The 57671-nt window shown below is 72.4% G+C and carries 45 protein-coding genes and 1 pseudogene (1 of these 46 running past the window's edge); 32 read left to right on the top strand and 14 right to left on the bottom strand.

Features of this window, described 5'->3' with window-relative positions:
• Positions 1 to 1081, bottom strand: partial view of an Mrp/NBP35 family ATP-binding protein gene (locus VG276_25300; GenBank protein HEV8652610.1) — the 5' portion only. 29 nt of this gene lie to the left of the window's left edge; 1081 of the gene's 1110 nt are visible here — the first part of the coding sequence; it begins with the start codon at positions 1079 to 1081; its stop codon lies off the left edge, out of view.
• Positions 1082 to 1211: 130 nt separating this feature from the next.
• Here VG276_25300 and VG276_25295 point away from each other — a divergent pair, with 130 nt between their 5' ends.
• The 6 genes from VG276_25295 (at position 1212) to VG276_25270 (ending at position 10719) form a co-directional block, all read left to right on the top strand.
• Positions 1212 to 2840 (top strand): NAD(P)/FAD-dependent oxidoreductase, encoded by a 1629-nt coding sequence (locus tag VG276_25295; GenBank protein HEV8652609.1) that lies wholly within the window; start codon positions 1212 to 1214, stop codon positions 2838 to 2840.
• 212 nt (positions 2841 to 3052) lie between these two features.
• On the top strand, positions 3053 to 4315 hold the full coding sequence (locus VG276_25290) for a hypothetical protein (protein ID HEV8652608.1): 1263 nt from the start codon (positions 3053 to 3055) through the stop codon (positions 4313 to 4315).
• Complete coding sequence (locus VG276_25285; protein ID HEV8652607.1) at positions 4312 to 5655, top strand: hypothetical protein; 1344 nt, start codon at positions 4312 to 4314, stop codon at positions 5653 to 5655. Before VG276_25290 ends, VG276_25285 begins: the two co-directional genes overlap by 4 nt.
• Positions 5656 to 5671: 16 nt before the next feature.
• Positions 5672 to 8857 carry an FtsX-like permease family protein gene (locus VG276_25280; GenBank protein ID HEV8652606.1) on the top strand — a complete coding sequence of 1062 codons (3186 nt, stop codon included), beginning with the start codon at positions 5672 to 5674 and terminating at the stop codon, positions 8855 to 8857.
• 94 nt (positions 8858 to 8951) lie between these two features.
• On the top strand, positions 8952 to 9902 hold the full coding sequence (locus tag VG276_25275; GenBank protein HEV8652605.1) for an ABC transporter ATP-binding protein: 951 nt from the start codon (positions 8952 to 8954) through the stop codon (positions 9900 to 9902).
• Positions 9903 to 9999: 97 nt separating this feature from the next.
• Complete coding sequence (locus tag VG276_25270) at positions 10000 to 10719, top strand: ATP-binding cassette domain-containing protein (protein ID HEV8652604.1); 720 nt, start codon at positions 10000 to 10002, stop codon at positions 10717 to 10719.
• Between the two features lie 19 nt (positions 10720 to 10738).
• Here VG276_25270 and VG276_25265 read toward each other — a convergent pair whose 3' ends face one another.
• Together VG276_25265 and VG276_25260 are read right to left on the bottom strand one after the other, a co-directional pair.
• Positions 10739 to 11332, bottom strand: a complete 594-nt coding sequence (locus VG276_25265; protein ID HEV8652603.1) for a hypothetical protein — start codon at positions 11330 to 11332, stop codon at positions 10739 to 10741.
• Between the two features lie 355 nt (positions 11333 to 11687).
• Positions 11688 to 12599: a S1C family serine protease gene (locus tag VG276_25260; GenBank protein HEV8652602.1), complete on the bottom strand. Its 912-nt coding sequence runs from the start codon at positions 12597 to 12599 to the stop codon at positions 11688 to 11690.
• A gap of 96 nt (positions 12600 to 12695) precedes the next feature.
• On the opposite strand from VG276_25260, the gene VG276_25255 reads away from it, so the two are divergent.
• From VG276_25255 to VG276_25200, 12 genes are all read left to right on the top strand, one after another.
• Positions 12696 to 13121 (top strand): helix-turn-helix domain-containing protein, encoded by a 426-nt coding sequence (locus tag VG276_25255; GenBank protein HEV8652601.1) that lies wholly within the window; start codon positions 12696 to 12698, stop codon positions 13119 to 13121.
• Positions 13122 to 13699: 578 nt separating this feature from the next.
• Positions 13700 to 15250 carry a sugar transferase gene (locus VG276_25250; GenBank protein ID HEV8652600.1) on the top strand — a complete coding sequence of 517 codons (1551 nt, stop codon included), beginning with the start codon at positions 13700 to 13702 and terminating at the stop codon, positions 15248 to 15250.
• Positions 15251 to 15269: 19 nt separating this feature from the next.
• A complete protein-coding gene (asnB, locus tag VG276_25245; GenBank protein ID HEV8652599.1) occupies positions 15270 to 17171 on the top strand; it encodes an asparagine synthase (glutamine-hydrolyzing) in 1902 nt (633 codons plus the stop codon).
• Between the two features lie 43 nt (positions 17172 to 17214).
• The gene (locus VG276_25240) at positions 17215 to 19449 is read left to right on the top strand and encodes a bi-domain-containing oxidoreductase (protein HEV8652598.1); all 2235 of its coding nucleotides are present in this window, start codon (positions 17215 to 17217) and stop codon (positions 19447 to 19449) included.
• On the top strand, positions 19446 to 21506 hold the full coding sequence (locus tag VG276_25235; protein HEV8652597.1) for an alginate lyase family protein: 2061 nt from the start codon (positions 19446 to 19448) through the stop codon (positions 21504 to 21506). Before VG276_25240 ends, VG276_25235 begins: the two co-directional genes overlap by 4 nt.
• A gap of 9 nt (positions 21507 to 21515) precedes the next feature.
• Positions 21516 to 22829 carry a UDP-glucose/GDP-mannose dehydrogenase family protein gene (locus VG276_25230; protein ID HEV8652596.1) on the top strand — a complete coding sequence of 438 codons (1314 nt, stop codon included), beginning with the start codon at positions 21516 to 21518 and terminating at the stop codon, positions 22827 to 22829.
• Entirely contained in the window at positions 22813 to 24123 is a 1311-nt protein-coding gene (locus VG276_25225; GenBank protein HEV8652595.1) for a glycosyltransferase family 4 protein, read from the top strand. Before VG276_25230 ends, VG276_25225 begins: the two co-directional genes overlap by 17 nt.
• Before the next feature lie 168 nt (positions 24124 to 24291).
• Positions 24292 to 26055, top strand: coding sequence for a DNRLRE domain-containing protein (locus VG276_25220; GenBank protein ID HEV8652594.1), 1764 nt, complete (start codon positions 24292 to 24294; stop codon positions 26053 to 26055).
• 909 nt (positions 26056 to 26964) lie between these two features.
• Positions 26965 to 27834 (top strand): cupin domain-containing protein, encoded by an 870-nt coding sequence (locus VG276_25215; protein ID HEV8652593.1) that lies wholly within the window; start codon positions 26965 to 26967, stop codon positions 27832 to 27834.
• 145 nt (positions 27835 to 27979) lie between these two features.
• Positions 27980 to 29023, top strand: coding sequence for a GNAT family N-acetyltransferase (locus VG276_25210; protein ID HEV8652592.1), 1044 nt, complete (start codon positions 27980 to 27982; stop codon positions 29021 to 29023).
• Entirely contained in the window at positions 29016 to 29957 is a 942-nt protein-coding gene (locus tag VG276_25205) for a polysaccharide deacetylase family protein (GenBank protein HEV8652591.1), read from the top strand. The genes VG276_25210 and VG276_25205 overlap by 8 nt, the downstream gene beginning before the upstream one ends.
• On the top strand, positions 29954 to 31021 hold the full coding sequence (locus tag VG276_25200) for a GNAT family N-acetyltransferase (GenBank protein HEV8652590.1): 1068 nt from the start codon (positions 29954 to 29956) through the stop codon (positions 31019 to 31021). The genes VG276_25205 and VG276_25200 overlap by 4 nt, the downstream gene beginning before the upstream one ends.
• Here the strand turns inward: VG276_25200 and VG276_25195 are convergent.
• A complete protein-coding gene (locus VG276_25195; GenBank protein HEV8652589.1) occupies positions 31002 to 32210 on the bottom strand; it encodes a glycosyltransferase in 1209 nt (402 codons plus the stop codon). The genes VG276_25200 and VG276_25195 overlap by 20 nt on opposite strands.
• 295 nt (positions 32211 to 32505) lie before the next feature.
• Between VG276_25195 and VG276_25190 the strand changes: the two genes are divergently transcribed.
• The 3 genes from VG276_25190 to VG276_25180 all read left to right on the top strand — a co-directional run bounded on the left by VG276_25190 (position 32506) and on the right by VG276_25180 (position 35248).
• A complete protein-coding gene (locus tag VG276_25190; GenBank protein HEV8652588.1) occupies positions 32506 to 33654 on the top strand; it encodes a hypothetical protein in 1149 nt (382 codons plus the stop codon).
• Positions 33655 to 33659: 5 nt separating this feature from the next.
• Positions 33660 to 34262, top strand: coding sequence for a hypothetical protein (locus VG276_25185; GenBank protein HEV8652587.1), 603 nt, complete (start codon positions 33660 to 33662; stop codon positions 34260 to 34262).
• An 83-nt stretch (positions 34263 to 34345) separates the two neighbouring features.
• On the top strand, positions 34346 to 35248 hold the full coding sequence (locus VG276_25180; protein HEV8652586.1) for an aminoglycoside phosphotransferase family protein: 903 nt from the start codon (positions 34346 to 34348) through the stop codon (positions 35246 to 35248).
• A gap of 51 nt (positions 35249 to 35299) precedes the next feature.
• On the opposite strand, the gene VG276_25175 is transcribed toward VG276_25180, so the two are convergent.
• The 4 genes from VG276_25175 to VG276_25160 all read right to left on the bottom strand — a co-directional run bounded on the left by VG276_25175 (position 35300) and on the right by VG276_25160 (position 41804).
• Complete coding sequence (locus VG276_25175) at positions 35300 to 36448, bottom strand: O-antigen ligase family protein (protein ID HEV8652585.1); 1149 nt, start codon at positions 36446 to 36448, stop codon at positions 35300 to 35302.
• 112 nt (positions 36449 to 36560) lie between these two features.
• The gene (locus tag VG276_25170) at positions 36561 to 38234 is read right to left on the bottom strand and encodes a hypothetical protein (GenBank protein HEV8652584.1); all 1674 of its coding nucleotides are present in this window, start codon (positions 38232 to 38234) and stop codon (positions 36561 to 36563) included.
• 397 nt (positions 38235 to 38631) lie between these two features.
• Positions 38632 to 39780 carry a glycosyltransferase gene (locus VG276_25165; GenBank protein ID HEV8652583.1) on the bottom strand — a complete coding sequence of 383 codons (1149 nt, stop codon included), beginning with the start codon at positions 39778 to 39780 and terminating at the stop codon, positions 38632 to 38634.
• A 146-nt stretch (positions 39781 to 39926) separates the two neighbouring features.
• On the bottom strand, positions 39927 to 41804 hold the full coding sequence (locus VG276_25160) for an ATPase, T2SS/T4P/T4SS family (protein HEV8652582.1): 1878 nt from the start codon (positions 41802 to 41804) through the stop codon (positions 39927 to 39929).
• Between the two features lie 164 nt (positions 41805 to 41968).
• On the opposite strand from VG276_25160, the gene VG276_25155 reads away from it, so the two are divergent.
• Complete coding sequence (locus tag VG276_25155; GenBank protein HEV8652581.1) at positions 41969 to 42967, top strand: LLM class flavin-dependent oxidoreductase; 999 nt, start codon at positions 41969 to 41971, stop codon at positions 42965 to 42967.
• Between the two features lie 195 nt (positions 42968 to 43162).
• Positions 43163 to 44827 (top strand): BNR-4 repeat-containing protein, encoded by a 1665-nt coding sequence (locus VG276_25150; GenBank protein HEV8652580.1) that lies wholly within the window; start codon positions 43163 to 43165, stop codon positions 44825 to 44827.
• A gap of 81 nt (positions 44828 to 44908) precedes the next feature.
• Here the strand turns inward: VG276_25150 and VG276_25145 are convergent, their stop codons facing one another.
• Positions 44909 to 45724: a class I SAM-dependent methyltransferase gene (locus VG276_25145; GenBank protein HEV8652579.1), complete on the bottom strand. Its 816-nt coding sequence runs from the start codon at positions 45722 to 45724 to the stop codon at positions 44909 to 44911.
• A complete protein-coding gene (locus VG276_25140; protein HEV8652578.1) occupies positions 45721 to 47148 on the bottom strand; it encodes a metallophosphoesterase in 1428 nt (475 codons plus the stop codon). Before VG276_25140 ends, VG276_25145 begins: the two co-directional genes overlap by 4 nt.
• A 77-nt stretch (positions 47149 to 47225) precedes the next feature.
• On the opposite strand from VG276_25140, the gene VG276_25135 reads away from it, so the two are divergent.
• Positions 47226 to 47456, top strand: a complete 231-nt coding sequence (locus VG276_25135) for a hypothetical protein (GenBank protein ID HEV8652577.1) — start codon at positions 47226 to 47228, stop codon at positions 47454 to 47456.
• A 39-nt stretch (positions 47457 to 47495) separates the two neighbouring features.
• On the opposite strand, the gene VG276_25130 is transcribed toward VG276_25135, so the two are convergent.
• Together VG276_25130 and VG276_25125 are read right to left on the bottom strand one after the other, a co-directional pair.
• On the bottom strand, positions 47496 to 48164 hold the full coding sequence (locus VG276_25130) for a hypothetical protein (protein HEV8652576.1): 669 nt from the start codon (positions 48162 to 48164) through the stop codon (positions 47496 to 47498).
• A gap of 119 nt (positions 48165 to 48283) precedes the next feature.
• A complete protein-coding gene (locus tag VG276_25125) occupies positions 48284 to 49096 on the bottom strand; it encodes a hypothetical protein (protein ID HEV8652575.1) in 813 nt (270 codons plus the stop codon).
• 112 nt (positions 49097 to 49208) lie between these two features.
• Here VG276_25125 and VG276_25120 point away from each other — a divergent pair, with 112 nt between their 5' ends.
• Positions 49209 to 49772: a GNAT family N-acetyltransferase gene (locus tag VG276_25120; GenBank protein HEV8652574.1), complete on the top strand. Its 564-nt coding sequence runs from the start codon at positions 49209 to 49211 to the stop codon at positions 49770 to 49772.
• A gap of 9 nt (positions 49773 to 49781) precedes the next feature.
• Here the strand turns inward: VG276_25120 and VG276_25115 are convergent.
• A pseudogene (locus tag VG276_25115) lies at positions 49782 to 49880 on the bottom strand (helix-turn-helix domain-containing protein).
• Between the two features lie 29 nt (positions 49881 to 49909).
• On the bottom strand, positions 49910 to 50371 hold the full coding sequence (locus VG276_25110; GenBank protein HEV8652573.1) for a VOC family protein: 462 nt from the start codon (positions 50369 to 50371) through the stop codon (positions 49910 to 49912).
• A gap of 258 nt (positions 50372 to 50629) precedes the next feature.
• Here VG276_25110 and VG276_25105 point away from each other — a divergent pair, with 258 nt between their 5' ends.
• From VG276_25105 to VG276_25075, 7 genes are all read left to right on the top strand, one after another.
• On the top strand, positions 50630 to 51877 hold the full coding sequence (locus tag VG276_25105) for a hypothetical protein (GenBank protein HEV8652572.1): 1248 nt from the start codon (positions 50630 to 50632) through the stop codon (positions 51875 to 51877).
• Positions 51838 to 52464, top strand: coding sequence for a hypothetical protein (locus tag VG276_25100; protein ID HEV8652571.1), 627 nt, complete (start codon positions 51838 to 51840; stop codon positions 52462 to 52464). Before VG276_25105 ends, VG276_25100 begins: the two co-directional genes overlap by 40 nt.
• Before the next feature lie 577 nt (positions 52465 to 53041).
• Complete coding sequence (locus tag VG276_25095; protein HEV8652570.1) at positions 53042 to 54331, top strand: sialidase family protein; 1290 nt, start codon at positions 53042 to 53044, stop codon at positions 54329 to 54331.
• Positions 54332 to 55223: 892 nt separating this feature from the next.
• Positions 55224 to 55964 (top strand): class I SAM-dependent methyltransferase, encoded by a 741-nt coding sequence (locus tag VG276_25090; protein HEV8652569.1) that lies wholly within the window; start codon positions 55224 to 55226, stop codon positions 55962 to 55964.
• A 75-nt stretch (positions 55965 to 56039) separates the two neighbouring features.
• The gene (locus VG276_25085; protein ID HEV8652568.1) at positions 56040 to 56630 is read left to right on the top strand and encodes a DinB family protein; all 591 of its coding nucleotides are present in this window, start codon (positions 56040 to 56042) and stop codon (positions 56628 to 56630) included.
• Between the two features lie 228 nt (positions 56631 to 56858).
• Positions 56859 to 57305: a hypothetical protein gene (locus VG276_25080; GenBank protein HEV8652567.1), complete on the top strand. Its 447-nt coding sequence runs from the start codon at positions 56859 to 56861 to the stop codon at positions 57303 to 57305.
• A 110-nt stretch (positions 57306 to 57415) separates the two neighbouring features.
• The coding region (locus VG276_25075; GenBank protein HEV8652566.1) for a hypothetical protein at positions 57416 to 57671 on the top strand (256 nt) is incomplete at its 3' end.

Raw genomic sequence — 57671 nt, 5'->3', positions numbered from 1 at the left:
CCAGGGAGCGGGGGTTCGGCGGGAGGGCCGCGGCCACCTTGAGCAGCTCCTGGCTGGCCGGCGCGTCCGGGTCGGAGACGACCAGCGGCTTGCCGGTGTCGCCGCCCTCGCGCAGCCGGGTGTCGATCGGGATCCGGCCGAGGACGCGCGTGCCCAGGTCGCGGGCGAGTATCTCGCCGCCGCCCTGGCCGAAGATCTGGTGGCGCTCGTCGCAGCCCGGGCAGATGAAGTAGCTCATGTTCTCGATCACGCCGGCGATCCGCATCTGGTTGGCCAGGGCGAACTTGCCGGCCAGGATCGCGACCCGCTCGGCTGCCTCCTGGGGCGTGGTCACCAGCAGCATCTCGGCCCCGGGGAGCATCTGCGCCAGCGAGATGGACACGTCGCCGGTGCCGGGCGGGAGGTCGGCGAGCACGTAGTCGAGGTCGCCCCAGTACACGTCGGTGAGGAACTGCTGCACGGCCCGGTGCAGCATCGGCCCGCGCCACATCACCGGCTTGTCCGCGTCGATGAAGAAGCCGATCGAGATGACCTTCACCCCGTGCGCCTCGAGCGGCATGATCATGCCGTTGAAGCCGACGGGGCGGCCGGTCGCGCCCAGCATGCGGGGGACCGAGAAGCCGTAGATGTCGCAGTCCACCACCGCGACCCGGCGGCCCTGGGCGGCGAGCGCGGCGGCCAGGTTGACGGTCACCGACGACTTGCCCACGCCGCCCTTGCCCGAGGCGACCGCGAGGACCCGGGTCGAGGACTCCTCGCCCCAGAACGAGACCTTCTTCTCCTGGGCCGCGCCTGGGCCGCGCAGCCGGGTCACCATGGCCTGGCGCTGCTCCTCGGTCATCGTGCCGAGCTCGACCACCACCCCCCGGACGCCGGGCAGCGGCGACACGGCCGCGGTCACGTCCTTGGTGATGCGGTCCTTCAGGGGGCACCCTGGGATGGTCAGCAGCACCTCGACGGTGACCACGCCGGCCCCGTCGATCGAGATGCTCTTGACCATGTCGAGCTCGGTGATGGGCTTGTGGATCTCGGGGTCCATGACCTGCCCGAGCGCGGCGTGGACCTCGTCCTGCGTGACCATGGGAGCGTTCACCTCGGTGGGCGCGGCGCGCCGGGAAGAGCTGGCGGGGAAACCGCCCTACCATCGCACTGTAGCAAACGGGCGACGCCCGGCCGCCCGCCGCCCAAGACTGTTCCCGGAAAGGTGCCCGATGGCCGACTATGACGCGATCGTCGCTGGCGGGGGGCCCAACGGGCTGGCCGCTGCCCTGCGCCTGGCCGAGGCCGGGTGGTCGGTCTGCCTGGTCGAGGCGAACGCCGACGTGGGCGGGGCGGCGCGCACCCTCGAGTGCACCCTGCCCGGCTTCAGGCACGACTTCGGGGCCGCCTTCTTCCCGCTGGTCGGGGTCGCCCCGGCCATCGCCGAGCGCGACCTCGGCGCCCACGGGCTGCGGTTCCTGCACGCCCCGCTGCCCGCCGCCCACCCTTTCCCCGGCAACCGGGCCATCGCCCTGGGCCGCTCCGGGGAGGAGACGGCCGCCTCGATCGACAAGGTCCATCTCGGCGACGGCGCCGCCTGGAAGGCGCTGGACGACACGTTCGGGGACGCCCTCGTCCCCTTCCTGCGCGCCCAGATGGTGCGCTGGCCCGTCGCCGCCGGGGCCCAGCTCGCGCGGCGCCTCGGCGGGGTCGCGAGCGCGCTCGAGTTCGCCCGGATCGTGGTCCAGGGCGCCAGCGCGGTCGCCGAGCGGTTCGAGTCGGCCGAGGCCCGCGCCTTCCTGGTCGCCCCGGCCATGCACGCCGACCTGCAGCCCGAGGCGCCCGGGACCGGTGTGTACGCGCTGCTGCTCCACCTGCTCGGCGAGCGCTTCGGCATGCCGGTGGCCGAAGGGGGCAGCGGGGCGATCAGCGCCGCGCTGGCCTCGGCGCTCCGCGCCGCTGGCGGCGTGATCGTGACCGGGGCCCGGGTCGACCGCATCGTAGTGGAACGAGGGCGGGCCGCTGGTGTGGAGGCCGGGGGCGTGAGCCTCTCGGCCCGGCGCGCGGTCATCGCCGCGATCGACACCGGCACGGCGATCCGGCTGGCCGGCCCCGACGCGTTCCCGCCCGCCGCCCTGGAGGAGGTGCGGCGGTTCCGGCCTGGGCTGGGCACGTTCAAGGTCGACTGGGCCTTGGACGGGCCTGTGCCGTGGGCGGCCGAGGAGTGCCGGCGGGCCGCGGTCGTCCACGTCGGCGACTCGGTCCAGGCGATGAGCAGGGCCGCCTGGGAGGCGTCCTACGGGCTCCTGCCCGGCCGCCCCACCCTCATCCTCGGCCAGCAGTCCCTGGCCGACCCGAGCCGGGCCCCGGCCGGCAGGCACACCCTCTGGGGGTACGCACACGTGCCGGCGGTGCCGGCCGGGGACGCCCTGCGGCCGCGGGCCAAGGGCGGCTGGGCCCGCTCTGCCGGGCCGTTCCTGGACCGGATCGAGGCGGAGATCGAGGCCAAGGCGCCTGGCTTCAGCGAGCGGGTAGCCGCCCGGCGGGTCTGGACGCCCGCCGACCTCGAGGCGGCCGACCCGGCGCTCGTCGGTGGCGACATCACCGCCGGGTCGTTCGCCATCGACCAGCAGCTCGTCTTCCGCCCCGGCCCCTCCTGGTGGCGCTGGGGCACCCCGCTCAAGGGGCTTTACCTGGGCGGCGCCGGCGTGCCGCCCGGGGGCGGGGTGCACGGCGCCGCTGGCGACCTGGCCGCCCGGCAAGCCCTGGCCGACCGCCGCCGCCCGGCGGTCCTGGCCGGTCTGGCCGCCGGCGCCGGCCTGCTCGCGGCCGGCACCGCCGCGTGGCGGCGGTCGGGCTGACCGGCCGGCGGGGTCCGGCCGGCTGGCGGGGTCGGTCCGGCCGGCTGGCGGGGTCGGTCCGGCCGGCTGGCGGGTCGGTCCGGCCGGCCGGTGGGGTCGGGACGGCCGGCCGGTGGGGTCGGGCGGCACCGCCGGCCGGGTCTCCCAGCTCAGCAAGTTCTCAGCAACCGTGCCTACATTGCTCAGTACGTCACCACCAGCGAGGTGATCGGGTGGGGAACCTGCTTGGCGACGCCGACGTCTGGGACGACACGCCGGCGCCGCCGCGGCCGCTGCGCCGTGGGCTCGTCCTGGCCGTTGCCGGGCTGCTGGCCGGTCTCGCGATCGGCTGGGCGGTGGCGCCCCGCCCAGCCCCGCCGGCCCCGGTCGTGTCGCTGCCGCCGACCCCGGCCGCCGACGCCGAAGGGTCCGTGCTGCCCCACGGTGGCGAGGTGATGCAGCAGGCCGCGCTCGCCGGCCCGATGGTGGTGGCCGGGCTGGGCCGGGTGGACGAGGTCAAGCTGGACGGCACCGGGCGCCGCGCGCTCAGCTCCGAGTTCGCCCCGGTGGCCGTGCTTCCGGCCCGGGGCGGGACGCCGGCGGTCGCGCTCGGCGGCAACGCGGTGCTGACCATCGACCGGAACGGCACGGCCGCCGCGCTGACCAAGGTCGACTTCCGGGCCGGCGGCATCGCCGGCCCGGGCGACCGGGTGCTCGCCTGTGGCCGGCGCCCCCTGCCCGACCAGGAGCGCCGGGCCGCACGGGCGGCCGGCAGGGACGAGACCGCGGCCGCTCCTGCCCTGCTGCTGCCCGTCAAGGGCGGCAAGGCCGTCGAGGTGGGCCTCGGCTGTCCGGTGAGCTGGGCGGCTGGCACCCCCGTGGTAGCCGGGGCGGGCGGGCCGCAGGTGCCCTACCGGCGCACCACGCGGGGAAGCTCGGTGCTGGTCGGCCGTGCGGGCGGACCGCTCCGCACCCTCCTGGACCGCCGCCGGCTCGAGTCGGCCACCGGCCGGGGCGCCTCCGTCGGGGCCGTGGCCGTGAGCCCCGACGGCAAGACGGTCGCGGTGGCCGCCGGCGCCCCTGGAGGGCGCTGGGCCCTGCTGCTCGTGCCGGTCGCCACCGGCCCGGTCAAGCGGGTCGAGCTCGTGCCCGGGTACGAGACGGTCTGGCTCTCCTGGATCGGCCAGGACCCCCAGGAGCGCCGCCTCGCCATGGTCGCCGTGGACCGCCGCGGCGGTCTGGGCGAGGCGAGCCTGGCCTCGCGGAGGGGCGGCGGGTACGTGCTCGGCTGGGACGAGCGCACCGGCGTGGCCGCCACGATCCTGGCCGGGCCGGCCATGGAACGCGCCGACGGCTTCGCGTTCTCGCCCGACGGGCAGTTCCTCGCGGTCTCGTCACCGGGCGGCTGGACCCTGCTGCGGACCGCGGAGCCGTCGGAGCGAAGCACCGTGCCGGTCACCGGCACGCTGCTCGCCTGGCCAGGGACGGCCCCATGACCAGCGTCCGGACGCGGTTCCGCCCGGGCCGGCAGCGGGAGCGCGCAGCGCCCGCGGGCGTGCCCGGCGGGCACCGGGCCGCGGTGGTGGTCCCGGTCGTCCTGCTGCTCCTGGGGCTCGCGGCCGGGGGCGTCACCGGGTGGCGGTCGGTCACCGGCCGGACGGTCCGAGCCCCCACTCCGCCCGCGCCGCCGCCGCTCGCGGTCAGCGGCGCCGAAGGACCGATCGAGCAGCTCAGGGGACTCGGCGAGCTAGCCTGGATGGACGACGGGGGCGTGGTGCGGGCGGTCACGTCGGACGGCCGGGCCCAGCGCACCCTCGGGCGGGCCGACCAGCTCACCGCCGACCCGGAGACCAACCCGAGCTCCGCCAGCGGCCAGGGCCGGGCCATGATGAGCCCGGACGGCGCCATCGTCTACGGCTACCTCGCCGACGGGAGCCCCGTGGCCGTGCGCCTGGTCGAGGGCCAGGTGCGCCGGCTGTCCCCACCCGGCACGGTCGCCGCCGCGCCGACCCGCCAGTCGGCCGATGGCGCCATGGTCGCGGTCTGCGCCGGCGAGCCAGGCAGCGGGCCGGGCCGGGTCGAGCGTGCAACCGGGGAGGCTGCACGCTCGACCGGGCCCGGCCCCACCGGGGGCGGGGAGACCACCCTGCTCGACCCGGGCGGGCGCCAGCTCGCCAGCCTGCCCGACTGCGCCCTCGACCTGGCCAGGGACGGCCAGGCGGCACTGGTGCCAGAGGCCGGCGGCGCGGACCGCGGGCTGCGGCTCTGGCACCGCTCGGGCGGGTACCGGAACGTCCTCGGCGCCGACGCGGTGGCCGCCGCCGCCCGCACGGTGGAGTTCGACGCCGACCCCGGCGACTTCGCCGTCGGCAACGCCTGGCTCTCGCCAGACGGCAGGCAGGCCCTGGTCAGCATCCACCCCAAGATGCACCGGCAGTCGCAGGACGTCTTCTGGCGCCAGGGAGCAGCTCTGCTGCTGGTCGACCTCAGCAGCCGACGGTGGCAGGCGATCCCGGTCGAGCTGCCCGGCGCGTACCCGGTCGTCTGGGGACCGGCGGGCGGGTACGCCTACGCGCAGACCTTCGAGACCGGGACGTTCCGGGTGACCGGGCGCCCGACGGTCTCCTACGTCCCCGCCAAGGGGCGGCCGGTGCTGCTCGAGGCGGGGCGCAGGCACGACAACCTCCGCATCGAGTTCAGCCCTGACGGCGACTGGCTGCTGTTCCCGGACAGCGGCAACTGGACCTTCGTCCGGGTCGACGACCCGTCGACCCGGGTCAGCTATGCGGCGCCCGGCGACTTCGTCGGCTGGCTCCCCGGCAAGGGAAGCCGATGATGCGGGAGGGGCGCCGGTGATCAGTCTCCGCCTCGCCCTCCGGGGGCTGGCGGCCCGGGTCGGGCTCACCGTGTCGCTGCTCGCGGTGACGTCGTTCGCCGTCGCGGTGGCCAGCGCCGGCGCCATGTACCTGCGGGCGGCGGGCGAGTCGGTGCTGCAGGACGCGCTCCGCTCCGCGCCGCCGTCCGCGTCGGGGGTCGCGGTTGCCCAGCGGGTCGCCGGCAGGCGGGAGGTGCGCGGGCTCGACCGCACCGTCCGGGCCGCGATGCCCGCCCTTCCGGCCCTGGAGCCGCCGGTGACCGGCTTCGACACGACCGAGCCGACCGCGCTCGCCCGGCCCGGCGCGGACGTGCCAGGCGAGGAGCGGCCAACGGCCAAGCTGGCCAGCCGGTCCGGGCTCTGCCAGCACCTGGTCGTGCTGCGGGGCCGCTGCCCGGGCCCGACGGCGCTGGACGCCCCGGCAGAGGCGGCCATCTCCGACCGGGCCGCGGCCAAGCTCCACATGGGCGTGGGGGACCGGCTCGACGCAGGCCTGGTCCTCGGGGCCAACGGCGTCGCCAGGGAGGCCAAGGTGGTCGCCGTGTACCGGCCCACCCAGGAGGATCCCTGGTGGTGGGGGCACGACCTGTTCTACAACCCGGCCAAGGACACCGAGGTACGGGACGCCCCCCTGGACGCGGTCCTGCTCGACGACAGCGCCATGCAGGCCGTGGTCGGCGGTGCCGCCGACGTGACGGCCAGGTGGGACTTCCCGCTGGAGGCGCGCCGGGTGCGGCTCCGCGACGCCCCGGGCCTGGCCCTGGCCGTGGGCGACTTCCGCGGCAAGCTCGCCGAGGCCTACCCGCAGGCGGCCCTCCAGACCGGCCTGCCCTCCCTGGTCGAGCGGGCCGAGGAGGGCCGGCAGGCCCTGACCGTGCCCGTGCTCCTGGCCACCGTCCAGCTCGTCGCGCTCGGGCTGCTGATCCTCGTCGTGGTCGCCGCCATGGCCGCCGAGGCGCGCGCCGGGGAGGTCGCCCTGGCCAAGGTCAGGGGCGCCACCACCGGGCAGGCGTTCGGCCTGGCCACCCTGGAGCTCGCCCTGGTCGCGGTCGCCGCCGTCCCGGGCGGCCTCGCCCTCGGCTGGCTCGGGACCGGCCTGATCGCCAGGGCCCAGCTCGTGCCCGGCGTGCCCGTGGTCGTCACCCCCCTGGCGGTCGCGGCCGCCCTGGCCGCGGGGGCCGTTGCCCTGGCCGCGGCGGCCGCGGCCGGCCTCGGGGCCGTGCGCCGGCGGGTACTGGACCAGTGGCGGCAGGCCCGCTCGGACCGGGTCGGGCGGCGCTCGCTCCTGGTCGAGGTCGTGCTCCTCGCGGTCGCGGCCGCTGCCCTGGCCAACCTGCGCACCGGCGGGGCCCGCCCGGCAGGCACCTACGACCCGCTCGCCGTGCTCGCCCCCGCGCTGGTGGTCCTGGCCGGGGCGCTGGTGGCCGGCCGGGTGCTGCCATTCGTGGCGTCGGTCCTGGTCCGCGTCACCGCCCGCTCCCGGCGGCTGGCCCCGTTCATCGGCGCCCGCCAGGTCGCGCGGCGGGGCGGAGCCGCCCTGCGGGTGGTGGTGGCCCTGGCCGCCGCCTTCGGCCTGGTCGCGTTCGCGGTCACCGTCCGCCAGGACATGTCCCGCAACCGGCACGACCGGGCCATGACCGAGACGGGGGCGGCCCGCCGCGCCGACGTCGGCTTCCCGGCCGGCAGCCTCGGACCGGAGCAGGTGCGGGCGGCCGACCCCTCGGGCCGGACCGCGATGGCCGCGTTCCGGTACACCGGCTCGCTTGCGTCCTCCGGCCGGGAGGCGACCGTGCTCGGGGTGCAGGCCGACCGCTACCAGGGGATCGGCTTCTGGCGGGGGGACTTCGCCGCCGAGCGGCTGGGCCGCCTGCTCGCGCCCTTGCGCCGGACGCCCATTCCCCCGCTCGAGCTCGGCCCGGCCACCGGCCTCGAGGTCGACCTCGGCGTGGACGACCTGCGCGCGGCCGGGCCGGTCACCCTGGTCGCCGACGTCCGCGGGGCCGACGGCAGCGGGGGCCCGGTGCTGCTCGGTCGGCTCCAGGACGGCCCCATCCGTCCTTACCGGGCCGGGCTCGACCCGGCCGTGCTCAGGAGCGACGGGCCCTACCAGCTCCGCCGCCTCTACCTCGACCGCGGCGTGGGCCGGTTCTTCTCGGTGAGCGCGACCTTCCGGTTCGACTCGGTCCGCGTGCAGCAGGCCGGGGTGTGGCGGGTGGTCGAGAGCTTCGACGACCCGGCGCGCTGGAACCCCGTGAACGACGGCGACTACACCCCAGCCGACGAGCTGGGCAGCGACGCCGGCGACGAGGGCAGGGCGACCACGGTCAAGGTGGAGGCGCCGTCGTTCGCGACCGGCATCGGGCTCGTCCACGCGTCGGTGCCGAGGGCGGTGCCTGCGGTGGTCACCCCCGGGTTCCTGAGCGCCGAGTCGGCCCGGGTCGGCCAGGTCGTGCGGGTGGGGTCGCCGACCGAGGGCGACATCGCGCTCCGGGTGACCGGCGTGGCCGAGGTGCTGCCGGGCACCGGCGGGGCCGAGGTCGCCGCCCTGGTCGACCTGGACGGGCTGCTCGCCCAGGCCCTGCGCAACCCCAACGCCCAGGTGTCCGCCAACCAGGTCTGGACCAGCGGTGGCCGGGCCGCCGACGGCGTGCTGGACCGGCTGCGGGCCAGGGGGGTCGAGGTGGAGGCGGTCACCGCCGCCGCCGACCGGGAGCGGGCGCTCGCCCGCGAGGCACCCTCCCTGGCGCTGCTGCTGCTGATGGTGGGCGCCGCGGCCGGGGCGGTGCTGGCCACCGGCGGGGTCATGCTCCACCTGTACCTCACCGGCCGGCGGCGCGGCTTCGAGCTGGCCGTGCTCGACGCGCTCGGTGCCCGCCGCCGCGACCTGTGGGCGCCGGTCGCGGTCGAGCAAGGGTCGCTCGTCGGCTACGGCGTGCTGGTCGGCGGGGCCGTCGGCCTGGCAGCGGCACTGGTCGCGCTGCCGGCCATCCCGCAGTTCCTCGACCGCCCTGAGGTGCCACCGCCGATCTACACCCCGGACTGGCTCGCGCTCGGGGGCGCCCTGGGTCTCGCGCTCGTGGTCGTCGCCCTCGGCCTCGCCGCGGTCGTGGCCGGCCTGGTCCGCAAGGCCCGCCCCGAGCTGCTCCGGGAGGAGGAAGCGTGATGCGGGCGGGCGCATGCGGGGCCGTGCGCGTGGGGAGGGGGCGCCAGTTGCGTGCGGGCGCACCCGAGACCGTGCGCGAAGGGAGGGGGCGCCAGTGAGCGTCGCCCTGGAGCGTGTGGCTGGTGGCGTGCTGGAGGAGCGCCGGGCCCGGGCGGGGGAGCGGCTGGCAACCTGCGAGCAGCTGTTCCACATCTACCGGCTGGCCGGACAGGAGGTGGTCTCGCTGCAAGGGGTCGACCTGGCGGTCGACCGGGGCGAGATGCTGGCCCTGCTCGGGCCGTCGGGGTCGGGGAAGTCCACCCTGCTCTCGATCCTCGGCGGCCTGGAACGGCCGTCGGCCGGCCGGGTGCTGGTCGAGAGCCAGGATCTCGCCAAGCTACCCGAGACCGCGCTGACCGCCTTCCGCCGCCGCCGGGTCGGCTTCGTCTGGCAGGTGCCTGCCCGCAACCTGTTGCCGCACGCGTCGGCCGCGGAGAACCTCGAGCTGCCCATGACCCTGGCCCGGCTTCCGGCCGCCCGGCGCCGGCGCCGGGCCCAGGTGCTGCTCGGCGCGGTCGACCTCGACGGCGTGGGCGGCAAGCAGGTCCGAGCCCTGTCCGGCGGCGAGCAGCAGCGCCTGGCCGTGGCCGTCGCCCTGGCCAACAACCCGCCCCTCCTGCTCGCCGACGAGCCGACGAGCCAGCTCGACCGCGCCAACGTCGCCCGGGTGGTGGAGATCCTCCACACGGCCAGGGAGGAGCTCGGCACCACCGTCGTGGTGGTCACCCACGACCCCGAGGTCGCGGACAGGATGGACCGGACCGTCACGATCCGCGACGGGCGGGTCGGCGCCGAGGGCCGGGCCGGGGTGGAGCACGCGGTGGTCGGGCCGACCGGCTCCCTCCACCTGCCCGCGCACGCGCTCGAGGTGCTCCCCCCCGGTGCCCGGGCCGTGGTCGAGGTCGAGGGCGACCGGGTCGTGCTCCGGCCGGTCGACGCCGGCCCGGCCGGCGGGGCAGGCGGGCAGGCCGCCCCGGGCCATGACGTGGACAAGGAGCGCCGGTGACCACGGCGGGCGCAACCCCAGAGGGCATGCGGGCCGGAGGGGCGCCAACTCCCGGGCGGGCCGGGGACGGGGGTCCCAATCGACCAGGACGCGGCAGATGGGCCTGGCGGTGACCGGGCAGGCCGGGGACCGGCGCCCGCTGCTCGCCACCGAGGCGGTGGTCGCCGTCCGCGGCGGGCGCAACGTCGTGGACGGGGTGTCGCTGACGGCCACCGCCGGCCAGGTGCTCGGCGTGGTCGGTCCGTCCGGCTCGGGCAAGTCGACCCTGCTCATCCTGCTCGCCGGCCTCGAGCTGCCCGACGCCGGTGTCGTCCGCTTCGAGGGACGCGACCTGGCCCGGCTCGGCGAGGCGGGGCGGCGGGCGCTGCGCCGCGACCGGATCGCGGTCGTCTTCCAGGGCTACGGGCTGCTGGCGCTGCTCACCGCCCGCGAGAACGTGGAGCTTCCCCACCGGGTGGCCAGGCGCGACCCGGCCGCAGCGGCCGCCGCCGCCGAGCAGTGGCTCGGCCTCCTCGGGCTGGCCGGCCGGGCCGACCACCGCACCGACGAGCTGTCAGGCGGCGAGCAGCAGCGGGTCGCCCTGGCCCGCGCGCTCGCCTCGGGCGCGGACGTCCTGCTCGTGGACGAGCCCACCGCCGAGCTCGACGAGGACAACCGCGGCCGGGTCGTCGGCCTGCTGCGCGACGCCGCCGACCGGGGCGCCTGCGTGGTCGTGGCAACCCACGACCCGGAGGTGGTCGAGTGCTGCGACGAGGTGGTCCGCCTGGTCGACGGCCGCGCGACCCGCGCCGACCCGCACGCCCTGGCCGGCCCTTGAGGATGCTGGGCTTGCCGGCTCAGGGAAGGAACTGCTGCTCGACCCGCTGGGCCCGGCCGCCCCGCACCGTGACCCAGAACAGGGGGTTTTCCGGGTTCGGGAAGTACGAAGCGAGCTCGGTCAGGTCGAGGGGGACGTTCTGGGTCGCGGACCCGGTCTCCTCGGCGGTCAGGGTGTTGACCGTGATACGGGCGTTCGGGGCCACCGGGACGGTCCGCTTCCTCGGGTTCTGGTTGCGGATGTAGTAGTCGTTCGGGGGCGGGGACTCCTTGCCGTCCTCGGCCGCCGCTTTGGCGGCGGCCGCCCCGGTGAGGAACTGCACCACGTCCACGACCATCGTCCGCTTGCCGTCGTCGACCGACACGATGAAGACCGCGTGGCGTCCGTCGGACAGGACCGCGGCCTCGCGCGCCCGCGCCCCGGTGGTGGCCGTCGCCCCGGTGCCGGCGGTCGCCCCGGGACCGGCGGTCGCCCGGGTGCTGGCCGTCGCCCCGGTGGTAGCCACCGTCCCTGGGGACGCCTCCTTCGACCCGGAGCATCCGGTCGCGCCCACGCCGAGCACGGCCAGCAGGACGACGGCACCCAGGGCGGCAGGGCCGGAGGAACGCTTCACGGTCATCTCCTCGCGGTCGGGTGGCGGCACTCGGGCGGCGAGGCGCTCGCCTGGGATACTGAACCCGAAATCGCCACGTTCCTCCAGTCGCCACCAGATGACCGTTCCAAGCCCGGACCGGGTTCGGCGGCTGCTCGAACCCGGTCCGGAGGACCCTGGAGCGCCCGTGCCCACCCTGGCGAGGGGTGGGCACGGGTGTCGGCGTCCTGCCCGGCGGGGCGGGTTCAGGCCGAGCCGACGTCCTGCCGGGCGGGGCGGGGTCCAGCCGAGCCGACGTCCTGCCGGACGGTCTGGTCCAGACCGAGCCGGCGGGGTGGGTTCAGGCCGAGTCGGTGTCCTGCCGGGTGGGGTGGGTTCAGGCCGAGCCGACGTCCTGGGACTCGGCGTCGCCGAAGGTGACGTTGACGGTCAGCTCCTCGGTGCCGCGGACGACCAACAGGGCCAGGGTCGCGTCGTCGGCCAGCCCGTCGAGCACGTCGTGCAGCTCGTCGGCGTCGGCCAGCTCGCGGCCGCCCGCCGCCACGATCAGGTCGCCGGTGCGGATGCCGGCCCGGCCGGCCGGGCCGCTCTCGTCGACCGCGCGGACCAGGAGGCCGTCCCGCTCGGGCAGGCCGACCGCACGCCGGAGCTGCCTCGCGACCCGGACCGGGGCCAGGCCGACGCCCAGGCGCGGCCGGGACGGCGCCTCGCCCCTGGCGAGTGCGTCGAGCCGCCCGCGCAGGTCCGCGTCGGCCGGGAGGGCCAGGTAGAAGCCGTCGCCGAGGCGGTTGGTGTTGAGGCCGAGCAGCCGCCCGGCCGCGTTGACCACCGGGCCGCCGGAGGAGCCCCTGCCCATCGGGGCGGTGTGCTCGAGGCTGCCGGTGATGCGGCGGCCGCGCGGGCCGCGGAACGCCCGGTTCACCGCCGAGACCAGCCCGAACGTGATCCGCAGGCGGCCGCCCGGGTTGGCCAGGCCGAGTACGGCCGTGCCGATCCGGGCCGCCTCCCCCTCGCCGGCCCAGGCGACCGGCGCGGCACCCTGGGTGTCGACCGAGACGACGGCGAGGTCGGCGTCGACGTCGACTCCTTGGACCCGCCCGACCGCGCTGCGGCCGTCGGCGAAGACCACGGTCGTCTCCTCGCCGCGGATGTTGTGGGCGTTGGTCGCCACCGAGCCCTCGGCCACGACCACGCCCGAGCCGCGGCCGGGACCGCGACCGATGCCGACAACCGAGCCGCCCACCTGCTGCGCCACCCTGCCGACGGCCTGCTCCAGCTCTTCGAGCATGTCCAGCTCCCTTCACCTGAAGTCACTAGTGGATTGCAAGTTACTAGCTGCAAGCGAGGAGTGCAAGAGGTAGGCCACGGCCCGTACGATGGCCCCATGCCGCGGACCCAAGAGCCTTCGCCCCTGGACGAGGCGGTCGCCCGGGTGGGCGACCGCTGGACGCTGCTGATCGTGCAGGCGCTGCTGGGTGGGACCCGGCGCTTCAACGACCTGCAGGAGGAGCTCCCAGGCATCGCCCCGAACGTGCTGTCGCAGCGGCTGAAGCATCTCGAGCGCGAGGCGGTCGTGGTGAGCCGGCTCTATTCCAGGCGGCCGCCCCGGTTCGCCTACGAACTCAGCGCGTCCGGGCTCGAGCTGGCCGGCGCCCTGCGCCTGCTCGCCCAATGGGGCGCCCAGCGAGCCGGGGACGGCGAGGCGCTCCGCCACGCGGAGTGCGGCACGGCGATGGAGGCACGCTGGTACTGCCCCACCTGCGCCCGCATGGTCGCCGACCACGAGGCGGATGACCTGCACTACGTCTAGCCGCCGGATTCTGCCCGGAAGTTGGTATTTCTCACCTTTACGCCTGCGTTGCGAACACCCTCGTTTCCACGACGTTGCTGGCTGTTCACCTGGATGCGTAGAAAAATTAGGACTTGCGACCAGACGGCACGTCACATAGGTTTTGACGGGCACCGGTCGGTTCTGCCGGTCCGGTGGGGTGTCACGCCGGTCCTTGACGCCTTGACACCGCCGCGAACAGACCTTCTTGGGGGAGGAGGAGGGTTCAGCCTCGAAGCTGTGGCGTGCTCGCACGCCATGGTGACGACGGGCGGAGGTGCGACAGGGGGGGCTTCACGCTGGACATCGCGACGTACGGTCATGGCTTGGCGGCTGCGTGCAGGCAGCCCGAGCCGGCACACGACCGCTTCGCCGTCGCCCGCCGACCGGCCACTGGCCGCTTCGGGCTGGGCGAGACCAGAGGTGGATCGTCCAACCCGTTGACGAGTCCGCGCGCCCCGCCTGGCGCCTGGCGCTGTCAGGCCGCCTTGTGCCTGGCGCTGTTGGCAGGAGCACCGGTCCATCGAGGGGGATGATCATCATGAAGCGGACAGCCAGCCGTGGCTCGTAGGCACCTCCAGACCGCCGCGACCCACGCCCAGACCACCGCCGCCAACGGGTCCCACGAGCCGCCCCGGTCGGGTGCGCCCGTCGCCAGCGAGGACCTCACGCTCGTCTGGGCCGGCGAGACCGCCCCGGGGGAGCCGAGGGGAGCGGCGGCACTGTCCCTCGCCCGCGACAGCGGGACGCTCCGCCGTTACCGGCGGATCAGCCTCGGCCTGGCCGTCTCCGACGCGCTCTGCGTGGTGGCCGCGCTGGTGGTGTCGTACTACCTCCGCTACCCGTGGCCGGTGCGGCCCATGCCGGCTGGGGAGACCGCCGTCGTGGTGCTCGCCCCGCTCCTCTGGGTCGGGGTCTTCCACGCCTTCGACCTGTACCGGCCCCAGCACCTCTCCGGCCACGAGGAGCTCCGCCGCACCATCGGCGCCACCAGCCTCGGGATCGTCCTGCTGGTGATGGCGAGCTACTGGTCGAAGTCGTCGTTCTCCCGCTCCTGGGTGGCGCTGGCCTGGGTGCTCGCGCTCGCCCTCGAGCTCGTGGTGCGGCGTGGCTGGCGGGCGTACCTGTGGCACCAGCGGCGGGCCGGCCGCCTCCGCTTCCGCACGCTGGTCGTCGGGGGCACCCCGGAGGCGGGACGCCTGGTGGAGATCCTGCGTGACCCGGAGTCCGGCTACACGCCGCTCGGCTACGTGCTGGCCTCCGCCCCGACGCTCTCGGCCAACTCCCTGCCCGTGCTCGGCGAGATCGGCGACCTCCGCCTGCTGATCCGCGAGCACGCCGCGGACTGCCTGTTCGTCGCCTCGACCGCCGTCACCGTCGACGACATGTCCCGGGTCGCCCAGGCCGCGCGCCTGGAGGGCGTCGAGGTGCGGGTCTCGTCGAACCTGCCCCAGACTCTCACCTCGCGGCTGTCGCTGCAGACGGTCGGCCCGGCCGTGGCGCTCGCGATGCGGCCCGTCCTGCTCAGCGGCCGGCAGGCCGCGATGAAGCGCGCTTTCGACATCCTCGCTGCGTCGGCCGCGCTGGTGGTGAGCTTCCCCCTGTGGGGGCTGATCGCCGCCGCGATCCGCCTCACCTCGCGCGGCCCGGTCCTCTTCCACCAGGAACGGGTGACCAAGGGGGGCCGCGTCTTCCTGATGCACAAGTTCCGCTCCATGCGGACCGGCGTGGACGTCGACGCCGACACCACCAAGCCGTTCTTCAAGCTCGACGCCGACCCGCGGCTCACCAGGGTCGGGGCGTTCATCCGCCGCGCCAGCCTCGACGAGCTACCCCAGTTCTGGAACGTCCTCAAGGGCGAGATGAGCATCGTCGGGCCCCGGCCGCTCCCGGCCGACCAGGTGGCCGCCAACCTCGAGCTGCTCAGCCCCCGCCAGGAGGTGCCGGCCGGGGTGACCGGCTGGTGGCAGATCAAGGGCCGCAGCCGGGTGACCCCGGAGGAGGCCCTGCGGCTGGACCTGTTCTACATCGAGAACTGGTCCCTCACGCTGGACCTCTACATCCTGGTCAAGACCTTCAGCGCGGTCCTGGGCCGCAGTGGTGCCTTTTGACCAGGTTCGGAGCGCTGCCATGTGCGGGATAGCGGGGGTCTACAACGTGCCCGCCACGGCCGGGCAGCTGGCCGCGATGTCACGGGCGATCGCGCACCGGGGGCCGGACGCCGAGGGCTCCTGGACCCACGACGAGGACGGCCGTCACGTCTGGCTCGGTCACCGGCGCCTGTCCATCATCGACCTGTCCGAGGCGGCCAACCAGCCGTTCGCCAAGGACGGGCTCGTCCTGGTGTTCAACGGCGAGATCTACAACTACCAGGCGCTTCGGCGCGAGCTGGCGGCGGCCGGTGCCCGTTTCCGGACCAGCTCGGACACCGAGGTGCTGCTCGAGGCGTGGCGGCACTGGGGCCCGGGCTGCCTCGACCGCGTCCGTGGCATGTTCGCGTTCGCGCTCTACGACGAGCGGACCGGCGCGCTCGTCCTCGCCCGCGACCACTTCGGCATCAAGCCCCTGTTCTACGCGCTGCTGGACTCAGGGGTCGCGTTCGGCTCGGAGCTGAAGGCCCTGCGGCCGGTCCTGGGCGAGCGCCCCGAGGTCGACCCGTGCGCGCTCGTCGCCTCGCTGATGTACTACTGGGTACCGGAGGAGCACTGCGTCTACCGGGGCGTTGCCAAGCTCCCTCCCGGCTCCTGGCTCGAGGTGGCCCCGGACGGGTCGCACCGCCTGCGGCGCTACTGGGACCCGCGCACGGCGCTGACCGCGCCGCCCGAGCGCGAGGTCGACGTCCACGCGCTGCGGACCGTGCTCGAGGAGTCGGTCGCCGCCCACCTGGTCGCCGACGTGCCGATCTCGACGTTCCTGTCGGGCGGGCTCGACTCGAGCCTGCTCACTGTGCTCGCGGCGCGCCACAACCGCGACATCGACAGCTACACGATCTCGTTCCGGGCCGAGGACCAGCGCTTCGAGGCGATGCCCGACGACCTCGCCTATGCCCGCAAGCTGGCCGGCAGGCACGGCATCCGGCTCCACGAGGTCGAGCTGGCGCCCGACGTCGCCGACCTGCTCCCCCGGATGGTGCACACCCTCGACGAGCCGATCGGCGACGCCGCCGCGATCAACGCCTTCCTGATCTGCCAGGCCGCCCGGGAGGCCGGGGTCAAGGTGCTGCTCTCCGGCATGGGCGCCGACGAGCTGTTCGGCGGCTACCGCAAGCACTACGCGGGCCTGCTCGCCTCCAGGTACCGCCGCCTGCCCGGGATCCTGCGCAACGGGCTGATCGAACCGGTCGTGCACCGGCTCCCGGTGGCCAGCCGGCGGCGCGGCTACCGCTCCGTGCGCTTCGCCAAGCGGTTCGTGGCGTTCGCCGGCCTCCCCGAGGAGGCCGCGTTCCGGCGCAGCTACACCCATTACGACGTGGCCGAGTTCCACGAGCTGCTCGACCCCGAGCTGTGGCCCCACGTGGACCGGCTCGTGGCCGAGCACGCGGCCGTCTATGCCGAAGGTCCCGACCACGACCAGGTCAACCGCATGTGCTACACCGACACCCGGATGTTCCTGCCCGGCCTGAACCTGGCCTACACCGACCGGGTCAGCATGGCGGTCTCGACCGAGGTGCGAGTGCCCTACGTCGACAAGGACGTGGTCGCCGCGGCGTTCGCGATCCCGGGAGCGGCCAAGATCGTCCGCACCGAGCGCAAGGCCATCCTCAAGCAGGCCGCCGAGCCCTGGCTGCCCCGCGAGATCGTCTACCGTCCCAAGGGCCTGTTCAGCGCGCCGCTGCGGGCCTGGATCCGCCGCGACCTGCAGGACATGGTCGAGGACCTGGTGGCCGGCGGGAACCTGGTCACCTCCGGGATGCTCGACAAGACCGCCGTGCGCGCCCTGATCGACGACGACCGCTCGGGCGTCGCGGACCGGTCCAAGGAGATCTGGCAGCTCCTGACCCTCGAGCTCTGGCACCGCCAGCAGTCCCAGTGACCCGTCCCGTCCCAGGGCGACCGACCGTGAGCAGTGGTGGCGCATGAAGCAGATCGTGCAGAACTACAAGTCGGGCGAGCTGTCGCTGGTGGACGTGCCCGCGCCCACCTGCCGGCCGGGAGGCGTGCTGGTCCGCTCGCAGTACTCCCTCATCTCCGTGGGCACCGAGATGATGAAGATCAGCGAGAGCAAGCTGTCGCTGGTCGGCAAGGCCCGGGCCAGGCCCGACCAGGTCAGGAAGGTCGTGCAGGCGGTCTCCCAGCAGGGGCTGGCCGCCACCTACCGGAAGGTCACCACCCAGCTCGACGCCTGGACGCCGCTCGGCTACTCGCTCTGCGGCGAGGTCGTCGAGGTCGGCGCCGGGGTCGAGGGGCTCTCGGTCGGCCAGCTGGTCGCCTGCGCCGGCAACCTCTACGCGCTGCACGCCGAGTACAACTGGGTCCCGCGCAACCTCTGCGTGGCCGTGCCCGACGGGGTCAAGGGCGAGCACGCCGCGTTCACCACCGTCGGCGCCATCGCCATGCAGGGCTACCGGCAGTCCGAGGCCGGGCTGGGCGAGACCGCGCTGGTTGTCGGCCTCGGGCTGGTCGGCCAGCTGCTGGTGCAGATCCTCCGGGCCGCCGGCGTCGGCGTGCTCGGGCTCGACCCGTCGGTGGAGCGCTGCCGGCTGGCCGAGCGGATGGGCGTCACCGCCTGCGGCGCCCCCGAGGGCGCCTCGCTCCAGGCGGTGGTGGCGAAGCTGGCCGAGCTGACCGACGGGGCCGGCGCCGACCACGTCTTCCTCACCGCCGGGGGCGACACCAACCAGCCCGTCGAGCTGGCCGCCGAGCTGGCCAGGGACCGCGCCCGGGTGGTGGACATCGGCAGGTGCCGGCTCGACCTGCCCTGGAAGGACTACTACGAGAAGGAGCTGGACGTCCGCTTCTCGCGCTCCTACGGGCCCGGCCGCTACGACCCGGTCTACGAGGAGCAGGGCGTCGACTACCCGATCGGCTACGTGAGGTGGACCGAGCGGCGCAACCTGGCCTGCTTCCTCGACCTGCTCGACGGCGGCCGGGTCGACCTCGGGCCGCTGGTGTCGGCGGTGCTGCCGTTCACCGACGCGGTCGGCGCCTACGAGCGCATCCTGGCCGGCGAGCAGCGCGGCGTCGGCATCCTGTTCCAGTACCCGGCCGACGCACCCCTGGCGCACCGGCTGGAGGGGAGGGCCGCGTTGCCGCAGCCCCGCGCCCGGGTCGACCAGGCACCCGCCCAGCCGGAGGTGCGGCTCGGCGTGGTCGGGGCGGGCAGCTACGCCACCTCGATGCTGCTGCCGCACCTGCGGGGGCGCGACGACGTCCGGCTGGTCGAGGTGGCCACGGCCACGGCCCTGTCGGCGGCCAACGCCAGGCGCCGCTTCGGCTTCGAGCGGGTCTCCACCGACTACCAGGGCCTGCTGGCCGCCGCCGACGTCACCGCAGTGCTCATCGCCACCCGCCACCACGCCCACGCCCGGATGGTCTGCGAGGCGCTGCGGGCCGGCAAGGCGGTGTTCGTCGAGAAGCCCCTGGCGGTCACGCCCGAGCAGCTCGACGAGATCCTGGCCGTGGTCGCCGAGACCGGCAACGACCGGCTGACGGTCGGGTTCAACCGCCGCTTCGCGCCGCTGCTCACCCAGCTCAAGCAGTCCTGGGGGGCGCGTACCGGACCGGTCCACCTCCGCTACGACGTGAACGCCGGGCCGCTCGCCGCCGGGAGCTGGTACGCCCGCCCCGAGGAGGGCGCCCGCCTGGTCGGCGAGGGCTGCCACTTCGTCGACACCGCGTCGTGGTGGATCGGCAGCGAGCCGGTCGAGGTGTTCGCGGCCAGCACCCCGGGCGACCCCGACGACACCGTGAGCACGATCAGGTACGCCGACGGGTCGGTGGCGACGATCTCCTACCTCACCCGGGGCGACGGCCGCTATCCCAAGGAGGTCGTGCAGGTCTTCGGCCAGGGCCAGGTGGCCAAGCTCCACAACTTCCAGCGGTCCGAGCACTGGCGGGGCGGCAAGCGCCAGGCGAAGCGGTCGCGGTCGGGGATCGACAAGGGCCAGCGGCAGGAGATGGACGCCTTCGTCCGCGCCGTGGCCGAGGGCCTGCCCATGCCGATCGAGCTGGCGTCGCTCGTGGCCACCACCCGGACCACCTTCGCGGCCAGCCGCAGCGTGGCCAGTGGCCGCGCCGAGCCGGTGGCGCCGGCGGCCCCGGGCGGCACCGGGGCCGCACCGACGGAGCGGGAAGGCGTCCCGGCCGGATGAACCCCGTGTGGTACGCGCGGCGGCTGGCACGCATGTCGCCCGGGGAGATCGTCGGGCGCGCACGCGACGAGCTGGTGAAGCGGCGCTGGCGCCGGCGCCAGGTGCGCCAGGGCCAGGCCGACCCGCTGCCCGTGCCTGGGGCGGTCCCGCCGTTCGCCACCCCGCTGGTCCCTGCGGCGGCCGAGGGTGTGCCCGCGGGCGCGCGAGTCCGCGTGGTCGAGGCGGCCGGCCAGCTGCTCGCCGGCCGCTGGCCGGTCTTCGACCGGGTCTGGGACGCTGCCGAGGCGGACTGGTTCGCCGACCCGCGCACCGGCCGGCGGGCGCCGAGCGACGCCTACTGCTTCGACGTCGACCACCGCGACGAGGCAGCGGCCGGCAACGTCAAGTACGTGTGGGAGCCGTCCCGCCACCAGCACGTCACGCTGCTCGCTGCCGCCTTCAGGCTGACGGGCGACGAACGCTACGCCCGGGCGGCCGCCAGGCAGCTCCGCTCCTGGTGGGCGGCCAACCCGTTCCTCTCCGGCATCCACTGGACGAGCGCGATCGAGGTCGGGGTGCGGCTCGTCTCCTGGACCTGGGCCAGGCGGCTGCTCGACGGGTGGGACGGTGCCGCCCCGCTGTTCGAGGGCGACCCGGCCTTCCTGCGCCAGCTCCACCACCACCAGCAGTACCTGGCCACGCTGCCGAGCCGCGGCTCGTCGGCCAACAACCACGTGCTCGCCGAGGCGGCCGGGCAGTTCGCGGCGGCCTGCGCCTTCCCCTGGTTCCCGGAGTCGCCCGGCTGGCGCGAGCACGCGGCGGCCACACTGCGCCGGGAGCTGCCCCGCCAGACCTTCCCCGACGGCCTCAACCGGGAGCTGGCAACCGCCTACCACGGGTTCGTGCTCGAGCTGGGCCTGGCCGCCGCGCTCGAAGGCGAGACGGCCGGGCACCCGCTCGGCGGCGAGGTCTGGGACGCCCTGCGGCGCATGGTCGACGCGCTCGCCGCGGTGGTGGACGTGCGCCTGCGCCCGCCCCGCCAGGGCGACGACGACGAGGGATGGGGCCTGCTGCTCGACGCGCCCGGCTTCCAGCGCTGGGCGTCCCTGCTGGCGACCGGGGCGGTCCTGTTCGGCCCGCTGGACTGGTGGCCGCCCGTGCCGCGGGAGGACGCGCGCACGCCCCTGTGGACCGGCCTGGCGCGGGCACCCCTGCCCGTGGGCGGCCCCCGCCCGGGGCGGCGGCCGTCGCTGTTCCCCGACGCGGGCACGACGCTGCTGCGTGACGGGCACGGGCTCGAGGAGATCTGGTGCCGGGTCGACCACGGCCCGCACGGGTACCTCGGCATCGCGGCCCACGCCCACGCCGACGCGCTCGCGGTGGAGCTGCGGGTCGGCGGGGCGGAGGTCCTGGCCGACCCCGGGACCTACTGCTACCACGGCGAGCCAGGGTGGCGCGCGTACTTCCGCTCCACCGCCGGCCACAACACCCTCGAGGTCGGCCAGGCCGACCAGTCGGTCTCGGGCGGCCCGTTCCTGTGGACCCGCCACGCGCGCAGCGAGCTGGAGCACGCCCAGGGGCTCGACGGCGGCCCGGTCGCCGAGGTGCGGGCCGCCCACCACGGCTACGACCGGCTCCGCCCGGCCGCCGTGCACCGTCGCACGATCCGTCTGCTCCGCGAGGAGCGCCGCCTGGTGATCGAAGACCGGCTCGACACCCTGGGCGAGCACGACTGCCGCCTCGCACTCCACCTCGGCCCCGGCGTCGCCTGCACGCTGCGCGGCAGCCTCGCCGAGCTGGCCTGGCCTGCCGGGGACGAGGAAGGGACCGCCACCGTCGCACTCCCGGAAGCACTGGCCTGGGAGCGTCTCGAAGGGCGGACCGACCCGCCCGCCGGCTGGTACTCGCCGGCGTTCGACGTCCGCGTGCCGACCGTGACGCTGCTCGGCGCCGGGCGCAGCGGCCACGGCCGGCCCCTGCTCACCGTCGTGCAGCTCGACCCTGCCCGGCCTCACCAACCATCACACGAGCCATCAGGGGTGCGACGTGCGTCCTTCCAGCAACCCGGCCGTCCGTAGGGGCTCGCCATGAGGATCAGCGTGTTCGGGCTGGGGTACGTCGGCGCGGTGTCGGCCGCCTGCCTGGCCGGCGACGGCCACGACGTCACCGGCGTGGATCCCCAGCCGGTCAAGGTGGGCCTGCTCAACCGGGGGCAGTCCCCGGTCATCGAGGAGGGCCTCACCGAGCTGGTCGGGGCCGGTGTGGCAGCCGGTCGCCTGCGCGCGACCGTCGCCTGCCCCGAGGCGGTGCGCGACACCGAGCTCGGCTTCGTCTGCGTCGGCACGCCGAGCCAGGCCAACGGCAGCCTCGACCTCACCCACCTCCGCCGGGTCGGCCAGGACATCGGCGCCGCCCTGCGCGAGCGGGACGGCTTCTTCGTCGTCGTCCTGCGCTCGACCGTGCTGCCGGGCACGACCCAGGAGGTGCTCGTGCCCATCCTGGAGCGCGCCTCGGGCAAGCGGGCCGGCCGCGACTTCGGGGTCTGCACGAACCCGGAGTTCCTCCGCGAGGGCAGCGCCGTGCACGACTTCCACCATCCCCCGAAGGTGGTGATCGGCGCCTCCGACGAGCGCAGCCGGCGCCTGCTCACCCCCGTCGCCGAGCGGCCCGAGGCGCCCACGATCCAGACCGAGGTGCGGCTCGCGGAGATGGTGAAGTACGCCGACAACGCCTGGCACGCGCTCAAGGTCGCGTTCGCCAACGAGATCGGCAGCCTGGCCAAGGCCCAGGGGCTCGACGGGCGGCGCGTCATGGACGTGTTCTGCGCCGACCAGAAGCTGAACCTGTCGTCGGCGTACCTGAAGCCCGGGTTCGCCTTTGGCGGCTCCTGCCTGCCCAAGGACGTCCGCGCGCTCGCCTACGAGGGCCGCAGCCTCGACCTCGACCTGCCGCTGCTGAACGCGGTCCTGCCCAGCAACCGGCAGCAGCTCGAGCGGGCGTTCCAGCTCGTCGTCGACGCCGACCACCGCAGGATCGGCGTGCTCGGCCTCTCCTTCAAGGCCGGCACCGACGACCTCCGCGAGAGCCCCATGGTCGACCTGGTCGAGCGTCTGCTCGGCAAGGGCTACGACCTCCGGGTCTACGACGGCAACGTCAACCTCGCCAAGCTGGTGGGCGCCAACCGCGACTACATCCTCAACCAGATCCCCCACATCTCGAACCTGATGGTGGCCACGGTCGACGAGCTCCTCGACCACGCCCAGACGGTGGTGGTCGGCACCGCCGACACGGCGTTCCGCGCGGCCCTGGAGCGCGTCCGGGCCGGCCAGCGGGTCGTCGACCTGGTCCGGATCGTCGACGAGCCGGACGGCAGGGATGGCTACGATGGCATCTGCTGGTAGGCCGAAGGCGGGCCGGCCGCGTCGCGCCTGCATCGTGGTGCAGAACCTGCCCGTCCCCTTCGACCGGCGGGTCTGGCTGGAGGCCACCACCCTGGCCCGGGCGGGCTGGCAGGTCAGCGTGATCTGCCCCAAGGCCAAGGGCTTCGACGAGTCGTTCGAGGTGCTCGAGGACGTCCACGTCTACCGCTACCGGCTGCCCGTCGACGCCCAGGGCGCGCTCGGCTTCGTCACCGAGTTCGCCTGGTGCTTCCTGCGCACGGCCATGAAGACGGTACGGGTCGCGCTGCGCGGCCGCGGCTTCGACGTCCTCCACGTCTGCAACCCGCCGGAGACCTACTGGCCGCTCGGCTGGCTCTGGAAGCGCCTCGGCAAGCGGTTCCTGTTCGACCACCACGACCTCTCGCCCGAGATGTACCAGGCGAAGTTCGGGGGCTCGGGCGGCCCCGCCCTCGCCGGGCTCAGGTTCCTCGAGCGGATGACCTTCCGCACGGCCGACCTCGTCATCACCACCAACGAGAGCCACAAGCGGATCGCCGAGGAGCGTGGAGGGGTGGCGCCCGGCGACGTGTACGTCGTGCGCTCCGGCCCCGACCTCGGCCGGCTCACCGTGTTCCCACCCGACCCGGCCTGGCGCAACGGCAAGCGCCACCTGCTCGCCTACCTCGGGGAGATCTGCAAGCAGGACGGCGTCGACCACCTCGTGCGCGCCGTGAAGCTGCTGCGCGACGAGCTCGGCCGCGACGACGTCCACTGTGTGCTGGTCGGGGGCGGCCCGCACCAGCCCGCGATCAAGGCCTACGCGGAGGAGACCGGCGTCGCCGACCTGTGCACGTTCACCGGCCGGGTCAGCGACGAGGAGCTGTGCCGCGTGCTGTCAACCGCCGACCTCGGAGTCGATCCCGACCCCAGGAACGACTGGTCGGACAAGTCGACCATGAACAAGATCATGGAGTACATGTTCTTCGGCCTGCCGGTCGTGGCCTACGACCTGACCGAGACCCGCGTCTCCGCCCGGTCGGCGGCCGTCTACGCCGAGGCCAACTCCGAGCGCGACCTGGCCAAGCAGATCGACGCGCTGCTCGACGACCCGGCCCGCCGGCAGGAGATGGGCGCGGCCGGCCAGCACCGGGTCCGCACCGAGCTGGCCTGGGAGTACTCCGCGCCCGTGCTGCTGGCCGCCTACGACCGCCTGCTGGCTGGCTCCTCGACCACACGGAGGCGGTCGTCGAGCACCCCCCTGAGCGAGCTGGAGGAAGGCCGCGGCCCGGGTGGGTTTGAGGGTCGGGGGCGCTGAGCGGACGGCGACTGTCCTCGCGGAGGTCTCGCGGCCAGGTTGCTCGAAGTGGCAAGTGGTGATAAAAGCCTGCCATATGTGTCGGCCTCTCCCCCAAGACCGACCCCAAGCCTGCTTCCGGCGGCTGTCCCCATGTCCTCGTGCCGCCGGGGCCAGTGAGGATACGCCATGGCCGGACAGTATCGTGGCCGCCACGCCAGCCATCCCGCCTCGACGGTGCGCACAGGGCTGCACGCCCGGCGCCGCGGGCGGCATCGCCGAGCGCACCCGAGCCAGCGCACGCACCTACGGGTCGCCGTGGTCTTGGCGTGCTCGGCTGTCCTGGCCGGTGTGCTCGCGTCGCTTCCGCACGCGACGGCGACCCGTGCGACGTTCCGCTTCACCCCGGCCGCCGACGCCTACGTGAGCCAGGCAAGGCCAGACCGCAACTTCAGCAGCACCCCTGCGTTGCGTACCGACGCCTTCCCGAGGTCTGAGCGCAGCTACCTGCGCTTCGCCGTCGCACAGCTCGCCGGCGCGGTCACCGCAGCCAGGCTGCGGCTCTACGCGGAGACCGCGAGCCGGACCGGCTACGCCGTTCGCACGGTCGCGGGCAAGGACTGGACCGAGGACAAGATCACCTATGCCACTGCACCGACGCCCGGACCGGTTGTGGCCACCTCGGGTCCTGTTGCGCGCGACAGTTGGACGAGCGTCGACGTCACCGCGCTGGTCCACGGCGACGGCGTGATCGACTTCGTGCTGACCGCCGACGACAGGTCCGCCGGCCTGTATGCGAGTCGGGAGACCGGTCTGACCGCCCCCCAGCTGGTCGTGGAGACGGTCGCGGCCACGACCTCGAGTCGGGCCACGACCACGACGGCCGCCACCACGACACTCCCATCGTCACCGACGAGCACGCCGAGAACGACGAGTACACCGACAACGACGAGTACGACGAGTGCGCCGGCACCGATGAGCACCACGAGTGCGCCGGCACCGACGAGCACCACGAGTGCGCCGGCACCGACGAGCACGCTTACGTACGGAACCCCTGAGCGCCCGTTCCCGGCATCCTCGGCCTGGAACCGCGCCATCCCCGCCAATGCCACACTTGCCCCCAACTCGGCCGGCATGATCCAGCGCTTGTCCAGCGGAGGCCACTACAACGTAACCTCTGGAGCCTGGGGACGGTTTGGAGCTCCGGTGTTCTACGCAGATGCCAGCACGCCGCGCTACACCTGGGGTTCACATTGTGGTCCTATCAGCGGCAAGCAGGTACCGATCCCGCCGGGCTCGCATGAGGCCGAGGGACCGGGGGCGAGCTCCGACCACAAGTACATCGTGATCGACGCGAGCACGAAACTCGTCTACGACATCTGGGGGGCCGACGTCGCCGGACTCGACTGCACCAAGTGGGGGTACCAGGGTTACGGGGTCATCGAGTCTTTGACGACTGCCAGTGATGGGGCCCCGGGCATCAATGGCGAAAAAGCACCGACCGGCGCCAGCACCAGCTCTCTTGCCGGGTTGCTCCGTGCCTACGACGCCACGCACCTGGACACCGACGGAACCTATGGTCACGCGCTGCAGGGGTCATCGATGTACGGCGCCAAAGGGCGGTGGGTGAGCCCAGCCACCAGCAGTGACGGTCCTGATACCAGTCCCAGCGCGATACCGCAGGGCTCCCGGCTCCAACTGAATCCTTCCTTCAACTGTGAGGCCATCTCTGTACGGGGTGTGCGGGCTTACTGCAAGACCGCACAGAAGTACGGGATCATCCTGATGGACACGAGTCCCGTGCATGCCTTGACCATCTATCAGGAGGACGTCAAGGACAACACTCCGGCTACCGGCAACCCATTTGCCGGAGGGTATTGGGGCACCGATGCCGACTGGCCGTCGCTGGCGAGCGTTCCACTGGGCCAGTTCCGCGTGGTAGCTCCGTTCTAGCTAGCTATTAAATCAAGCAATAGACTAAACCGGCTCCGCCAGGACCTGTGTCCACGTTCCCGGCCGCGCTGCAGGTCGCCGGGGACGGCCTCGGCGCCCACCATGCTGCGGTTGCTGCAAACCTGACCGACCCGCGATGCGCTGGGCGCCACCTCGTGCCAGGAGCTGGTCGCCTTCACCCACCCGCTCGCCACGGCTGGCCCGAGCGGTTCGCCGACCAAGGTCACCACCGCGCTCGCCGGTGACCACGTCACCCCACGCGACTACCTGGTCCGGGCCAAGGCCGACACCATCGGCCCGACCGCGACCCAGCTGCCGGGCCAGCGGCACCCAAACGCCGGGCCTGGGAGCGGTGCACGGGCGCGCTGCTGCCCGGCGCGTCCCGACACCGGCCGCACCAAGCAGCCACGGCTGTCTTTGCCAGCCGCACCCTCTACGACGAAGCGATCGCCGGGCCAAGCACACCGAGCAAGCCGCAGCTTGACATCTCAGCTCATGGGTGTCTGTTGTGTTGCCTGTCTGTGTAGTTATCGGTACTTGCAGCCCACCGGCCTGTCCCATACCGTTTCTACGGAGACCGCCCGGTTCTGCCGGGTCGAGGGGTATCATGCTGGTCCTGATGCCCGACACCGCCGCGAACAGGCCTTCTTGCTGGGGCGGAGCGTTCGAGGCCGTGGCATTGGCAACGCCATCGGTGCCCGGCACGGACGAGCGGAGGTGACAGGGGGGGTGTTCACGCTGGACGTTGCGACGTGGGCCTTGGTCCGTTGCTGCGTGCAGGCCACCGGGCTCGTAGGGCAATCCGTTTCGCTGTCGAGATGTCCTCGGTGAGGGTCGTCTGGAGCGTCCTGTCATCTGGCAAAACATCTGACGGCGAGGTCCGATCTGGAGTTGAAAGGAGCGAGGAACGTGACCGATACCTTGTTGCAGCTCGACCCCCACAGATTCGCCGAAGCGTTCACGCGCCGTCCCTTCGCGGTGCGCCACTCCCTTGTGAACCACCCGCTCCTTGCGCCCGATGCCATTGCCGCTCTGGCCGACCGGCTGCCCTACGCGGCCATCGAGCGACACCAGGCAGACCTGCCGCTCGTCATGCCGGGCGGGGCGCCCGAGGTGGAGGGCCCTCCATCCGACACCGTGCGCGGAATCGAGACCAACGGTTGCTGGATGGTGCTGTGGAACATCGAACAGGCCCATGAGTACAAGGCGCTGCTCGACGCGATTCTCGACGAGGCCGAGCACTTTGTCGGCAGGCGCGAGGGCGGCATGCGAAACCGCCAGGCGTTCCTGTTTCTGTCCGCCCCGAATGCGACAACGCCGGTCCATTTCGATCCTGAACACAACTTCCTGCTGCAGATCCGCGGCACCAAATCGATGAACGTAGGACGCTTCCCGGACGATGCCGAGCGGCAGCGGGAGCTGGATCGGTACTACGACGGCGGCCACCGCAACCTGGAAGGCATGCCGGTCGAGGTGCAGGGCTTCGACATGGATCCCGGCGACGGGACCTATGTCCCCTCGTTCGCGCCGCACTTCGTCAAGAACGGCCCGGCGGTCTCAGTGTCACTCTCGATCACCTTCCGCACCAGGGCCAGCGAGCGCGCCGAGAACGTGCACGTGTTCAATTCGAACATGCGCCGCCGGCTCCACATCCAGCAGACCCGACCGTCCGGCCGCTCCCGAACGGCTGACCTGGCGAAATCGGCCGTGGTGGCCTCCTACAACCGGCTCCGAGGGCGTGTCGCCGGCAGGAAGGCAGAGCTCAACCAACGTGTCTGAACGGCGGGGGAGGAAGCTGCCGTCGCAATTGCCGGGTCGCAACCACTCGACAGCAACCGGCACACAGCCGAGCGGAACGACCGCTCGGCCTCCTGGTCAGGACCTCGAGCCGTTCCGGCTCGAGGTGCACGGATCCATTGCACCCGTGGCCGTGGAGTGGGACGCGCTCGCCGACCGGCTAGGTGCCACCCCCTTCCTGCGGCCAGGCTGGATCGACGCGTGGTGGCGTGCCTTTGGCACCGGCCGCCTCGAGATCATCACCCTTCGGCGGGCAGCCCGTCTCGCAGCGGTGATCCCCCTCCACCGGAGGCGCAGACGCGTCTGGTCGACGAGCAACTGGCATTCGAACCAGTTCGGTATCCTCGCCGAGGACGAGGCCGCCGCCTTCGGGCTGGCCGCTGCGCTCTTCAGGGACCGGCCGGTGCAGGTCTCCCTGGGCTTCGTCGACACGGATGAGCTCGCGCCATGTCGTGCCGCAGCCGCCCAGGTGGGCTATCGGATCCTCGAATGGACCCTGGAGCGGTCGCCCTACGTTGTCGTCGAAGGCACGTGGGACGACTACGCGCAGCAACGTCTGAGCAGGAACCGTCGCAGGCAGCTCCGTCGCTGCCGTCAACGGCTCGAGCATAAGGGCCGGCTCGAGCTCGATATCGAAAAAGACGGCGAGCGCATGGAGGAATCGGTCGAAGAGTTCTTCCGGGTCGAGGCATCCGGGTGGAAGGGGGCCAAGGGCAGCGCGATCCTGTCCCGGCCTGAGACGCAATCCTTCTACCGCGAGGTCGCCAAATGGGCCGCGGCACGGGGCTGGCTCCGGATCGCCTTCCTGCGGCTCGACGGTCGCCCCCTTGCGGCCCAATATCTGATCGAGGAGGGCAACGTCCTCTACATGTTGAAGGGAGGATACAATCCCGGGTTCCGGGACTTCTCCCCTGGCATGGTGCTGCTGGAGACGCTGTTCAGGCATGCATTCTCCTCGCAGATCAGGCGCTTGGCGCTCCTCGGAGGAGACGAGATGTACAAGCTGACCTTCACGAAGACCACCGAGGATCTCGTCCGCTTCCAGGCGTTCGCGCCGTCGATGTCGATGGGGTACGCCCACTGGCTCGCGTTCGCGTACGGACGCCCGGTGGCCAAGCGGACGCTGGCGTTGCTCGCACATCGGTCGGAGAACAGGACGAGCGATGGCTGACCGGCTGCTCGTACTCGCCTGGCACGCCGTCGACAGGACATGGGAGTACCCCTGCCAGCCGGGCGCGGGCTCGCGCGGGTTCGCGCGCCAGCTTCGATGGCTCCACCGCGTCGCCAACGTGGTGCCGCTCGACTCCAGCCTGGATGACCTGCATGCAGGACGGCCATTACCGCCTCGCGCGGTCGCGCTCACCTTCGACGACGGCTACCGGGACAACCTCGACCTCGGCGTCCCGCTCCTAGAGCGTCTCGGCCTCCCGGCGACGTTCTTCCTGGTCCCAGGCATCCTGTCCCAGGAGGTACGGCCGTGGTGGGAGGTTCTAGGATGGGCGTTCGCCCGCAGCAGCCGCACAGTGGTGGAGTGGAGCGGAATGGCGCTGCGCACCGGCGCCGAGCCCGGACGTCGCTCCCGCCGGTTGGTCGCCGAGCGGTTGAAGCAGCTCGACCGCGCCGACCGCGACCGGATGGTGGCCGAGCTCTGCGAGCTGCTCGCACCCGAGGGAACGTTCGATTCCGACCGCCTCTTCCTTGATTGGGCAGGGGCCCGGGAGCTCGTGCGGCGAGGCTTCTCGGTGGGCTCACACTCGATGTACCACTCGATCTTGAGCCGGGAGGAGGTCGATCGCCAGGTGGAGGACCTGGCGGCGTCCAGGCAACTGCTGGAGCGCGAGCTCGATGTCCGCGTGCGGTTACTGGCCTACCCGAACGGAGCCCGAGGCGACTACGATGCCGGCACGCTGCTGGCCGCCGAGCGTGCCGGGTATACGCATTCCCTCACGGTGCGCCCAGGGTTGAACAACAGCTCCACGCCGGCTCATGAGGGCCGTCGTGTGGTGCTTGCTCCCGACGAGAGGGTCTGGCAGGCGGCCGTGCGTCGTGTCACCGGGAAGCTGGTCCGGGTCACGCGACAACGGCTGGTGGAGACCCTGGGATGAGGCCGGAAGCGTCCCCGGCTCCTGTCCGGCTCGAGGTGGAGGAGCTCGAGACCCTGCAAGACGAGTGGACGCCACTGGCCCTACGGAGCCGCAACGTCTTCGCCACCTATGAATGGGCTTCGACCTGGTGGCGTCATTTCGGTGGCGGCCATCGCCCACTGGTCACGACCTGCCGCGCGGGTGACGGTACCCTCGTCGGCATCCTCCCGTTCTACCGATGGTCGTCGGGTCCACTGCGCATCCTGCGCTTCATCGGCCACGGAGCCGGCGACCAGCTCGGACCCATCCATGCTCCCGAAGACCTCCCCTCGGTGGCCCGAGCCACGCAGCAGGCCCTGGCACGGATGCGATGGGAGATCTTCGTCGCCGACAACCTTCCCGGGAACGCGTCGTGGACCGCCGCGCTGGGCGGGAAGATCCTCGCACGGGACGGCAGCCCGCTGCTCCGTAATCCGGATGGCGGCTGGAGCGCTTTCCTCGCCCGGAGAAGTTCGAACTTCCGCCAGCAGGTGGGGCGCCGGGAGCGGAACCTGGCGCGCCATCATGACGTGGCGTTCCGGCTCGTCCAGGACCCGGAGGCGCTCCCGGCCGCCCTCGACACGCTGTTCCATCTTCACAGCCTCCGGTGGTCGAATGGCAGCTCGGGCTTCATCCCCCGGGCGGCCTTCCACCGGGCGTTCGCCGCGACCGCGCTGGACCGGGGGTGGCTCCGACTGTGGCTGCTCGACCTCGACGGCCAGACGGTGGCGGCTTGGTACGGTCTGCGGTTCGCTGACGCGGAGTGCTACTACCAGGCTGGTCGGGATCCGGTCTGGGATCACCGATCGGTCGGGTTCGTCCTCCTGGTTCACTCCATCCGCCAGGCGTTCGAGGACGGCGTGGCCGAGTACCGGTTCCTGCACGGCCGTGACGCCTACAAGTACAGGTTCGCGGACGAGGACGCCGGGGTGGAGACCATCGCGCTCACCCGAGGGGTGGTCGCGCGGACCGCGCTGTCCGCGGCCAGCTTCGCCTACCCGTACGTCAAGAGCCGCATCGGGCGATTCAGGTGGAAGCTGGTGTAGCCGCCCGTACTTCCTGGTACACCGCTTCGTAACTCTGCACGGCACGGTCCCAGCCATGGTGCGCGCGGACGTAGGCCCGGCCGGCGGCTCCGATCGAGGCGGCCAGGGCATCGTCGTCGAGCAGGCGCACGAGGTGGGCCGCGAGCGCTTCCGCGTCGTCGGCGACGAACAGCTCCCGCCCGTCGGCGGCCTGCAGGCCCCGGACCGACAGCGTCGTGGCGACGCAGGGGAGGCCGCTTGCCATCGCCTCGAGCAGCTTGTTCTTGATGCCCGTCCCGATCAGCATCGGGCAGATGCCAACCCTGCTGCCTTGCAGCCAAGGCCGGAGATCCGGCACCTCTCCCGTGACCTCGACGCCGGGTTGACGCGCCAGAGCCCGGATCCTGGCGGTTGGCGCCCGACCGACGAGGGCGAGCTTCGCCTGCGGGCGGATGGCGCGGACCCGGGGCATCACCTGCCTGGCCAGGAACTCCGCGGCATTGATATTCGGCGGATAATCCATCACGCCGTGGAACACGATCCGATCGGGGTCACGAACGGTCGGGACCGCCGCGCCGTAGAACTCAATGTCGACCCCGTTTGGGATGACCGCCGCCCGAACCTTTGGATCCAGGGCAACAATTGCGTCACAATCCTCCTGCGTGACGACGACGACACGACCGAACGAGCGGTACTCGGTGGCTTCGAAGCGGCGGACGCGTTGGACCACGCCATGGTAGAGACGCCGGTAGAGACCGGTGGCAGCCTCCGCCTGTGCCTCCATGTCGAGATGCCAGGCGTTCAGGAGACCGAGGACGGTCGCCCGGCCGGCGAGATCCCGCCCCAATGGGGCGAGCATCCCCCAGCAGACGTGGACGACGTCGGGCTGGAACCGTTCCAGCTCTTCCTGGAGGGGCCGGCGCAACCGTTCCGAAAGGGCGTCCACTCGCTGCGGACGGTCGTGCAGCATGCCAGAGGCGAACGCGGCAGCCCGGCTGAGGCGTCGAGGGAATGGTGAGGTGGGAACGGGGTGCGACAACAACCGCATCGGCGTCCCGTCGCGTTCGACAACTTGATCGGAGGCGCGGTAGGCGAGGACACGCACGTCGTGCCGCTCGCGCAAGTGCCGCAGCAAGGCTCCGACCACGAGCCGCTGCCCGTTGTTGAGCGGGGGAAGAGGCGCTTCGAGCGCACACAACAGAACACGCATCAATATACCCTCTCGCCTGGAAAAGAGAGCTGCAGCTAATTGCCGTTGGACCGGTCCGGACCAGTAGAGAGGTTACGACCCCCCCGATCACCATGGGACGAACCTAGGGACGAACCTGCGCCGCGCCGCATGGTAGGGTGCAGTCTAGGATATGTCCGACAGCCATGCAAAGAGCTTCGCGACCGCGTCGCGCCCCGGTCCGCTGGCCGAGGCGGCGTTGCGCGCCCTCGACGACGCAGCGGTGGATTGGTGCCTCCTCGGTGGGGAGCGGGACCCGTGCCAATCCGAGCATGCCATGGCGCTGCTCGTGTCCCCTCCACATCTGCGCCGCGCCCGCTCCGCGCTCTCGTCCCTGGGCTACGCCGCCATGCCCACCGGACGTGACCGGGCGCGGCACTTCCTGGCATACGAGCCGCGCGAGGACAGTTGGTCCATGCTGAGCCTCGTCTCCGAACTGTCCTTCCCGTCCCAGAGCCTCCCGACGGTAGCGGCCGCAGGCTGCCTGACCCGGCGCCGGCGGGTCGGAGCGGTCTACCTGCTCGCTCCCGACGACGCGTTCTGGTACCTCCTGCTCCACCGTCTGCTCGACCGCCGGAGCGTACCGCCGCAGGACGCGGAGCGGCTGCTCGAGCTCGTCGTCGAGGCCGACGGTGGTGGGCCGATCGCCGGGGTGATCGCGCCGTACCTGCCGTCCGGCTGGAGCCCAGCCCGGATCCTCGGTCATGTCCGAAGGGCGGAATGGCCCGTCCTCGCGACGCTGGGCCGCCAGCTCCGAGCGCGCTGGCTGCGGCGACATCTCGTCGCGGCGTCGAGCAGCATCCTGCTTCGACGCGCCCGCCGTCACCGCGGGACGACGACCGGAGGCCGTCCTGGCATCAGCGTCACCCTCCTCGGACTGGACGGGGCCGGCAAATCCACGCTGGCCAAGGGGCTGCGGGACTCGTTCCCCGTCCCCACCCGCTCCCTGTACATGGGTCCCTACCCGGCGAGCAGCTTCGGGGCCTCCCAGCACGTGCCCGGGTTGGGGCTGACGCTGCGCCTGCTGCGGTTGTGGAGCCGGTCGGCCGCCGTCGCCTACCACAAGACCCGAGGGCGGCTCGTGGTCCTGGACCGGTACGTGCTCGACGTGCTGCTCCCTCCTCCCGGCCATGCCAGTCTCCGGACCAGGACCAGCCACTGGGTGCTGCGCCATGCCCTTCCGGCCGTGGACGTCGTGGTGCTGCTGGACGTGCCGGCCGAGGTCGCCGCCCAGCGGAAGAGCGAGCACACGCTCGCGTGGTTGGCTGAGCGCCGTCGTCAGTACCTCGATCTGGCCCGCCAGTTCGCAGGATGGCATGTCGTGGATGCAAGCAGGGATCCCGAACAGGTGCGCCGGACGGTGACGGCGATAGTCTGGGACTGCTACTCCCCGCGGGGAGCCCGGGGCCAGGCTCCCCGGCGGTGAAGACCGTGGACCGACACCTTTCGCTGGACGCCGCCCGCCGGCTGGACTGGCGCTTCCTGCTCCCCAGTCCTGAGCTGGGTCGAGTGGGGTGTGCCGGCAGACTCGATGCGGCGTTGCTGCAGGCGCTCGATGCCGCGGCTGGCCCCGTGCGCACCGTCGACCGAGCCGGGACGACGTCGGCCGAGGCGACGTGCGACGTCATCGTGCTGGCTGCGCCGACCCGGGCCGAGCTGGTCGGGCTCATACCGCTCCTGCGTCCCGGCGGCTGGCTCTACCTCGAGCTGCAAGGGGCCTTCTCGGTACGCGGGCGCATCGGTGGGCGGCTGCGCCGGGCCCGGGCGCACCGGGCCACGCTCCGCCTGCACGGGTTCGACAACGTGGCGTTGCACTGGCACTGGCCAAGTTTCGCCATGTCGAAGTGGATCGTGCCGCTCGATGACCCGACCGTCGTGCGGCGGGCGCTGGAACGGCATCGCGGAGGCGTGTGGATCCGCCTGCTCGAGATGCTCGGCAGGCTCCTGCTCCGGGTTCATCTGCTGGCGACATTCGCGCCGGCGGTCAGCATCATCGCCCACCGGCCAGCCGGCCGCAGCGGGGGCACCGGTTGAGGCTCGTCCAGAACTTCCTGGTCTCCAACGCGAGCAGGCTCGGGTTGGACTGCCACGGTGTGGATGGCACACCGTCGTGCCTCATGCTCACACCGTGGTTCTCGGCTTCACGACATGTCGTCGTGCTGGTCCTGGCGTCTGGGACGGGAGCTCCCTGCCTGGTGGCCAAGCTGCCTCGTCGCAGTGGCGACGGAGGTGGCGTCGAGCGGGAAGCGGCCAACCTCCAGCACCTCGAGCGTGTGGGGGTCAGCGTCGGCAGCGTTCCCAGGGTCGTCGCCCTCGAGCTCGTCGCTGGACGGCCCATGCTGCTGGAGACTGCTCTGGCTGGCCGGCCGATGGACCAGTACGCGATCCGCAGGGAGCCGGCCAGGTGCCTCGAAGCCGTGAGCAGTTGGCTCCTCGAGCTGCCCTGGGCCCCGGCATCCGGTCGAAGACCCGACTGGTACGAGACGCTGCTCGAACGACCGCTCCAGCAGGCCGCCGCCGGCGGTCTCCTCGAGGGAGGGTCACCACTCGTGGAGCGCACGCTGGAGCTGACCGAGCCGTTGCGGCATGGCGAGCTGCCGCTCGTGGTCCAGCATGGTGACCTGAGCGACCCCAACCTGCTGTGGCTCGAAGACGGTCGGGTCGGGGTCGTCGACTGGGAGCTCTCCGAGCGGCATGGGCTGCCAGCCCATGACCTCTGCTTCTTCCTGGCGTACTTCGCCACCGCAACCGCTCGGGCCCGGCGACTCAAGGATCAGGTGGCGGCCTTCCACAACGCCTTCATCGTCCCCGGAGCCTGGGCTCGACCGCTGGTCGTGGACTACGCGGACAGGTCCCGGCTGGCGCGGCCGCTGCTGACGCCGCTGTTCGTCGCCTGCTGGGCAAACTACGTAACCGGCCTGCTGGCACGAGGCGTATCGCCGGTCGCCAGCCGGTACCACGCGTTCTGGCAGCACACGGTCCAGCACGCCGACGCGCTGGACTGGTCGAGTGGTCGGTGAACAGCTCGGAGCAGGGAGAGGTGAGCCGGCCAGGATCCCGTCTCGTGCCGCTCACCCGTTGACGAGGGTGCGGGTGCGCCACTGGTCATAGCTACCGTCGGACAGGCCGAGCACGAGCGCCAGCGGGATCATGAAGTGCGCGGTGTAGACCATCGGGTTGTCCGTGATCGCGAAGATCAGGAGGGCGAGCACGAGCATGCTGGCGGCCGCGTGGAGTCGTCGGTTGGGCGTCGGCTTGAGCGCGCGGGCCAGCGACCGCACTCCCATGACGAGGAAGAAGCCCCAGAAGAAGATGCTGCCGGTGAGCCCGACGTCACACAACGTACGCAGGTAGTCGTTGTGCGGATGGCTCAGGGGGCCGCCGCTGAAGCGGGTGCTGAGACCGTACGAGGCCCCCAGGCCGTAGCCGAACGTCGCCTTCTGCGAGCAGGCGTGGAGCAGCTGCGGCCACAACTCCCGACGACCGGCGGTATTGACCTTGTCGCTCAAGGTGAGGACGTCGAGCAGGGAAGCGTTGGGATCGAAGAAGAAGCGAGCCTTGAAGACCTCGGTATGGCTTGCCTCCACCAGCAGGATGCAGAAGAGTGCCGCGATCAGGACCCGCCAGTGCACGCGCAGGGCCAGCGATGGGCTGCACAGCAGCAGCAGCGTCAGCACGGCGGCGGCCATCCGCGACCCGACCGCGACAGCGACGGCAACCGCGATGCAACCGATCAGCATCGTGCGCAGCCACGACCGGGAGTTCATCGTCACGATCGTAAACACGATGCTGAGGCTGATCCCCACGGGGCGTGCCAACAGCTCCAGAGGTCCTAGCCCGACCGTGCGATCCACCAGTACGAGCGTTATCACGAAACCGAGCACGCCGAAGCAGACCCTGACGAGCGGGTTTACCACTCCCCGCACATCCCTGGTCGCCTGCCAGGCCATGAGATAGGCGAGCGCGGGAAGCAGCAGCTGGAGCAGGGTCAGGGCGCCCTTGGCCAGGTCAGGTGCCCATGCCAGGCTCGTCAGGGCGTAGATGAGGAAGGCCAGATAGGGCCAGAGTGCGACGACCGCCCTAGGGTGCAACGGATCGACGACGGTCAATGGTCCGATCATTGCCAGTGCCAACAGCCAGGCCCATCCGCTGAAGAGCAGCCCGCCGACCTGGTTGCCGAAGAACGTCAAGGGGAGCGCGACAGCGAACGCGAGGTACACCACAAGCCGTGCTCGTTGACCTGGTGCGGGGAAGAGCGCGGCCGCCGAAGCGCGGAAGGTGCTCGTCTGGTCGTGGACGGACAAGGACGCCCTCTCGGCTGTCATGGACCGGCTACTCGACGTCTTGAAGCTGCTGCCGCAGGTGCCGCAGGAGCACCCAGACGCCCAGGGAGGGAGTGATGACGCGGGTGAACACGGCGATCTCCTCGACGTCCTGGTCGTTCAGTGCCGAGCGGTCGCTCCCGGCGTCGGGGTCCACACCAGCGAGCAGCACACCGTAGCGGGCCCCGTGCCCCACCGGCACGATGACGAGCGTCCCAACGTGGACGCCTGGACACCCGAGCTCGTGCAGGCGGGCCCGCTCGGCGCCAAGCACCACATGACCACGGGCCCCGATCAGCTCCGCAACGTCGTCGCGGTCGATCGCACACTCGAGCTCCGCCTCGGTCAACCCGGTTGCTCCCGCCACCCTGAGCCGACCCTCGCCGTCGTCGAGCAGAATGGCGCCGAGGTCAAGATCGAACCGGTCGGCCAGCTCCTCGGCCTCAAGCTGTGGCAGGTGCTGGTCGTACAGGTCGAGCCGGTACTTCCCGATCCTGTCGGCGATGTGCTCGATGGACGAGGCCAGCTGCTGGAAGTCGAGGATCGACTCCGGGGTCAGGGTCATGGCAGAGGCCTGCGCAACCTCCGGCGCGGGTCGTCCATCCGGCGCGGGTCGTCCACTAAACCGGCCGCCGTTGGCATGCCCGACGGTGGACGCAGGGACCAGTCCCGGGTCGTCCGTAGCCCGCCTGTCCGCAGCGGGGTTCGTAGACCCGGCTGGAATCGACTGGTTCGGCGACGTCAGACCGGAACGTATGAACCGGAACCGTCCGACCCCTCCTCGTCCGCCGTTGGACGCTGACTTCGATGCGACCGTCGGCTGGGTACCGTTCGCTGAGAGCATGGCCGGGTCCGCGTGGGCCGCCGCCGGCTCCGCCGCGGCCAGAACCGTACGTCGCCGCCAGGTGCGCCACCAGGCCATCGCCACGGTACCGGCCAGGAACAGCAGCGCTCCCACGGCAGCGAGCCGCGCGCGCGACGGTCGAGCCGGCTTCTCCGGCACCGTCGCGCTCTCCTGCAGCCCGATCGCCCCCGAAGACTCGTCCACGTCCTGATCGACCTGAAGCTCCCGGTTGATCAGTTTCCCGAGCTCTTCGTTGGTCGCATCCAGCTCCAGGGCCAGCGTCGGATCGCTGGGATTGAGGGTGCGGGCGGCCTTGAGCCTGTCCAGCCTCGCTCTCAGCCGAGCCCTGTCCACCTGGATCCCACGGATGGTGGCAGCCGCCCGTCGTCGGGCGTTATCGGCGATCACATCGTTGTAGGCGAGCGCGACGGTGTCGGCGAGCTTCGCCGCGCCGCTCGGGGTCGGAGCGAGCGCCCTGATGGTGATGACGTCAGAGTTGGCAGAGGCCTCCACCGTCAGCCATTTGCGCAGCTCGACCACGGTGATCCCGTTGCCGTAGCGCCTGGCGGCCCGCTGCAGGACCGGCGTGGACGACATGAACGCAGCCTGGTTGGCGACGTTACGGGCGGCAGCGACGGCTGTCGAGGATCCATCCTGACCGGCGTTCGCGGGGTTGGCGACGAAAACGCGGGACACGCCCTCGTAGAGCGTTGGCTGCAGCGCGGCCAGCCTGTACCCGACGAGCCCACCCAAGAGGACGGCCACTGGCAGCAGCCACCGGTATCGCCAGACGGAGGCAAGCACGCTGGGGCCCTCGTCCCAGGCCGTCGAGACGCTCACGTCTGCACTCCCTCCGTCGCCGCTACGGCCATCGGCCCGGCTCCCGGCCCTGACTGGAGGATGATATGGCGGCGCCGCCCGGACGCAGTCCATGGTTGGGTGTCATCGCCGAGTCCCCCCTCTCCGCCGATCGGCAGCAAGGCCGTCGGTCCAACCAAAATGGTACCCTCCTGCCCCACGTTCCCGTACCTCCTTGCCTCGTACAGCCGCCGAACCGCGAGCGATGGTGTCCCGACCAGCGAGTCGAAATCGTCGCAATTCGTGCTGTCATGGCCGGGTCGCGGCCACCAGGACATGGCAGGTTCGCCGTATTCGTGCGGCCATCCCGTTCAGCAGTCCGCTACCGCCAACCCGGGAGGACGCGTCTGCATGCAGCCGGCGGAGCCGCTCGTTTTCCCTACAGCTGGCGAGCTCGTGCCCGCTCGTAGGCGTCCTCGAGCGTTCGGGCGGCTCGCTCCTCGGTGAAGACCCGCTGGTAGAGCCGAAGCGCCGCGGCGCTTGCCTGGACGACCGGCGCAGTCTGGGTCAGGCCGCGCAGCGCGCCGGTCCAGCCGGCCGCGTCCCCAGGCGGGGCGAGCCAGCCCGCACCGGTCGGCCGCAGCAGTTCCGGCAGGCCACCCAGGTCGGAGGCGAGCACTGGCAGCCCAGCGGCCAGGGCTTCCAGCACCACCATGGGCTGCCCCTCATAGGAGCGCGACGGGAAGGCGAGTGCCCGACCGGCCAACATGAGCTCGCGCACCTGCTCCGGCGTGAGCCGTCCCGCGAACCGCACGCCGGGCACACCCAGGCGCTCCAGGTCGGCCCGAGCCGGGCCGTCGCCCACGACGACGAGCTCGAGGGACCGGTTGGCGAACCGCCGCCAGGCCTCGAGCAGCAAGTGGACGCCCTTCTGGTCGACCAGGCGGCCGACCACCAGCACGGTGGAGGACCGCTCGGCCGGCACCGTTCGCACCCCCGGGTCGGACACGAAGTTGGGCTTGACCAGGATCCGGTCGGGGGGGAGCCCGCCCCGGACGAAGAGCGCCCGGGAGAACTCGTTGAGGGCCAGGAACAGCTCGACGTCCCTGTCCCAGGTGTGGCGGCGGCGGTGGAGCGCGATGGTGGCCGCGACCGGGATCGACTGGGCCGCCGACCCGCGGTAGCAGCCATGTCGCACGCTGTGCCAGGGGTGGCTGCCCACGCAGTCCTCGCACGGGTGTCCATCGCGGAACAGCAGCCCGTTGGCGCAGAGCAGCCGGTAGTTGTGCAGCGTCATCACCACGGGCACGCCAGCGCGACCGAACGCGGGCAGCACTGCCGGTGACAGGGCAAACCAGGTGTTGTGGACGTGCACGACGTCCGGCCGTACCCGCTCGGCCGTCCGCCGCAGGTCGCGCGCGGCTGCGGGATTCCAGGGCGCGGCGGCCAGCGCGGCGGTGGCCGCCAGCGCCCTCCGCGGATTCTCGACCTGGTGCTGCAGGACCTCGTGGCCAGCCCGGCGAAGCAGTGCGGCCTCGGCCTGCACGACCACGTCCTCGCCGCCGGTTTCCCGGTAATGGGTGTGCACCTGAAGAATTCGCACGGCGCCCAGTGTGGCACATCCCCGCTCGGCGGGCCGGTTGGCTTCCTTCTTGCTCGCCAGTGAGCGACGAGGAAGGGCATGACGAGGCGGCGGCTGGGGACGAGAGCGCTCATGCGGGCCGGGAGTGGAGGTCAGCCGGTCGGCTCGGCCTCGCGGATCTCACCCACGCGAACGCGAGACCGCCGGCCGGCGGACGGGTCGGGCGGGGTGACGCGGAGGACCTCCTCGAGCGTGGTCCGGCCGGCGAGCGCCTTGCGCAGCCCGTCGCTGCGCATGCTGCGCATGCCCGCCGCGAGCGCCGCGTCCCGCAGCGCGCTCTCGGCGGCCCGCTCGACCACCAGCTCGCGGATGCCACGGGTGACCGGCATGACCTCGAAGAGGCCGACCCGGCCCTGGTAGCCGCTGCCGGCGCAGGCCGTGCAGCCCGTCCCCTTGCGCAGCCCGGACGCGTCGATCTCGGCCGGGTCGAGCCCGAGCAGCTCGAGGCTGCGCCGGCCGGCCTCAACAGGCTCCGAGCAGCGGCTGCAGGGCACCCGGCCCAGCCGCTGGCCCATCACCAGCGTGAGCGCGGAGGTGATCAGGTAGGGCTCGACGCCCATGTCGATCAGCCGGCTCACCGCCGACGGGGCGTCGTTGGTGTGGAGGGTGGAGAGCACCAGGTGACCGGTCATCGACGCCTGCATGGCGATCGAGGCCGTCTCCGGGTCGCGCACCTCCCCGACCATCACGATGTCGGGGTCCTGCCGCAGCACCGTGCGCAGGCCGCTCGCGAAGGTCAGGCCGACCCGCTCGTTGATCTGCACCTGGTTGACCCCTGCCATCTGGTACTCGACCGGGTCCTCGAGCGTGATGACGTTGATGTCGGGCTTGATCACGCAGGCGAGGCCGGCGTAGAGGGAGGAGGTCTTGCCCGACCCGGTCGGGCCGGTGATGAGGATCAGGCCCTGCGGCTCGCCGATGGCGCGCTCGAACACGGCCCGGTCGTCGTCGTCCAGGCCCACCTCGGCCAGCGACTTCGCCTTCTCGGCCTCCTTGCGCAGCAGGCGGATGACGACCGTCTCGCCGTGCATGGTCGGCATGGTGGACACCCGGGTGTCGGCCTCCTGGCCCTCGTGGCGGATCTTGCCCCGCCCGTCCTGGGGCTTGCGCCGCTCGGAGATGTCCATCCCGGACAGGATCTTGATGCGGGACACGAGCGGCGCCTGGATCCCCTTTGGCACCACGGTGATCTGGCGGAGCAGGCCGTCGATGCGGAAGCGGACGCGCACCTCGCGGTCCTGCGGCTGGATGTGGACGTCGGAGGCCCGGCTGTACAGGGCCTCGCCCATGATCGCGTTGACCAGCCTGACCACTGGTGCGTCGTCGGCCACCTCGACGTCGGCGTCCTCCTCCCTGGTGTCCTCCAGGACCTCCAGGCCCTCGACCTCCTTGAGCGCGCCCAGGGCGTCGGCCGCGCCGGCCGCCCCGCCCTGGCCGCCGTAGTACCGCTTGACCGCCTCCTGCAGGTCGGAGACGGTCGCAACCGTGGCCCGGACCTGGGAGATGCGGGTGGCCATGCGGACGTCGTCGAGGACGAGGACGTTGGTCGGGTCGCTCATGGCCACGGTGAGCACGTCATGCGCGAGCGTGACCGGCATCACCTGATGGCGGACGGCAACGTGGCGGGGGAGCACCGCGACGGTGGACCGGGCCACGGTCAGGCTGCCGAGGTCGACGAACGGCAGCCGGAGCTGGTCGGACAGGGCGCGGGCGATCTGGACCTCGTCGGCGAAGCCGAGGGAGGCGATCACCTCGCCGAGCCGGCGCCGGCCCTCCCGGTCCTCCCGCTGCACCCGCAGCGCCTCGTCGAGCTGCCCCGGGGTGAGGACGCCGTCGTCGACCAGCACCTCGCCGAGCCGGCGGCGGCCCCCCGGTGCGACGTGCTCGGCGGCGGGCGGGCCGGCGCCAACCGCGCCCCTCTCGGTCCCGGTCCAGGTCCCGGCGCGGTCGCCGACCCAGCGCCTGCCCATTGCGTCTGCCTCCGTCCCTGCGCGAGCGGTCTCACGACCCACCTTGTATCGGCACCCGCCCCTGGTTCGTTGACGGCGCCCCGCTCGGACGCAAGACTGCCGCCACGAGTCGATCGAGGAGGCGTGATGGTTCCGGGAGGCGTGATGGTTCCGGGAGCAGGCCGGTGAGGCTCGGGCTCGCGCTGCCCCACTACGACTTCTCGTTCCCCGGTCCGGGACCGGCCACGTTCGACCGGGTGGCCGGCTACGCCCAGCGGGCCGAGTCCCAGGGTTGGCACCAGGTCTGGGTGTCGGACCACTTCTGGCTCGACCTCTCGCGCTACGGCGGCCCCCCCGGGCGGCAGGGAACGCCGGAGTGCTGGACCACGCTGGCCGCCCTGGCCGTGCGAACCGGGCGCGTGCGGCTCGGCAGCCTCGTCCTGGCGGCCGGCTTCCGGCCGCCCACGCTGCTGGCCAAGATGGCCGCAACGCTCGACCAGCTCGCCGGCGGGCGGCTCGACCTCGGGCTCGGCGCCGGCTGGGGCGAGGAGGAGCACACCGAGAACGGGCTTCCGTTCCCGCCGCCCGGGGAGCGCCTGGCGAGGCTCGCGGAGGCCCTCGGCGTCCTGCGCGCCCTGCTCGCCGAGACGCCCGGCTCCTTCACCGGGCGCTACTACCGGGCGGCGGGCGCACCGGTCCTGCCCGGGCCGGTGCAGCGGCCCCGCCCGCCGCTCTGGGTCGGCGGCAAGGGCGACCGCCTGCTCGGGGTGGTGGCCCGGGCCGCCGACGGCTGGAACTTCTGCTGGTCGGCCACGCCCGAGGGCTACCAGCAGCGCCTCGACGTGCTCGCGGCCGCCTGCGCCGAGGCGGGCCGGCCGGTCGGCGACGTGCGCCGCTCGCTCGGCCTGGCCACCCTGATCGGCCGGGACGCCGACGACCTGGTGGAGCGCTGGCGGCGGCTGCAGGCGTGGACGCCCGGGGGCGCGCTGGACGGGGTCGAGCTGCGCGACTGGGCCGCCTCCCGGCTGGTGGGGACGCCCGCCGAGGTGCTCGACCAGCTCCGGGGCTGGGAGGCCCTCGGGGTCGAGCAGGTGGTGTGCACGTTCGCGGGGATGCCGTTCGCGGTGTTCGAGGACGACCAGCTCGACCTGGCGGCCGAGCTGGTGCTGCCCGCCCTGGCCTGAGGCGCGCCAGGCCCGGCCAGGCGGCGTCGGCGATCGGTGATCGGCGCTGGTGATCGGCGTCCGCGATCGGGATCGGCGATCGGCGTCCGGGATCGGGATCGGGATCGGGATCGGGAATGTTTCTGATGGCTTGCCTGCACTGCCTGTGGTCAGCTGCTCACCTTTGTGAGCCCGGCTCGGCGGCGAGGAGGACGGATGGGGGGATGGCGGGCCAGGTTGAGCCCGAAGGCGGTCGTGCTCACGGTGCTGCTCGTCGGCGCCGTGCTGGCCGACCCACTCGGCGGGGCGGCCCGGGCCGCCGGCGGGCAGCGGGTGCCGGTCGCCCAGCGGGACGTCGGCCGCGACCCCGCCGCGGCCACCGGACCGGTGCAGCTCACTGGCGACGCCGCCTGGTGCTGGTTCGCCGACCCGCGGGCGGTCACCGTGACCGGCCAGCGCACGAGGACGTTCATCGGCTGGATCGACCGGTCCGGCCGGATCGACGTGGCCAGCTACGACCACGCCTCCTACATGTTCACCACCGCGGTCCTGCAGACCGGGATCAAGGTCGACGACCACTCAAACCCGGCCATCCTGGTGCTGCCCGACCGCCGGCTGGCCGTCTTCTGGTCGGGACACAACGGCAGCCAGATGCAGTACCGCGTCGGCGCCCTGCCCGAGAGCGTGCTGCGCTGGGGCCCGGTGCGCACGGTCGGCACCAACGTGCCCGGGCCGCTCGGCTACACCTACCCCAACCCGTTCCGGCTCGCCGCCGAGGGCGGCCGGACATGGCTGTTCTGGCGGGGCGGCAACATCAAGCCGGCCTTCTCCACCACCACCGACCTCGTCCACTGGACGCCGGCCCGGTCGCTGCTGGCCGGCCCGTCCTTCAAGCGGCCCTACCTGAAGGTCCACGCCAACGGCGTCGACTCGTTCGACGTCGCCTTCACCGACGCCCACCCCGACCCCCGGGAGAGCGGCGGCAACACGAGCGTCTTCTACGCCAGGTACCGGGCGGGCGCGTTCCACAAGGCCGACGGCACCCGCATCGCCACGTTGGCGCAGCTCCCCTTCACCCCGGCCCAGGCCGACAAGGTCTACGACGGGGTGGCCCGGGGCGCCCCGTCCTGGGTGCATGACGTCGCCGTCGACCCCGACGGCCACCCGGTGATCGTCTACGCGGCCTTCCCGACCACCGCCGACCACCGCTACCGCTACGCGCGCTGGAACGGGACAGGTTGGGACGACCACGAGATCACCGACGCCGGCGGGTCGATCGCATCGCAGAGCAACGAGCCCTTCTACTCGGGCGGGGTCAGCCTGGACCACGAGGACCCGTCGGTCGTCTACCTGTCGAAGAAGGTCGGCGCCGTCTGGGAGATCCAGCGCTGGACCACCCCGGACGGGGGCGCGGGCTGGTCGGCCGAGTCGGTGACGTCCGGGTCGGCTCAGAGCAACTTCCGCCCGGTGTCGCCCCGCCAGCTCCGAGGCGGCGACCTGCAGGTGGTCTGGATGCACGGCAGCTACCCCGGCTTCACCACCTTCCAGACCTCGCTCACGAGCCTGCTCAGCCACGCCTTCACCACCCTGCGCGTCAGCGCGGCACCGGCCACGATCAGCTACGGCCAGTCGGTCCGCGTCGGGGGCCGGCTCCTGCGCAGCGACACCCGCGCCCTGCTGGCCGGACGGCAGGTGGAGGTGTACGGCCGCCGCAAGGGCACCACCGCGTGGGCGCTGCTGGCCAGGCGCACGACCGACGGGGCCGGCGCCATCACCTACGACCGCCGGGTCGGCGGCACCGCCGAGTTCCAGGTCCGCTACCGAGGCTCGGCCGCCTGGGCCCGCGCTTCGAGTCCCATCATCACCGTCACCGTCCGCTAGCAGGCCGGTCGCGGAGCGCCCCGGAGGCGGAAGCGGATCGACGCGTGGGTTGGCGTCGGCGGTGCCCCGCTGCGGCCGAGATCAGAACCGGACCGCGGCGAGCCGGAACACCGAGGGGACTCCGACTGGCGCGTGCAGGTCGGGGTGCTCGGCCTCGACCTCGGCCCGGAGGCGGCGCGCGGCCGCCGCCCAAGCCGGCTCGGGCACACCCCAGGAGTAGGAGTAGCACCGCCCCTCGATCTCGGCGAGCGCGTCCGCCCAGGTCTCCTCGCAGTCCCACCGCACCGGCTCGAGCTGCTCGACGGCGCCGCCGACCGCGGCGAGCGCCTCGAGCTTCTCCTCGTCGTCCCTGGCGCCCACGTGCGGCCGGTCCCCGACAAGCTCGCGCATCCGCCGGCTGACGAGGTCGCGGGGGCTCCTCGGGTCCTCGCCGTGGCCGCCGCCCCGGCCGACCAGGACCAGGCCGCCAGGCGCGAGCACCCGGCGCAGCTCCGGCAGCGCCTCGCGCCAGGCGGGGACCAGGTGGAGGACGTGCACCTCGACCACCACGTCGGCGCTCGCGTCGCGGAAGGGGAGGCGGGTGACGTCGGCCCGGACCAGGGGCGGGGCGGCCAGCCCGGCCGCGGCCGCCTTGCGCCGGTACTCGGCCATCATCGGCACCGACAGGTCGACGCCGGTGACGCGGCGGCCGCGGCGGTGCAGGGGGAGGGCGATCCGGCCGGTGCCCACGCCGATCTCCAGAAACCGGGCGTCCGGGCCGGCGACCGCCTCCATGCGGTCGGCGACCTGCTCGCTGACATCCGGGGGCAAGCCGCGGGTGGCGTCGTAGTAGCCGGCGGCCCGGTCGAAGGCGACCGACCCGCTCGCGCTGGTCCCCTCGGCGACCGGCTCGGTCACGAGCCGGCCCGGGTCCTCGACGGGTCCGAATCTGGGTCCGCCGCCTGGGACGCCGCTTGGGACGCCGCCTGGGACGCCGCCTGGGACGCCGCCGGCCTGGGCGCGACCACCACCTCCTCGACGACCCGTGGCGGCTCGGCCTCGGCCGACGGGAGGGGGCGCTTGGCAGCCAGCCACTCGAGCACCTCCAGCCGGCGCCGCTCCACCGCCAGCCGGCGGGACCACAGGGCGACCACCACCCCACCGGGCACCGCCTGGACGTCGACCCAGTTCACCGGGTAAGCGGGCACGAACACCGGCGGGAGCCCGCACCTGGCCGGCACGGGCACCAGCCCGCGGACCCAGCAGCCGGCGTCCACCGCGACCCGCCCGTCCGGGAAGCGAAGCAGGCCAGGCTCGTGGGTGTGGCCGGTCACCAGCACGCTGGCCTCCGGGTCGCGCCGGTCGAGCAGCGCGGGCACGCCGGCCCGGCGGGTGGCGGTCTCCTCCTCGGCCTCGTGGGGGGAGGGGACGCCGTAGGCGACCGCCGCCCGGCGGAAGATGCGGCCAAGCACGGGCGAGACCAGGAAGAGCAGGAGCAGGTCGGTGAGCACCACCGAGGCGGTCCAGCGCACGGCCCGGGCGCCGAGGTAGGCGACCCGCTCGAGCTCGCTGGCGACGAGCAGCCCGACCAGCAGGTGCCCGAGGATCCAGAGCAGCACGACTGGCACCGCGAAGTTCCGCACGGCCCGGCCCATGTAGCGGTAGAAGAAGTTGGAAACGATCCACCAGGGGATCATCAGCGCGGGCCGGACGTTGTCGACCTGGTCCAGGCCAAGCCCCGGGTAGCGCTCGGTGGCCGCCTCGAGCCGGTTCACCACCTCGGTGACGATGTGGTCGCCAGGCGGCACGTCGAGCGGGTCGAACGGGTCGGTGCGCCGGTTGTACCGGTCGAGCTGGTCACCGTGCTCGGCCACGACCTGGACCTCGCCGCCGCCCTCGCCCTCGACCCGGACGTGGGCGTACAGCGCGACCACGGAGACGCCGAGCTGCCGCATGACCAGCTCGCGCCCGACCGGGTCCCAGGCCAGGGTGGAGTCGTGGTTGCCGACCAGGTAGACGATGGTCGCGCCGGGCCGCCCGGCGAGCCGGCACAAGGTGCGCCCGAGTGTGGCCGCGTCCTGGCCGGAGAGGGCGCGGGCCGCCCGCTCCTCACGCGGCGCCTGCACCTGCAGCAGGTCGAGGACGTCGCCTCCGAGCACGAGGATCACCTCGCCGGGGTGCCGGTACAGCGACTCGACCAGCTCGCACAGCTCGTTGGTGGCGTTGAAGTCGTTGGTGACGCCACCCTCGGTCAGGTGCAGGTCGGACACGAAGACCAGGCGACCGCCCGCGGGCAGACGCAGCTCGACGTCGAGTGGGCAGGGGTCAACCGTCAGGATCATGGGGGCATTCTGCCGGATGCGGTTGGCGGACGACGAACCTTGGCCCGGCCGCTCCGCACGGGTAGCCTGGCCGGGTCATGGACCCGACCGAAGCCTGCCTGCGCGTGCTGCGCGACGCCGAGCCAGAGGCGCTGCACTGGACGGTCGTGCTCGACCGGGCGCTCAGGGCGCGCCTGCTCGACCCGTTCACGGACCGGAACGTCCGCGGCACGGTCGTCAAGAGCCTCGCGGCCCTGGCCAAGGAGGGCCGCGTGGTCAAGGAGGGCACCGGCGTCTACCGGGCCCGGACGTCCGAGCCCGGGGGCTAGTGGCTCCCCTCCGAACGCCTGCCCGGCCGACGGAGGAGGCTAGTCCCTCGGGGTCCGGGGCTGGGTGCCGACACCGTCGTGGATCGAGGTCACGCCGGCGGGCGGCGTGCTGGCGTCGGTGGCCTCCGCGTCCCCGGCTCGGGACTCCGACATCTTCTCCCAGCCCCGCTCGCTCGCCTTGGTGGCCTGCTGCTTGAGCGTCTGCCTGGCCTCCTGGCCGCGCTTCGACATGGTCAGCCAACCGACGAGCGCGCCGAGCCCGGCCACTCCGGCGGCCCGGAAGGCCAGTCCGCGCCTGCGCTTCCGCCGCGCCTTGCGGCGCTCCTTGGCCTTCTCCGGGAACAGCTTGCCGGCCGCGCGCCGGGTCGCGTCGGCCAGGTCGGAGTCGGACAGCCGGTCGGCCGTCTGCCGGGCGGCCTTGGCCTGGCGCCGGCTCGCCTTGCGGCTCGCCTCGGCCGCCTGCCTGCTCGCCTCGGCCGCCGACCGGGCCGCCTCCTTGGTCGCCTCGGCGGCCTGGCGGGCGGTCTCGGTGGTCACCCCGGCCACCTTGCGGCTGGCGGAGGCGGAGGCCCGGGCGATCGCGTCGCGCGCCGCTTCCAGGGCCTCGGTCAGGTCGTCGACGTGCTCGCGCAGGTCGCCGCCGTCCTCCGAGCCTCGCTCGGCAACGGCGTCCTCGCGCTTGGCCAGCCTGCTCTTACGGGAGAACATCAGGTTCCTCCAGGGTTGGCTTCCAGGGTTGGCTTCCTGGATGGTAGGTCAGGGTTTGGCTTCCCGGACGGTAGGTCCGCCATGCTGCGTACCCAGGTCAGGTTGAGCAAAACGACCGCTCAGACCCCGGCCGGGACGCCGCTCGGGGTCAGCTCCACCAGCGTGCACTCCTTGCGCCACCGTTCGGCCGCGGTCTCGCCGTCGCGCAGGTTCAGGCGGCGGGGCAGCAGCACCGCCACGACCCTGGCGAACAGCGGGTCCGAGCCGGGCACGACCCGGGTCGACGCCTCCACCCGGGCGACCAGCGACTGCTGTTCCTTGGACCGGGCCGACAGCAGCACCTGGTCGGCCTCGGCGAGCCCGGGCACGTGCTGCTCGGACCCGCCGGTGAGCACGTAGACGCGGCCGTCGAGGGTGCCGTACCAGGCCGGGACCGCCCGGCCGTCGGTGCCCCCGGCACCCGGCACCTCGACCCACACCACGGTGCTCTTCTTCAGGGCCTCGTCGAGCACCGCGGTCTCCTGCGCGGTCGTGCCGGGCGCGTCCTCGTCGAGGATGGCCAGCGGGACCCGGCCCACCTCGTCGATCCGGGACCGCCCGTCGCTGATCAGGAAGACCAGCTCATGGTCGTCGTCGCCGGCCACGGCGGCCCCGTGGACCTCCTCGGTGAAGGTGTCGATCTTGCTCGAGCCGCGCAGCATGATCGCCTTGGCCTGCCCGCGCCAGACCACGTCCCCGTTGGCGGCGAGCAGGGCCATCGACTCGGTGTACCAGCCTCCCGCGCCGGTGTAGGACCGCTGCACGGTGAACGGCGCCACCCGGCCGCGGCCGGCCCGTCCAACGAACACGGCCATCGCGTCCTCGGGCTGGGCCAGCCCGTCGGCGACCAGCTTGGCGTCGGCGACGTAGACGTTGGTGAGCCGGACGTCCAACAGATCTCCCTTCGGATATGGGTAGGCCGGATATGGGTGGGCCGCGTCATGATGAGTCGGCGCGTCATGATGATAGTGGGAATGTCGGCGTCGACCACGGGAGGTCCGACGGGTGGTGCCTGAGGTCGTCTGCCGGCCGGTGGAGCGGGAGACCGACGAGGCGCGCGGGTTCCTGGCCCGCGAGTGGAAGGTGGCCGACCGCGGGATCTTCGGCGCCGCGCTGGACTGGACGAGCCGCCCGGTCGCGGTCGAGGCCCGGTCGGACCAGGAGCTGGTCGGCGTGGCCGTGGGCGAGGTCGTCGCCGGCATGGCCCGGCTGAGCGACGTGCTGGTGGCCGAGCCCCTCCAGGGCGCCGGGGTGGGTGGGCGCCTGGTCGAGCTGTTCTGCCAGCGGGCCGCCGCGCTGGGCGCCGGCCGCTGCTTCCTGCGCTGCCCTGACACCGACCGCCACCGCCGCTTCTACGAGCGCCACGGGTTCGTGCGGATCGCCCGCATTCCCCGCTACTACCACGGCATGGACTTCCTCGAGTACATGCGCGAGCCGCTCTCAACCTTGCCTGAGGTGGGTGAGGCCGCCTTGCCTGAGGTGCGTGAGGCCGCGCGCCCGCCAGGGAAGCGTGTGGTGCTGGCCAGCCGGGGGCTGTCCGGGTGGCTCAGGCGGCGGGGTCGACCTTAGCGCCTCCTTGGACGGGAAGCGGAAGTAGAAGCCGCCCTTGGTGACGCCGCTCGACTTCAGCACGTCGCTCAGGGAGGTGCCGGCGTAGCCGACCGGTTGGTCTGTCACCCTCTGTGGGCGATCCGGCGCCCTGGCGCTCAGCCGCCCATCGCCGCGGCCCGCCTGGCCATCTCCTCAGGCGGCACGTCCTCGACATGCGTGGCGACGCTCCACCGGTGCCCGAACGGGTCCTCGAACTGGCCTGACCGGTCGCCGTAGAACTGGTCCTCGACCGGGCGCAGGGCTGTGGCCCCCGCCTTGACGGCCCGGTCGAAGACGCCGTCGGCGTCCTCCACGTAGACGCTCAGCGTCACGGGAGTGCCGCCGACGGCCTTGGGGCTGCGGGCGCCCATCTCCGGGAACTCGTCCGCCACCATGACCAGCGAATCGCCGAACTGGAGCTCGGCATGGCCGATCGTGCCGTCGGGCCCAGGCATGCGCATCCGCTCGGTTGCCCCGAACACCTTGCCGTAGAACTCGATCGCGGCGCTGGCGCCTTCAACGTACAGGTAGGGCGTGACCTGCGGGTACCCCTCGGGGATCGGCTTCACCTTCGCCATGGAGGACTCCTTTCGATGCTTCCGAACTGGCGCTCGAGAGATCTCAGTAGGCGCTTGAGACCTCAGTATCGTAGGCCACCAGGGAGCGTTTGTCCGGGCGCCGGCTGCTGTGATCAGCCACACGATCTGGCTTGCCGCCCCGGTCCGGAGTGCTTGACAGTGGCGAACGTCTGTTCGATCGTATGACGATGCCGGTCCAGCGCAGCGTCACGCCAGCTCCTCGGGAGCGACTGGCGGAGGCGCTCGGCCAGCGTGGTCATGGCTCACCCGCCCGCTCGCGGCTGGGGCAGAGCTCCTCGGGAGCGACTGGCGGAGGCGCTCGGCCAGCGGTCCCGGCCGCTGACCCTGGCCGCCGAGCGGATGCTGCCCGTCCCTGCTGCCTTCCGGCCGCTCCTGCCCGGTCATGGCCTGCGCCGGGGGAGCACGGTGACCGTGAGCCGGTCCGCCTCCCTGGCCCTCGCCCTGGTGGCGAGGGCGTCGGCCGACGGCTCCTGGGTCGCGGCCGTCGGCCTGCCCGACCTCGGGGTGGTGGCCGCCGCGGAGAGCGGGCTCACCCTGGAGCGCCTCGCACTCGTCCCTCATCCCTGGCCGCGGGCATGGGTCACGGTGGTGGCCGCGCTCCTGGACGCGATCGACGTCGTGCTTGTGCGCCCGCCACCCGGGCTGCGAGCCGCCGACGCCCGTCGCCTGTCGGCCCGGGCCTGGGAGCGCGGGGCGGTGCTCGTCTCCTTGGGCGCCTGGTCCGAGCCGGCCGACCTGCGTCTGGCGGTGACGGCGAGCCAGTGGCAGGGGCTCGGCCAGGGACACGGTTCTTTGGCCAGTAGTGGTGTTGCTCGTTGCCCAACCTGCCAGGCGACCTGGCAGCTCAGCCCTCGCCCCTGCCAGCGCTGCGTCCTTGCCCAGCGAGTCCACCAGCTCCTGGGCGAGGAGGACGGTCAGGTCCGGACCGACCTTGCGCCCCTGCGCCATGCCCTGACCGGCGTCGAGCGGCCCCATACGGCCCTGACTTGGCTGGCCCGCCCAGCGGTCCGCGCGATCCTGGCCGAGATCAGCCGCGACCACCGGCCCCTCACCTACCCGACCCTCGACGAGCTTCCGGCCGGCAAGACGCTCGACCACCTCCGCAGCGTCCTGGTCGCCGGCGCCCTGCCCTACCGTGACGAGCGGTTGGCCAAGCTGGAGCGCTGGACCGCCGGGGCCATCGAGGCCCGAGCGGACCCGGCCGACCGGCGGGTGCTGCACGGCTATGCGGTCTGGCATCACCTCCGCCGGCTCCGGCGCCGCCTGGTCGGGACGCACGCCACCCATCTGCAGACGCTGAACGTGCGCTGCCATGCACCGCGGCGGCGAACTTCCTGGACTGGCTTGCCAGCCAGGGCTGCACCCTGGCGACCTGCACCCAGGCCGACCTGGACCGCTGGGCCACCGACCCCAAGGCCAGCCATCGAGGCGAGACTGGCCATTTCGTGCGCTGGGCCGTGGCCCACCGTCACGCCGGCGGGTTGACCTTCGGCGCCGACCGTTGGCAAGGGCCGCGCGGACCGCTCGACACCGAGAAGCGCTGGGCGGATGCCCGCCGACTCCTGCGCGACGACACCCTGCACACCGCCGACCGGGTCGCCGGGCTGCTGTTGGTGCTGTATGCCCAGCGCATCGCCACCATCAGCCACCTCACCGTCGACCACGTCCACATCGGCACCGATCACGCGGCGATCATGCTCGGCACGGCACCTGTCGTCCTGCCCGAACCGATGGCCGGTCTGGTCCGTGGACTGGTCGCCAGCCGCCGTGGTCATGCCGCAATCGGTGCCCCTGACACCGTCCCGTGGCTGTTCCCCGGGGGCCGACCCGGGCAGCCGATCGGCGATGACCGGCTCGGCGAGCGTCTCCAACGCATCGGTCTCAACCCGCGGCAGGATCGCTCCGCTGCGCTGTTCACGCTGGCCACCCAGCTACCGGTCGCGGTCCTGGCCCGGATGCTCGGGATCCACATCAAGGTCGCGGTCCAATGGCAGCAGGCCGCCGCCGGTGATTGGGTCGCCTACGCCGCCGAGCTCAGCCGCCGAAAGCCCGGCAACACACACCCGCGCTAACCCTTGGTGCAGATTCCATGAGCACTTTGCCGGTTCTGCTCAAGGAGCGCGGCACTGGCGGAAGGCCTGCAGACTGGACCGTCTGCCGAACAACTTGACCCGGGACCAGTTTCCAACTTGGGCGGCCTGTCCCGGGCGTCATGCCTACTGCCGGGTTTCGTGGTGGCGAGGATGCGAGTTAGCGTCCTGGTTGGGGCAAAGTTGCACCGTCCTGCCCGTTCAGCAGGCTCGCGGTGTCGGCTACGATACGGGGACCTCACAGCGTGCAGCGGAGCAGCCCGGAGAGGAACTGCATGGAACCCGTCGCCCTCACATGCATCTCTAACGGGCTCGTCACTCCCTGCTCGATGTTCCCAGGCGCGTGGGGCACCGGAACCTGCCCTGCTGCCTGGCAGCTGGAGTAGAGGCTGTGGACCCGGGTTCGCCGTCCCCACCGGCAGCGGCCGCTCCTGCTGCAGGCACGCAGGGCCAGCCTGCTGCCCGTTCGGCCCTGCTGAGCCGCGATCTTGTCCTTCCAGTCATCCTGGGTGTGGTCATCAACGAGATCACGGATGCGTTTGCTGACCTGTATCCCTTGGTGCGCCTGCTGATCGCGGTGCTGCTGGTGGTGGCGTATTGGCGACTGACCTTGGTGCTCCAGCGGCCCAGCCGTGCTGCGCGCTCGGTCGGAGCTGGTCCGGCCGCCGGGCCACCGGTGGAGCCGGAACGGGTCGGGCAGCAGCGTGGCGTGCAGCAACCCGTCGTGGGGCGGTGGCGGTGGTTGCTGGTCGCGGCCTGGGCCATCGCCATCGCGCTGGTGATCGTGGCTGGACTGTTCTTTGCCTTGGGTTGGGTGTCCGCGATGCTGATCGTGGTGTGGCTGGTGGTCGTGGTGGTGCCGATCCGGTTTGCCCACGCCCTCGAGGAGCCGCTGCAGAGGTTGGCCTACCAGGTCGCGGCGGTCAGCGTGGGCGCGGCGCTGAGCATCGGTGGCGGGGCGGCGCGCCAGCCGCTGGGACCGACGCTGTCGACCTGGCAGGCCGTGACGTCGTCGTCGCAGGTTGCCCCCGGGGTGGCCCGGACCCCTGACGGGCTGCTGCACCTGGCGTTCCGCGACGCCGACGGGCACCGGCTGCTGCACGTGGCCGTCAAAGACGGGCGGCCGAGGCCACTGGATGTCATCGCGGACGGCTGGGGAGGCCTGAACCCCACCACCGCGCTGGTCGCCCGCCGCGACGGGTCACTGCAGGTGTTCTTCGGCGGCACCCCGCCGCAGAGCTACGCCGCGGACTTCACCCACATCAAGACCGCCACTTCCAACGATGGCGGGCGAACCTGGTCGGCCTACCAGCAAACAAGGGTGCACCTCTATGCGTACATCCATTCGATTGGGACGGCAACGCTGGGAGGGGATGGACGTGCGATCGTCGCCTGGCCGGGCTTTGGAGGGCTCTGGTTCGGCCAGGGCGAGCCGCTGCAGGTCGGTGGCGGGGGCTACTTCCTGGACAACGTTGCCGTGGCGCCCACGAAGGACGGCGCAGTGGTCGCCTACTACAACTCTGTCAACCCGCTGGGTGGAAACCCGGTCGGTGTGTTCGTCCAGACCGCGCGCCCGAGCGGATACACCAGCCCGCCGACAGAGGCACCCAACTGGGGTTCCAGCGCGATCGCACTCACCGACCGGCCCGGCAGGGACGGGCAGTTCCTGGCCTACCTGGGAAAGCAGGGTGAGGTCTACCTGTGGCGGGTCGCCAGCGCGGCACCGTTGACGGTGGGGACGGCGCCGCCGGAGCGTCGGTCGCAGCGACCGCCGATGACAAAGGCCGGGTCTGGGTGGTGTGGTCCGCAGCGGACGGGCTGCACGCCGCGCGTACCGACGCCGCCGTGACCCGGGTGGACTCGCGGGTGACCGCGACATCGCCCGATGAGCCGCCGGCGTCGGGCGCCCCGGCGCTGTACGCCTCGGCCACGGGGGACGATGTGGACGTCGTGTGGTCCAGAAGCAGGGTTTGGGTGCGATATCTGTCCGGCTAGGGCACGACATCGGTCCGGCCGCCTCTTCGGAGCCGCCAAGCCGAGCAGGCCGATGTCGAGCGGTAGGCCGGTGCCGACGGTGTTCCCGTTCGTCCCCAAGACCGGATCCCCGACATACGGCAGGAGGAGGGCAGCGGTCGACTGCAGCAAGGGCACATGAGGCGATGCAGCAGGAACGTAGCTTCATGGGCACACGCTCGACTCACCAATGGCCATGCATTGGTGCAGCTCCGAGCAGGCCAAGAAAGGCCATGTACCTACACGCCGCGGAGCTCCGGCGACGGTAGCTTCCGCCGCTGGGACTGCCTCTGGAGGCTGTTCCATGTGACATTCAGACACCTGGAATACCTGACGTCACCATTAATCAAGGTTCGTGGTTCTGGCTCAGGCCGGCTGCCGAGCCAGCATCAAGGAAACCGACTCGAGGGCCAGGGGGATGGTTCCTGGATCGAGATGGATATGTGCTCCAGAGGGCGCTTCCTCATCGGAGAGCGCCATGCACCACCGCGCGAGGTCGCGGAGCCCGGGCGGGGTCTCCGGAAATCTCCACTGTTCCGTCAACAATCTCGACGATCACTGTGCCGCCCTCGGCCGGAGCCACACGCCCCGCTCCAGGTCGTAGCCGGGCACAGACAACACGATCTCGGCCATAGTGGCAGTCTGCACGAGCGCGGCCGTCGCTCATCTGCCGCGGAGGGCGCGGAATTCGCGGGCACGGCAGAGGTCTTCCGCGGTACGGTCCGGCGATGGACGATGGGGACGGCTACTTCGGAGAACGTGTCGCGGCGACGTACGACGAGTCGTCGGCGGACATGTTCGAGCCGGGCGTCGTGGACGCGGTGGCCGACGTTCTGGCTGGGCTCGCCGGCGGCGGCCGGGCCCTGGAGCTGGGCATCGGGACGGGACGCATCGCACTACCGCTGGCGCGCCGCGGCGTCCCGGTCTACGGCATCGACTTGTCTCGGGCGATGGTTGCCCGGCTGCGCGCCAAGCCGGGCGGCGACGCGATCGGCGTGACGATCGGCGACTTCGCCACGACGAGGGTGGACGGGACGTTCTCCGTCGCGTACTTGGTCTTCAACACGATCATGAATCTGACGACGCAGGCGGCGCAGGTGGCCTGCTTCCGCAACGTCGCGGCTCACCTTGAACCCGGCGGCTGCTTCGTCATCGAGGTCGGGATCCCCGATCTGCGAAGGCTCCCGGCCGGGCAGAACGTCGTGCCGTTCCACGTGAGCCCGACGCGGTGGGCGTTCGACGTCTACGACGTCGCCACGCAGGCGATGAGTTCGAACTACGTCGAGGTCGTCGACGGCCGTGGCGAGTACACCTCGATCCCCTTCCGGTACGTGTGGCCGGCAGAGCTCGACCTGATGGCCCAGCTCGCAGGGCTGCGACTGCGCGAGCGGTGGGACGGGTGGACGCGGGAGTCCTTCACGAGCGAGAGTCGCCAGCATGTCTCGATCTGGGAGAAGCCCACCAGCTAACCGCGAGTCAGTCATCCGCTCGTGCCACGAACCGCGCGCTGTTGCTGGGAGGCCGTTGATGCCATGCTCTCCACCATGACCGGAGCAGATCCGAAGGCGGACCTCCGTCGCTACCTACAAGCCGCCCGGGAGGCCTTGCTGTGGAAGCTGGAGGGGCTCTCGGAGTACGACGTCCGCCGCCCGTTGGTGCCCACCGGCACCAACCTGCTGGGACTGGTCAAGCATGTGGCCAGCGTCGAAGCGGGGTACTTCGGCGACACGTTCGGCCGGCCGTTCGACGAGCCGCTGCCGTGGTTGGACGACGGTGCCGAACCAAACGCCGACATGTGGGCCACCGCCGAGGAGTCGCGGGAGCAGATCGTCAACCTGTATCACCGTGTCTGGGCGCACTCGGACGCCACGATCGACGCGCTGGCGCTGGATGCAATCGGCCACGTGCCATGGTGGCCGCAGGACCGTAGCGAGGTCACGCTGCACCAAATCTTGGTGCATATGATCGCCGAGACCGACCGGCATGCTGGCCACGCCGATATCGTCCGGGAACTCATCGACGGGGCCGCTGGGCTGCGGGAGGGCAACGACAACATGGCGCCAGGCGACCAGGCTTGGTGGGAGAGCTACCGCAGCCGGTTGGAGCGTGTCGCGCAGGAGGCCGCCTCGGCCTGAGCCATCCCGCCACCATCCCGACCGGCTGCGCCCCCAAGATCCGACCGCCGGCGTCGCCGTGAACCTTCGCGCCCTGTTCACCGCCGCCGCCCGCACGGGCCGCTTGGTGCTCTGGTCCTGATCACCGCGCCCAATCGCCGTCGACGGTGGCGCCCGCTCATGCCGCGATGCGCGCTTTCAGCCAAAGACCGATGCCGACACGCCAAGACGAGCGCCCGTGGACCCCTGGTGACGCTCGGCGTCCATCTCCCTGCGCCGAACCGGCAGGCATTCCGAGAGTTCCAATATCTGACGTCACCGTTAGGCACCTACGCCTCCGGCTTCCCCGACGAGCACGCCTTCGAGACCTGGCTGCTGCGCCTGGAGCAGTTCGCCGACGCCGAACAGCGGCTCGCCGCCGGCGAGCACGTCAGCGGCCCAGCTGCCCGCACCTACCGCGACCGCACCTACCGCGACCGCACCCGCCAGGCCAACCGGCAGTTCGCCGGCCGCGTGCTCGCCTCCAGCCGCCAAGCAGGCGACCTGCTCGCCAACCCCACCCTGCAGATCTATCCCGCCAAAGGCATGACCTGCGTGTTCGACCCCGCCAAGGCCAAGTGCCGCCTCAAACCCGCCAGCGACGACGCCCGCCGCACCCCAGACCTCACCGACTGCCAGCTGGGCTGTCAGACCTAGATCCGCGGATAGCTGGCTGGTTCGCGGGGTTAGCGAGAACACAGATGCCTTCCGACCTGGGAGAATCAGGCTGTGAGACCTGTTGAGACTCCCTGGCGGAGGGCACCTGGATGGTGAGCAGGCTACGGCGCGGCCGCGCCCGCGTCGAGCTGCGCTTTGATGACCCGTCCCAGACGCCCGACGTGGGGTTGCTGCTGGTCGCCGAGCTCGCCGAGCGCCTGGACCTGGTCGACACCCTGGACCGGCACATCGGCCAGATCAAGCAGCGCCGGCGCGGGCTTGGCGGCGGCGGGCTGGTCATGGCGCTGGCCGAGAGCATGCTGGCCGGTGGGGACTTCCTGTGCGACCTGGACACCCGGCGCGCCG

The organism is Actinomycetes bacterium (genome assembly GCA_036000965.1).
Taxonomy (GTDB): Bacteria; Actinomycetota; CALGFH01; order CALGFH01; family CALGFH01; genus DASYUT01.
Note: the sequence above shows the minus strand (reverse complement) of the source record. Positions and strands in the feature narration are given on the sequence as shown.

What these genes read in the sequence shown, in the direction of transcription:
- VG276_25090 (HEV8652569.1), top strand. Translation starts at nt 55,224, where the DNA reads ATGGACGATGGGGACGGCTACTTCGGAGAACGTGTCGCGGCGACGTAC.
- VG276_25220 (HEV8652594.1), top strand. Translation starts at nt 24,292, where the DNA reads ATGGCCGGACAGTATCGTGGCCGCCACGCCAGCCATCCCGCCTCGACG.
- asnB (HEV8652599.1), top strand. Translation starts at nt 15,270, where the DNA reads ATGTGCGGGATAGCGGGGGTCTACAACGTGCCCGCCACGGCCGGGCAG.
- VG276_25285 (HEV8652607.1), top strand. Translation starts at nt 4,312, where the DNA reads ATGACCAGCGTCCGGACGCGGTTCCGCCCGGGCCGGCAGCGGGAGCGC.
- VG276_25110 (HEV8652573.1), bottom strand. Translation starts at nt 50,371, where the DNA reads ATGGCGAAGGTGAAGCCGATCCCCGAGGGGTACCCGCAGGTCACGCCC.
- VG276_25140 (HEV8652578.1), bottom strand. Translation starts at nt 47,148, where the DNA reads ATGATCCTGACGGTTGACCCCTGCCCACTCGACGTCGAGCTGCGTCTG.
- VG276_25160 (HEV8652582.1), bottom strand. Translation starts at nt 41,804, where the DNA reads ATGGGCAGGCGCTGGGTCGGCGACCGCGCCGGGACCTGGACCGGGACC.
- VG276_25190 (HEV8652588.1), top strand. Translation starts at nt 32,506, where the DNA reads ATGGCGCTGCTCGTGTCCCCTCCACATCTGCGCCGCGCCCGCTCCGCG.
- VG276_25205 (HEV8652591.1), top strand. Translation starts at nt 29,016, where the DNA reads ATGGCTGACCGGCTGCTCGTACTCGCCTGGCACGCCGTCGACAGGACA.
- VG276_25295 (HEV8652609.1), top strand. Translation starts at nt 1,212, where the DNA reads ATGGCCGACTATGACGCGATCGTCGCTGGCGGGGGGCCCAACGGGCTG.
- VG276_25270 (HEV8652604.1), top strand. Translation starts at nt 10,000, where the DNA reads ATGGGCCTGGCGGTGACCGGGCAGGCCGGGGACCGGCGCCCGCTGCTC.
- VG276_25135 (HEV8652577.1), top strand. Translation starts at nt 47,226, where the DNA reads ATGGACCCGACCGAAGCCTGCCTGCGCGTGCTGCGCGACGCCGAGCCA.
- VG276_25150 (HEV8652580.1), top strand. Translation starts at nt 43,163, where the DNA reads ATGGGGGGATGGCGGGCCAGGTTGAGCCCGAAGGCGGTCGTGCTCACG.
- VG276_25200 (HEV8652590.1), top strand. Translation starts at nt 29,954, where the DNA reads ATGAGGCCGGAAGCGTCCCCGGCTCCTGTCCGGCTCGAGGTGGAGGAG.
- VG276_25255 (HEV8652601.1), top strand. Translation starts at nt 12,696, where the DNA reads ATGCCGCGGACCCAAGAGCCTTCGCCCCTGGACGAGGCGGTCGCCCGG.
- VG276_25105 (HEV8652572.1), top strand. Translation starts at nt 50,630, where the DNA reads ATGGCTCACCCGCCCGCTCGCGGCTGGGGCAGAGCTCCTCGGGAGCGA.
- VG276_25235 (HEV8652597.1), top strand. Translation starts at nt 19,446, where the DNA reads ATGAACCCCGTGTGGTACGCGCGGCGGCTGGCACGCATGTCGCCCGGG.
- VG276_25260 (HEV8652602.1), bottom strand. Translation starts at nt 12,599, where the DNA reads ATGCTCGAAGAGCTGGAGCAGGCCGTCGGCAGGGTGGCGCAGCAGGTG.
- VG276_25225 (HEV8652595.1), top strand. Translation starts at nt 22,813, where the DNA reads ATGGCATCTGCTGGTAGGCCGAAGGCGGGCCGGCCGCGTCGCGCCTGC.
- VG276_25240 (HEV8652598.1), top strand. Translation starts at nt 17,215, where the DNA reads ATGAAGCAGATCGTGCAGAACTACAAGTCGGGCGAGCTGTCGCTGGTG.
- VG276_25085 (HEV8652568.1), top strand. Translation starts at nt 56,040, where the DNA reads ATGACCGGAGCAGATCCGAAGGCGGACCTCCGTCGCTACCTACAAGCC.
- VG276_25230 (HEV8652596.1), top strand. Translation starts at nt 21,516, where the DNA reads ATGAGGATCAGCGTGTTCGGGCTGGGGTACGTCGGCGCGGTGTCGGCC.
- VG276_25180 (HEV8652586.1), top strand. Translation starts at nt 34,346, where the DNA reads ATGCTCACACCGTGGTTCTCGGCTTCACGACATGTCGTCGTGCTGGTC.
- VG276_25130 (HEV8652576.1), bottom strand. Translation starts at nt 48,164, where the DNA reads ATGTTCTCCCGTAAGAGCAGGCTGGCCAAGCGCGAGGACGCCGTTGCC.
- VG276_25195 (HEV8652589.1), bottom strand. Translation starts at nt 32,210, where the DNA reads ATGCGTGTTCTGTTGTGTGCGCTCGAAGCGCCTCTTCCCCCGCTCAAC.